This is a genomic window from Anaerosalibacter massiliensis, assembly GCF_024623155.1.
In the GTDB taxonomy this organism is placed as follows: domain Bacteria; phylum Bacillota; class Clostridia; order Tissierellales; family Sporanaerobacteraceae; genus Anaerosalibacter; species Anaerosalibacter massiliensis.
In genome coordinates, this window is record NZ_JANJZL010000016.1 from 1 (window position 1) to 55,711 (window position 55,711).

Genomic DNA, 55,711 nt, shown 5'->3' on the forward strand with positions numbered 1-55,711 from the left:
TTTGCTTTATAATTAATTTTAGTATGTGATTTCATTGCAGATAAATTATACTAAAAAACAGGTCGAAGAGCTACCGCTCTTCGGCCTGTTTTACTTTTATGGGCTTTTTATTTTGAAACAGCCCCTTATATTAATTCTATAACTTTGAATTCGTTCAATCAAAAAATTTCTATATTTAGATTTCATTTACAATAACTCAATTTATTATGATTTAAAGATATTATTTTAAAAAATTATGGATTAAAAATATAGATTAGCTTTAATAGTTATATTTAAACTAAATAAAAGTAGCTATCTATTATATTATTTCTATTCATCACTATGAACATCAGTAATAGTTTTAAGAAAATCAGTTAAACTTTTAATTTGTTTAGAATTTAGTTTTCTTGCTCTATTTAAAAGCTGTCGTAAATCATTATCTACTAATTCAAAACCATCTTCTGATGCAAAAAAATCTGATAAAGTTATATTAAATACCTCGCATATTTTTTTCAAGGTTGGTACATCTGCCACACGTTGACCATTTTCTAATTTGCTTATTACAGATTGAGACACATTACATAGATCTGCTAGTTGATTAGCAGTCATATTATGTTCTTTTCTTAATTCTTTAATCTTTTTACCAATATTCATTTTTATTCTCCTAACATTCTATTATAGAATATTAATTCTATTTCTATTCTATAATCCACAGGAAAATATAACAATTAAATTTCCAAAATAGAATTAACATCTTGACATTTATTCTAATTTAGAATATATTGTATGTAACATAAACAATTTTAGACAAATATTTTAAATCTTAAAATGTTTAATAAAGTAACTTAAAATGGATATTTTATAAGTTTATCTATACAAGGTATTAAAAACTATAGCTAATACTAGTAATAACATGAAAAGGGGGTGATTAAATGGTAGGGATAGTTATAATATCACATGGTAAATTAGCAACAAACATTATGAGTACCATTAAACTATTTACCAAAGATGTGGAAAATGTTAAAACATTAGATTTAACACAAGATTTAGGTCCAGAAGAATTTATGCAAAATTTAAAAACAGCTGTAGATGAAGTTAATACTGGACAAGGGGTACTGGTAATGGCAGATTTATTTGGAGGAACACCAGCAAACAGTGCATGGAAAATTATTTCAAGTTCACAAGATATTTGCTGTATTACTGGTGTAAATTTAGGAATGGTTTTGGAAGTTCTATTCCAAAGAAAAGAAAATAAAAAATTATCTAAATTATTAAAATTAGCAAAAGAAGCTGGAACTAATAGCATTAAAGTTTTAGAACCTATAGAGTCAAACTAAGTTATTGTTTTTTATAAATTAAATTGAGGTGATGAAAATATGGATAATATTTTTTACCGAATTGATGATCGACTTATACATGGACAAGTAATTACTGGCTGGTCAAGATATTATAAATTAAAAAGAATAATCATTGCTGATGATCAAGTAACTAACGATCCCATACAGCGTCAAATTATAAATATGGTTGCTCCAAAAAATATTAAAGTCAACATATTATGCATTAATGATAGCTATAATGCAATCACAGATAAAAATCAGTCAAAAAATAACACCTTAGTATTAACAAAAGGACCTGAAGCTTTATATAAACTTTCAGAACTAGGAATCAAAATAGAAGAAGTCATAATTGGCGGTATGCAATTTAAAGATGGACGTAAAAAAGTTACTAGATCTGTTTCTGTAAATTATAATGAAGCAGAGAAGTTTAAACAACTATATAATAAAGGAATAAAACTCAATATTCAACTTATTCCAACAGATCATAAAGAACAACTTATTCCATTAATAGAAAAAGTTTTTTGAAAAAGGAGGGTAATGAATGTCTATTTTTCAAATGATACTAATCTCTTCTTGGGCTGGTATATCAGGAAATTACTTCATGGACTATTTGGGATTCGCCCGCCCAGTTGTGTGTGGTCCAATAGTAGGATTGATACTTGGAGATATCAAATCAGGTATAATCATGAGTGCAGTAATAGAATCAATGTTTTTGGGGACTTTCACAGTTGGTGCTGCATTAGCTCCAGATTATAATTTAGCAAGTATTGTAGGAGTAGCTTTAGGAATCTCTTCTGGTGTTGGAGTTGAAGCAGCAGTAGCATTAGCTTTGCCTGTTGCATTTTTAGGACAATTTTTAATGATGAGCATTGTTTATCCAGGCAATCTTTTTCTTCTTCATAAAGCAGATGTCTATGCTGAAGAAGGAAAAGTTAAACAAATAGAGACAACATATCTTATGGGAGGACTATTATGGTTTTTAAAAGGTTTCATCCCTACTTTCCTAGCACTTTACTTTGGTTCTCCCGCTGTAAAAAAGTTGTTTGAAGCTTTACCTAACTGGTTAGTAGATGGTTTCTCTATTGTAGGTGGTATTTTACCTGCTGTAGGATTTGCTATGCTTATAGATGTAATAGGAGATTCTAAAGGAGTTTGGGCATTATTTGCTGTAGGGTTTATTTTAGTTAGTTATTTAAATTTAGATATTATTGCTCTTGCTGTTTTAGCTTCAGTTTTTGCTTATTTATATATTTCTAAAGATTCAAAAAGGGAGGTAATTTAAATTGAGTAATAACAAAGTAAAAGATGAAATTAAACAAGAAAAGAAAATTAGTGATAAAACTTTAACTAAAACTGCTTGGAGAGTAATGTTATTTGAAAACTCGGTTAATTTTGAACGTATGCAATCCTTTTCATTTACCTATGCCATACTTCCTATTCTTAAGGAACTATATAAAAATACTGAAGACTTAATTCAAGGTATAAAAAGACATTTACAGTTTTTTAATAGTAATGTATTGGCTTCGTCTTTTATTGTAGGAGCAGCTGCTTCAATGGAAGAGAAAAAAGCTAATGGAGAACCGTTAACTGATGAAGCAATAAACAGTGTTAAGGTAGGTCTTATGGGCCCTGGTTCAGGTATAGGAGATGCTTTGTTTTGGGGTACATTCGTCCCATTAGTAGGAGGTTTAGCCGCTGCCATAGGATCTAACGGACATATTTTAGCACCTATATTACATCAGATTATTAGAGTAGGTCTTTGGATTCTAGTAATCCACTTTGGTGTGAAATTTGGATATAGAGAAGGACTAAATATTCTAGAAAAAGCTGGTGAAAAGGGAATTGAAAATATAACTCAAGGTGCAATAGTATTAGCATCAACAGTTATAGGAGGGCTAGTTGCAACATTAGTAAATGCCAAAACAGAACTTGTAATGACTTTAGGAGACGTAAAAATAGATGTTCAAGCAGATATTTTAGACTCAATAGCCCCAAACATAATCCCTCTTTTACTATTTGTTTTAGTTTACAATTTGATAAGTAAACGAAAATGGTCTCCAACTACAGTTATAATGTTTGTATTTGTAATTGGAATTAGTGCTTCATTTTTAAAAATATTAGCTATTCCATAAACTCAAAAATAATAAAAAATAAGAATATATAAGATATTTAAATAAATATCTTTCTATACAAGAAATATATTTGTTACACTATAAATTTTATCCAAGGAGGAGGAAATATATTATGCGTGCTTCTGTATTTTATGGGCCAGGAAGAGTAAATGTTGACGAAATTGAAGAACCTGTTTTAGAAGAAGGTGATATAAAAATAAAAGTTGAACTGTGTGGAGTTTGTGGTTCAGATATAAAAACTTTTGTAAGAGGAACACCATATACTAAACCACCTGCAGTTTTAGGCCATGAAGTAGTAGGAACAGTTATTGAAAGCCGTTCTTACAAATGGAAAAAAGGAGATAGAGTAGCTGTAGCTCATTACATTCCTTGTGGTGTATGTCCACGTTGCCTAGAAGGCAAAGGAACCATATGTCCAGAAATCTTTGAACGTAAAATAGAACCAGGCGGATTTGTTGAAAAAATGCGTATCCCTAGAGACTTAGCAGAAAGAGCTACTTTTAAACTGGATGATGATACTAGCTGGAAACAAGCTGTCTTGTCTGAACCTCTAGCATGTTGCATTCATGCTGCAAAACAATTATCAATTTCTCCAAATAGCAAGGTGCTAATTATTGGTGATGGTCCAATGGGATTATTACACACTCAGGTCGTAAAAGCTTTTGGAGCAAAAGAAGTTATATTGTCAGGAATGACAAGCCATAGATTAGAAAGAGCCAAAAAATTAGCAGACTATGTAATAAATGCTCAAAAAAAAGATATAGTTTCTAAAGTAAAAGAAATCACCAATGGAGAAGGACCTAGCCATATAATAGTTGCTGTTCCATCAATAGAAGCAGCACAACAGGCACTAGAAATGATTTGTCTTGGTGGAGAAATATTACTCTTTGGAGGTTTCTCGAAAAATCAAGAGTTACCAGTAGATCCTAATGGAATTCATTATGATGAGGTTAAACTTCTTGGATCAGTAGGTTCCTTACCTGAAGATTTTTATTTGGCATTGACTCTTTTAAGTTCTAGAAAAATAGGTTCTGATCTTTTTATAACTCATAGATACAGCTTAGATAATGTTTCAAAGGCTTTAGAACTAGGTACAAAACAAACAGGTATAAAAGCAGTTATTGATCTATCTGCAGCTAGTGGAACAGAAGAAGAACTATAGGGAGGTATTACATTTGTTACAGCCAATGACGGAAATACTTAAAAACGCTAAAAAAGGTGGTTATGCAATTGCTCAGCCAGACTTTTTAAATATTACTATGGCAGCTATGTATCTTGAAGCAGCTAGACGATTAAAGGCTCCAATTATCTTAGGATATGGAGAAGAATATATTGCAAATTCTGAAGCTAAAAATTTAAAACATTTAGTGAAAATAATTGAAAGTTTAGTTGAAGAATATAATATTCCTGTAACATTACATCTTGACCATGGACAATCCTTTGAAATTTGTTCAAAAGCTATAGATGCTGGTTTTAATTCAGTAATGTTTGATGGTTCATCTTTGCCCTTTGAAGAAAATGTTGCTATTACAAAAAAAGTTGTAGAAATAGCCAAACCAGCAGGAGTTAGTGTTGAAGCTGAACTTGGATATGTTGGTACAGCAGATGATATTAATGATGATTCTAAACTAACAGATCCTAAAATGGCAAAAAACTTTGTGAAAGAAACTAATGTAGATGCATTAGCAGTTTCTATAGGTACAGTCCATGGACAATATAAAGGAAAACCAAATATTCGTTTAGATTTATTATCAGAAATTAATGAAAGTGTGGATATTCCTTTAGTACTTCATGGTGCATCAGGAACTGGACATGAAATTATTGCAGAATGTGTAAAACGTGGCATATGCAAAGTAAATATATATACTGATCTTGTTAATGTAATGGAAGGTTCATTAAGAAATGATATGAAAAACTTCAATTCAGATTTAGTTTCAGTAACTAACAATATTAGAGAAAGTGTCATACAAGAATTAGAAACTTATATTAAAACATTGGGTTCTGAAAATATGATTTAGTATTTGTTTTAGTATTCATTAAAAAGCTCTTTTCTGATTTTGTTATTATCTTGATTCTTACCAGAAAAGAGCTTTTATTTTCACTCAAGCACAAATTTATTTACACTACCACAAAAATCATATAATCTTTTTTAGCTCTCTATACTTTTATTACCTATGGCACGTCTAGATATTTTTCTATATGAAAAATATGATACTCCTTTTTTCAATGCAATTTCCTTCATTTTACAATATTTCTCTGTATCGTTGTAAATTCCATTAATAACTGTCTTTATTTCTTTTACATTACCTTCACCAATAAATTTACAATTCCCACCTACATCTACATGACTCATTCCTTCCCATTTTTTAAAAATACATGGCAACCCAGTGCCAACTGCTTGTTCCCATAGTACAGAATGGGTCCCTGGGAAAACTGCTAAATCAGAAGCAAGAAAATAATTATAAACATCATTAGAACTGATCCAGCCAATATTTCTTATATGTGGTGATATAGATAGATTATCAATTATATCTCTCATATCCTCAGAAGGTATTCCAAATACAATCAACTTCAATTTATTATCTGCTATTTCATTAATAGCCTCTATTAATCTATGGATATTTTTTCCCTCATCAATCTTACCACCAGTTATCAATACAAAATCATCATCTTCTAAGCATAAATCTTTTCTTATTGTCTTTCTAATTTTATCTTTATTATCAAAATCAATTCTTTCACTATCTGCTCCCATTACTAACAGTTCTACCTTTTGTTTGGGAATATTATACATTTCTATTAAAAAATCACATCTATTTGGAGTAACACCAAATATTTTTTCACATTCAGGTACTAAGCTTTTTATACCCGATTTCCAAATAACTTTGTGTAAAATATATTTTGAAATAAAGTTTCTTGCACTATTTACATAATCAGCATGATTATCTGCAAAAATCTTGACTTCTGGATAAACCCTTTTATATCTAATTACATCACAAATAGATAAAAATTGAATACCATGTATAAAAATTAAATCAGGTTTTTCTTGTTTTAATTTCTCGTATAAATTTTCATATACTCTTAACTTTTCAGCAATTTTAGTTATAAAAAAATTTTCAAATGGAATTCTTATTACTTTTATACCATCTTCTAAAAAATATTCTCCTGGACTAACTTGTTCATATCCTTCATCTTTTGTACTGTTTATAAATACAGAAGTTATAACTGCAACATCATATCCATCTTTTTTATTATACTTTGGTATAATATTTTCCTGATATCCCCAATCATCATTGTATGGTCCACAAAGACATAAATGTACTATTTTCATATATTCACCACCATTAAATTGTTACAATTAGTATCTTACATTGTCAAACTAGAAATATAATTAAGATATTATTATAGTTTTTCATATTTATCCACTTAATTTTTATTTTACTAAATTAGTGTGCGATTGTCCCAATTGGTTAGGGGGTTTAATAGCTATCTTAAACACAAAATACATTAATGTAGTAAAAAGTATTGTGCCTCTAAATAAAACATTAGGTGAATATAAATACCATCTAGGTACGTTAAATATCAACGCTGCATATAATAGCTTTTGATATTCACTTTTTCTATGGTTCAATTTATTAATTATATAAACTAAAGTAAAAGCAATCGCTATAACTCCTACCCATCCAAACCAAAAATAAAAATGTGTAGGTATTAATCCTCCACCCATATTAAAATAATAATTCTTTGAAACAAATAACGTTACATTTGAATTAATATCTTTAGAACCAATAAAAATTGATTGTATAAATGCTAGAAATGATTCTATTTTAACACCTAAGCTAGCCACTTTAGAAGCTGCAACATGAGTAGCTGAAGCATAATATGCATATACTGCTGTATCAGAAACAAAGTAACTATTTATAAGATTTTCTATTAAGGTTAACAATCCAAATCCACTTAACATGTAACTTCTTCTATATATTACAACTAAGTCATTCACAATTAATCCTAAAATACTGCAAAATAAAACTTTTTTAACAGATATTTTTTCTAACAATATCGTAATTGCAAATAATATAATTAATTGCATTGAAGTTGCCCTACCACCATAGTAAGCATCCTGCAATATAAATAGACAGATTAATAAACTAAATATACCTTTGCGGATACCTGATTTCCCTGAAAAATAATACGCAAATAAAAACAATAATTTTGAATACTCATATATTGGAGAAATCCTAACAGTATAAGATTGCAACTCACTACGATCTACTCCAAATAATAGAATCATTAATAATAAAAATATTATTCCATAAAAAATAAAAAAATTATCTTTAGGAACTATTTTCTCCTTATTTAAACCTGATGATCTTCCATTATAGAATATGGTAATAATACTCATAAATAATAATATTATTCTAATATTAATACCATAAATATAATTATTTTTTACTTGTGTAAATGGAACACTTAAACTTCCCTTTATTATATATTCACCCATTACTACACTATAATTGCAGTAAAATATAAAAAACATCATTATAAATAATGGTACATCATTTCTACTTTTATATAACAATATTACTGATAATATTAATGTAAACATTGCATCAATTTTATTTGTAAATGGTGTTATATTAAAAAAATAAATATACACAAAAACTATCAGAACAATTAATAATTTAAAAATATTTCTAAGTTTAATTTTCATAATTTCCCTCTTTATTATATTTAGTATTAAAGATATTTTCTATTATATAAATTTATATATTCAATAAATTTCTCTTCTTTATTATATAAATTATTAGCTCGCTTAACACAAGGTTTCAAATATTTAAGTTTTCCCCGTTCTTTTACTATTTGTATTTTTTTCATCAATTCCTTTAAATCTTCCTTTGCAACAATAAACCCAGTATCTTCACTTATCGTTTCTGAACTTCCACCTGTATCAAATGTAATTACAGGCGTACCACACGCTAATGCCTCTAAATTTGTTGTTGGAAAGTTATCTTCTAACGTTGGATTTATAAGGACATCTGCTTCCGAATAAATTTCTGCTAACTCCTTGGTGCTATTTGTTCTAGGCACTCCTATAATATTTTTTGGTAATTTAGCTTTTTGTTTTTTGGTAAGTCCTACCATAACTATAGACTCATTTTTTTTAATCTCCCTTGATAAATCTAAGAAATAATTAAAACCTTTCTTTTCTTCCCAAATATTTGCTACACCTAATATAATGAATTTATTAGTTAATTTGTATTTTTCTCTAAAATTATTCTTTATTGGTTTAAAGACATTTAAGTCTATACCATTGTGTATTACATTAACAGGATATTTCCCTAGAAATGACCCTTTAACTATTCTTGCTAGCCATTTTGAAGGAGTAACAATGGTCATATTTTCTATTCCAGTAAAAAGTTCTTTTTTCTTTATAAAGTTTTCTTTTGAATTGTCCATCAATATACTAGAAGGATAACTTGTCTTTTGTGGACATTCATAGCAAATATCCTTCCATTTTTTACAACCTATGTAATCAAAATGAGTACAATGTCCAGTGAAAGCCCAACAATCATGTAACGTCCAAATAACTGGTTTATTTGCTGCTTGTAAGTATTTGAATAATAATTCAATATTTATATAATATCCATGAATATTATGTAAATGAATAATATCAGGATTTATATCATCAATTCTATTAATAAATTCCCTCGTAGCTTGCTTTGACCCAAAACCATGTTTATCAAATAACCTCGTTCTAAACACATGTGAATAGTTATCAAATCTATTTCCAATTCTAATAGATGAATTATAACTTTTTAGAAAATTTCGTCCATATGCTACGTAGCTTTCGTGTCCCTGATCTTTCAAAATTTTGTCTACATCTATAACTATTCTTCCAGTACTACCAACCCCACATACAGAATTTATTTGTAATACCTTCATTATTATTTCCTCATTTCCTCCATATTATATTATCAACTATTTTTCCATAGCTTTGTATTATCTTCACTACTTTTACCGATACATTTTTATCTTCATAATCTGGTGCTAGTACCGTTTCTTCTTTGTTTTCCCACATTACTCTACTTAGTTCTACTGCTTGTACTATATCCTTTTCTGTAATTCCGCCTATTACAATTGTGCCTTTATCTAATACTTCTGGTCTTTCTGTAGAGGTTCTTATAAGTACTCCTGGAAATCCTAGTATTGCTGATTCTTCAGATAATGTTCCACTGTCTGATAACACGCAGAAAGAATTTAATTGTAACTTGTTATAATCGAAGAAACCAAAGGGTTTTAATTGTCTTATCAATGGATGAAACTTAAATCCTCTCTCCTCTATCTTCTTCCAACTTCTTGGATGAGTAGAGTATATAATTGGTAGTTGATATGTTTCAGCAATGTTATTTAAAGCATTCATTAGCGAAAAGAAATTCTTCTCATTATCTATATTTTCTTCCCTATGAGCTGAAACTAATATATATTTTCCTTTTTCAAGATCTAATTCTTCTAATACCTTGCTATTCTCTATTTTATCTATATTTTTATTTAGCACCTCTGTCATAGGTGAGCCAGTTACAAATATATGCTCTTTTCTTATGCCTTCTGATAATAGATATCTTCTACTATGTTCTGTATATGGTAGGTTGATGTCTGATATATGGTCTACTATCTTTCTATTTATTTCTTCTGGTACATTTTGATCAAAACATCTATTTCCTGCTTCCATATGGAATATAGGTATTTTAAGCCTCTTTGCTGAAATTGCAGAAAGAGCTGAGTTTGTATCTCCTAAAATCAAAAGTGCATCTGGCTCTTCTTTCTTTAGTATTTCATAAGATTCAGCTATTATATTTCCCATAGTTTCTCCAAGATTGTCTCCAGCTGCATCTAAATAATGATCTGGCTCTCTTAATTCTAATTCATCAAAAAACACTTGATTCAATGTATAGTCCCAATTCTGTCCTGTATGAACTAATATATGGTTAAAATATTTATCACAAGCTTTTATTACCTCTGATAATCTTATTATCTCAGGCCTTGTACCTACTATAGCCATTACTTTCATTTTTTCCATTGTATTAAACCTCCAAATAATATGTATCAGGATTTTCTGGGTCAAAACATTCATTTGCCCACATTATAGTTACCATATCTGTATTTCCTACGTTAACTATTGAATGTGTATACCCTGTTGGTATATCTACTACTTCTAATTTTTCTCCACTAACTCTATATTCAATTATCTCATCTGAGTTTACATCCCTAAATCTAATCAATCCTTCTCCGCTAACTACTAAAAACTTTTCATTCTTTGTATGATGCCAGTGATTTCCTTTTGTAATTCCTGGTTTTGATACATTTACTGAAACTTGTCCTCTTTCAGGTGTTCTTATAAATTCTGTAAATGAGCCTCTATTATCTATATTCATTTTTAATGAATAAGAAAATTTATCTTCTGGTAAATAGCTTAAATATGTACTATAAAGTTTCTTAGTAAATGGATTGTCTATATCTGGAATGCTTAATTTCTTCCTACTTTCTTTAAAGCTTTGAATCAATTCAGCAATTTCACCTAGTTTCACCTCATGTTTTACAGGTACAGTACAATATTTTCCTTCTAATGTAGCATTACCTTCCAATGCATTAATCAATTCATGAACTACATCATCTATATATGCTAAAGTAAGTTTAACTTCAGGATCATTTATTTGAATGTCTACATCCCTTGCAATATTATGGCAAAATGTAGCTATAACAGAATTATAGTTAGGTCTACACCACTTGCCAAATAGATTTGGTAATCTATATACATATACTTTAACCCCTGTATCTTCACTGTAATTAAATAGTAGATCTTCACCTGCTTTTTTACTTTTACCATAAAGATTATCTTTGGTTGCCTGTATAGAAGATGTCATTAAAACAGGTGCTTTATTATTGTGCTTTTTTAGTAATTCTAATAGCTCAGAAGTAAATCCAAAATTTCCTTCCATAAATTCTATTTCATGTTTAGGACGATTTACTCCTGCAAGATGAAATACAAATTCACATTCCTGAGCATATTTATCTAAAAGTGATTTATCTGTATCTCTATTGTACTCAAAAATATCTTCATATCCTCTATTCTTCAATTCAGCTATAAGGTTTTTTCCTACAAAACCTCTTGCTCCTGTAACAAGTATTTTCATTGTATATACCTGCCTTTCATAACTTTTATATATCCGAATCTCTTGTAGCAGCAACTTCATCTAAATTAAAGTAATGTAATTCTTTTTTAATGTAATCAAGTTGAAGTAGCTTTTCTTTTATCTGCTCAACATTAAGAATCTCAGTATTGTGAGAATTGTATTCTTCTTGTGTTGCCAGTTCTTTTTTACCTTCAAAAAAATATTTATCATAATTAAGATCTCTCTTATCAGCTGGCACTCTGAAAAATCCACCCATATCTTCTGCTACTAAATATTCTTCTTTTGTAAGAAGGGTTTCATATAATTTTTCCCCATGGCGAGTTCCTATTATTTTTATTTCATTGTCTGCATTGAATAATTCCTTAATTGCTTGAGCTAAATCCCCTATAGTAGATGCCGGGGATTTTTGAACCATAATATCTCCTGCTTGAGCATTCTTAAATGCAAATACTACAAGTTCTACTGCTTCTTCAAGACTCATTAAGAATCTTGTCATATTAGGATTAGTAACTGTTAGAGGTTGTCCACTTTTTATCTGCTCAATAAATAATGGAATGACTGAACCACGAGATGCCATCACATTCCCATATCTAGTACCACATATAACAGTTCTATCTGGTGATACTGTTTTTGATTTGGCAACAAACACCTTCTCCATCATAGCCTTTGAAATTCCCATTGCATTTATAGGATAGGCTGCTTTATCTGTAGATAGACAAATAACCTTTTTAACTCCACATTCTATAGCAGCTGAAAGTACATTATCAGTCCCCAATATATTTGTCTTTACAGCTTCAATTGGAAAGAATTCACATGATGGAACTTGTTTTAATGCTGCTGCATGAAAAATATAATCTACATTATGCATAGCATTCTTAACACTAGCTATATCTCTAACATCACCTATATAAAATTTAATCTTATCATTCCTATATAGCTTTCTCATATCATCCTGTTTCTTCTCATCACGAGAAAATATGCGAATTTCTTTTATGTCTGTATTTAAAAACCTTTTTAGTACAGCATTGCCAAAGGAACCTGTACCACCTGTTATTAATAATGTTTTATCTTTGAACATAGACTTCATCTCCAAATTCTTTTTTATTTCTTAATACTTCTAATATCATTTTATAATACATTTCTGTACAAATTTGTCTCTCATACAAATCGTTAAACAATCTTTTGGCATTCTTACTACATATATCTAATAGTTCTTTGTCATTGATAAATTTTAAGATTAACTCTTCAAGTCCTTCTATATCATCTTGAATCACATTTCCTCCAGCATTATATTCATTCAATTTTCTTGCAATATCTGTATCATCTGACATTATAGCTAAAACAGGTTTACCTGCTGCTAAATATCCATAAGTCTTACTAGGAACACCAATTCCTTCAATACCCCTCTCTAAACTAACTAAACATGCATCAGCCATCTTTAATACATCAGAATAGTCCTCTCCCAATAAAAAACCGTATACTTTTGCATTCTTAATTTTATTATCTTTTATATAGTTTTTAACATGTTCTACTTTATTTCCATTCCCAGTAAATACAAATAAAACATTATCATTATTTTTAAATTTATCCATACATCTTAATATTGTCTTCATATCCTGAGCTAAACCCATATTCCCACTGTATAAAACAATAAATGGAAAAGTTTCTCTTAATCTCTTGAACTCTTTATTAAAAATAATATTCTGTTTTATTAACTTTTCTCCATTATACCAATTAGGAATGACCTCAATAATATCTGATCTATTAGTAATGTTATTTTCAAGCATATATCGTTTCATTTCGGTGCCAAGAGCCACTACTTTAGATGCATTGTTATATACTCTTTTATTTATATAGCTCATTATTTTTTCAATTATACTACCTTTTTTAATAGCACCTAGTATTAGCGCACTATCTGGATAAACATCAAAAGCTACAAATATAAATTTCGTTTTAGAAATACGTGATGCAAAATATGGTATCAAAGGTAATATTGGAGGATTTGAATATACTATAATACATTTATATTTAGTTATACTATGTAGTTTGAATAATACAGACATAAAAAACGAAAAAAAATTAATAATCCTGCCAAATTTAGTTTTGTTATCAAGTGCAGTATATTTAACCCTACGAATATTAATACCTTTATATACCTCATTCTTTGCTATCTTTTTATCGTTGTAAAACTCTTTAGGATAACCACATAAGACATCAACTGAAAGCCCTTTTTTTACTAAATCTTCAGCTAATTCAGTAGGTAGAGTTGCTGATGAAATATATTCGGGATAAAAATATTGACACAATATAAGTACATCTTTTCTCATAACTTACACCTATTTCCATAATCTATTTTTATCAAAACTTCATAATTCCACTATTCTCAAGTCCTTCAATATCTAACTTCCTAAATACTTTTTCCTTATCTTTAACTACACCTTGAGAACTCTCTTTTATAAATATTACCTTTAATGTTTGAACTAGTATTTTAAAATCAAGAAATAATGAATAATTTTTTATATACATTAGATCGTACCTTAGCTTGTCCTCTGGAGTAGTAGTATATTTACCTAGTACTTGTGCTAAACCTGTGATTCCTGCTTTTACAGCTGTTCTATATTTAAATTCAGGCATTTCCTTTGTAAATTCTTTTATAAAATAAGCTCTTTCTGGTCTAGGTCCTACTATACTCATATCACCTTTTAATACATTAAAAAGCTGTGGTAGCTCATCTAGTCTCGTAGATCTTAGAACTCGCCCTACTGGCGTAATTCTGGGATCTTTATCTGTAGCTAGCACTGGTCCTGTCATTTTTTCAGCATCTACAACCATAGTTCTAAACTTATATACTTTGAATTCTCTATTCCCATTAGTTACTCTTTCTTGCTTATATAGTATCGGCCCTTTATCATAGTTCTTTATAATTATAGATACTATTAGCATAATAGGTGAAAGTACAATGATAAAAATAGATGATATAATAATATCACATAATCTTTTTACTATTCTCTTGCCAAAAGGTATACTCAAAGAATCTATTTTCAATACAGGCATATCATCAAATTCTTTTAACCTTGAATTCGTCATCGCTATATCATATATTTTGGGAACTATATAAACTTCTTTATTATAACTAATAGACTGATTTATGATAAACTCCTTATGTTCATCTAATGTATTTGAACAAACTACTATTTCATCTACCTCATCAATATAATCTTCCAAGACCTCAATATTATTGCATATGTATTTTATGTTAATATTATTATTTTTTTCTTTTGTTAATTTTTCTATTATATTTTCAACTTCATCTTTTCCACCTATAATCATAAGGTTTTTAATAGGACTCAGTTTTTCTTGAACTTTCCAGCTAAAAATTATCCAAATACTTAATATAAAATATTGATATATAGCTAAAATCAAGAATATATTTCTAGCATAAATAAAATTCCTATCAAATAATGTTATAAACCAAGTTAAAGTATTTATCAGTATAATAGATAATGCTAAAGAATATATGGAATCTTTAAATGATTTCTCAGACAATGAGAACAAACCATAAATATGAAAAAATATAATTTCAAGCAATGTTGTAATAGTTGACATCCATAAGTGTATACTATCTTTTTTTGTGAAAATATCAGAACTACCTTTCATTCTTAGAATCAAATATAAACTTAAATTAATCAAAAATACATAGGCAATTATATCTAAATACTTAAACATATTTATTTCTTTATTATATTTAGGCTTTTCCACATAATCACCTCCCCTATAGACTATGCGAATATTTTCATTCTTCTTTTGTAGAAGCAGCAAAACTCCTATGTTGAAAAATTTCTTTATAGAAATAAATAGTTTCTCTTAAACCATCTTCCAATGGATATCTGGGCTTCCAACCTAATATCTTTTCTGCTTTTGATATATTGAAATAACTATGTAAAATATCTCCTTTTCTTGCTTCTTTATAGACTGGTTTAACTTTAGATTCAAATATTTCTTTCATACTATTGAATAATTCATTGATACTAATTGCAACTCCAGTCCCTATATTTATTATATGATTATCACCTTTAGAAATAGCCAATATATTAGCATCTACTATATCATTAACATATATAAAATCCCTTGTCTGCTCTCCTGTACCAAATATAACTGGATTATCTTCTTCTAATAATTTATCTACAAATATTGAAATAACTCCACCTTCGCCTTTAGGATCCTGTCTTATACCATAAGCATTTGAATATCTAAGTATTGTGTATTTAATATCATATAATTCACTATAAACTTTTATATAATGTTCTGGAGTATGCTTTGATATACCATAATATGATATAGGAGCTACAGTATGTTCTTCATCAATTCCTAAATATTTAGGCTCTCCATATACAGCAGCAGATGAAGCATATATTATCTTCTTTACATTATACTTTCTACAGCATTCAAGAATATTTATTGTTCCTGAAACATTTATTCTAGCATCATCTATTGGTAATCTTATAGATTTTTGAACATCTATCTGTGCAGCATGATGTATGACATAATCAGGCCTTTCAATTTCAAATACTTCTTTTAATTTATTATCTAAAATATCTACATTATAAAATATAGCTTCTTTATTTAAGTTTTCTAGTTTTCCTGTTGATAAATTATCAACTATTACAACTTTATCCCCATTTTTTATTAATTTATCAACTATATGTGAAGCAATAAATCCTGCCCCACCTGTAACTAATATTGTGTTCATTATAGCTTTCCCCCATCTTACATCGTAATTTTTGTAGTTTCAAAAATATTTTAATTTATCTATATATTAAAATGTGTTGAATGATTTCCTAAAACATTTTCACTATTGCTATATATATAATTTTTTATACTTTGTCCATATTGTATGTTGTTTAATATTCAGCCTTTAATAACTCTAAAACATTTATCAAATATATTTATTAGGCAAAAATATGCTAACTTGATTGAATATTCTGACTAAGATTTTCAAACAATAAAAAGTATATCAAATTATGTGAAAATATAACTATAGTCCTAATTAGATAGGTCCAAAACATTATAATCAAATTATAACAAAGTTTTCCTAGATTTTCAACATAATATGTTAAGTTATGCCAAAGTTATAGTATAGATAGTTGATTTTACATAATATAGTTAAAATAATAGTACTGGCTAACTTTATACTAGTCGAAATTGTAATATTTATTATACTATAGTTTTACCCTTATATATAAGTATAGATTATTTATGATATAAAACCTATTCTAACCAAAAATCTTTTTACAGACAGTAAAAATAGGTATAAAAATCTACCTGCCTAACAAAATAGTTCGCAGGTTTATATCTATAGGTCTATAGTACTACATTAAAATTATAACAGAGTTTTCATATTTCATCAATATAATATGGTAAATTATGTCCTGCTATGTATATAACCTTTTTTGAAACTGTAATTTTTATGATATTATAGTTTTTCTTTTTTGTGTATACCATAAATAGTATATCAATAAAATAAATCCTTATATTATATATTTACATATATTATAAATAAAAAACAGGATATATCCTGTTTTTTACTTGTTATCTTAAATATATAATTATCTCTTCAATTCTTTTAAGTTTTTCACTACTAAACTAACTTCCTCTTCCGTTAAATTGCTACTACAAGGTATATTTATAAGATTTTCTTCATAAAATAAAGCTTTTTCAATATTATATCCTTGATTTTTTAAGTAAGGTTTTTGTTTATGTATCAATCCCCATAAAGGTCTAGTTTGGATATTATTATTATTTAGTTTTTTTAGAAGTTCATCTCTACTTATACCATATTTTTCTTTATCTACTATTACTGAATAAAACCAATAGTTTGGTCTAGTATCTGTTCTAAAAGGCAGTATCATAAGACCATCTATTTCTTCTATAGCATTTTTATATAAATTATAATTTTCCATTTTAGTTTGTATAAAGCTTTCTAGTCTATCTATCTGGTCCGTCCCAAAAGCAGCCTGTATATTTGTCATTCTATAGTTATATCCTATCTCATCATGAATAAAGTACAATGGATCCGTCTTAGCCTGTACCCCTAGAAATTCTATCTTATCTAATAGCTCCTCATTATTGGATACTACCATTCCGCCACCACCGGTAGTTATTATCTTATTGGCATTAAAAGAATATACTCCAGCATCTCCAATTGTTCCACAATATTTTCCTGCATATCTTCCTTCTAGGAAATAAGAACCTAAAGCTTCCGTTGAATCTTCTATAATCTTTAGATTATATTTCTCTTTAATATCCATTAATTTTTCCATGTTAGCAGGGTTGCCAAATACATGTACAACTACTATAGCTTTTATTTGTTTTTTAGTTTTTTTATTTATTACTTTTCCACCTATATAATTACATTCATTTTCTAAAAATTGTTCTAATTTATTCATATCAATGTTGAGAGTATCGTCACAGTCTATAAATACTGGCTCTGCTCCCACATATTTTACTGGATTTACAGCTGCTATAAATGTAGCTGTAGGTACTATAACTTCATCACCAGGTCCTACACCTAATACTTCTAATGAAAGATGTAAACCTGCTGTACCAGATTGACAGGATACTGCCCTTTCTACTCCTACATAACTTGCTATCTTTTCTTCAAATTCTTTAATGAACCTTCCTCCTGTTGACACCCAACCTGTTTCTATAGTTTCCTTAACATTTTCAAGAATTTCTAATGAAAGATTAGGAACAGAAAGTGGTACTGGTTTCTTATTATCCATAAGAACACCTCTTTCTATTTTATTAATATATGCTAATTTAGAGCATAGTGCAGTAAATATTTTTACCTACTCTTTATAATAGATATAATTATCATAAAGATATCTATAATAACTATTTTTGTCCAAACTAATCTTATTTAAAACTATTCCTAGAATATTGACATTTACATTTTTAAGAATATCTTTTCCAATTTTCAAATCATTTATCTCTGATTTCTCTGATTCACATACTAACATAGTCCCATCTGTAACTTTTGAAATATCAATTGCATCTGTAACTCCTATAAGAGACGGTGAATTTATTATTATTGTATCATATTCATGGCTTAGTTTTTCCAACAAAAGCTCCATCTTTTTTGAAGCCAATAGTTCTTCAGAACCTAATTTAATTGAACCTGCAACCAATATATCAAGATTACTTTCTAACTTAGATTTTTTTATAGCTTTTGTATAATCTATATTATTTTTTAAAATATCTAATAATCCTATATCATTGTCCAATTTTAAAAGATTGTGTATCTTTGGTTCCTTAATATTTCCATCTATCAATAGTACTTTTTCTTGTGCTTTTGCCATAGCTATTGCTATATTTGCAGAAACTATACTTTTTCCTTCACTTGGATTAGATGAAGTAATAAGTATAGACTTGATTTCTTTCTCTTCCTTAATCCTCTGAATATTTGTTCTTAGAATTCTAAAGGATTCTGCTCCAAATGTATTTGGATTTTCATGTACTATTAAATCATTTTCTAAAAATGGTATAGCTCCGAAAACTGGAAGTTTTAGATATCTTTCTATATCTCTAGATGTTTTAACAGTATTATCAATATACTCTAAGAAAAACACTAGAAAAATACTAATTACAAAACCTAATATTCCAGCTATAATGATATACGTTTTAGTTTTTGTCTTTAGTGGAATATCTTTAGCCTGTGTACTTTCAATTACTTCTATATTGTCCATACCCATTATTTTTTCTGCTTTTCCAGAAGAAACTGTAATTAATTCTTGAACTATCTTAGGTACTAATTCTTTATTTTTATCCGTTACTTCAATCTTTATAATTTCTGTACCCTCAATTATTTCTGTATTCATCTTTTCACTAAACTCTTTACTTGATATATCTAATCCTAAATTATTAATAACTTCCTCTGCAACTACTTCCATATTTATCAATTCATTAAAATTACTTACAAGCTTTCCATTAATAGCTTTGTAAGTTTCATAATCTAATTCCCCTTTACCATTATAATAAGATTTGGGTCCTCCAACCATAAGTTTAGCAGAAGCTATATAGCTTGGTTCTGATTTTGTGCCAAAAAAACCTACGGCGACAACAATTATCATAGGAATTATAGTTAAAGCAATTACTAGGTTTAGTCTTTTTTTGATTATCGTAAAATAGTCCTTTAAACTAATTTCTTCCATTTTCATCCTCCTATATTCTAATAAAGACTTGAAGTTGTAGGTATTTTATTAATAGATTTTCTACTATCTTTATTTTCCTTTTTTGATGAATCTAACTGTTTATAAACTTTATAAGTAGGAACTAAGTTTTGTATACTTTGTTTTATTTTTCTTATATCTCCAGTACTTGTTACATCTTTAAGTTTTTCTAGTTCCTTTAATAAATAATTATAGTCTGTAAATATAGGTTTACCTATGAATATCTTATTGTGGCTAGTATCTGATATACCTTCTTCATCTAATAAAAGCTCTTCAAACAGCTTTTCTCCTGGTCTTAGTCCTGTTATTTCTATAGGTATATCTACATTTGGTTCAAATCCTGAAAGCCTGATTAAATCCTTTGCTAAATCTATAATTTTTACTGGTTCACCCATGTCTAATATAAATATTTCTCCACCCTCAGCCATAGAGCCAGCTTGTAATACTAATTGGCAAGCTTCTGGTATAGTCATAAAATATCTTATAACTTCTTCATGAGTCACTGTAACAGGTCCACCTTCAGCAATCTGTCTTTTAAATAATGGTATTACGCTACCATTACTTCCTAAAACATTCCCAAATCTTACAGCTACAAATTCTGTATTACTTTCTTCATTTTTAGATTGAATTATCTTTTCACATATTCTCTTTGTAGCCCCCATTATATTTGTTGGATTTACTGCTTTGTCTGTAGATATTAAGACAAATTTTTTTACATTGTATTTATCTGACGCTTGTACTAAATTTAAGGTTCCAAATACATTGTTTTTAATAGCTTCCTCTGGATTGTTTTCCATTAACGGTACATGTTTATGGGCTGCCGCGTGGAATACTACATCTGGTTTTTCCTTTTCTATTATTTCATCTATTCTTTTTTTGTCTCTAACAGATGCGATTATAACTTTTAGATTTAAATCATCATATTTTCTCAAAAGTTCATTTTGTATATCATAAGCATTATTTTCATATATATCTAGAATTATAAGTTCTTCTGGATTGAATCTGGCTATTTGTCTACACAGTTCTGAACCTATAGAGCCACCTCCACCGGTGACTAATATTCTTCTGTTTTTTATATATCCACATATTTCATCCATATCTAAATTTATTTCTTCTCTACCTAAAAGGTCTTCTATTTCCACATCTCTTATTTCTTTTATACTGACTTGGCCATCAATTAATTCATACATACCTGGTACAATTTTAGTTTTACATTTAGTCTTCCTAGTTTCATTAACTATTTCCCTAATTTCTTTTTTATTTGCAGAAGGAATAGCTATGATTATTTCATCAATATTTTCTTCTTTACATATTCTAGGTATATCTTTCCTGTTGCCTAGTATTGGAACTCCATTAATATTTTGATCCTTTTTCTTTAAATCATCATCTAATATAGCTACAGGTATACTTCTTAATGTCCTATGATTTCTTAACTCTTTTATAATCATAGCTCCTGCTGAACCTGCACCTACTATTAGTATTCTTTTACATCCTACTAGGTTTTTAGGTGTTCCATTTTTGACACGACTTAAAGCCCTATAGCTAAATCTAATACCTCCTATAAATGCCATATCTAAAATTGGAGCCATTAGATATATACTTCTAGGCATATTTACTTGAGTTAAAGTCATATAAGCCATAGCCAATGCGTTAGCTACTATTGAAGCTAATACTATATCTATCATTTCATCAATACTAGCATATTTCCAAATGCTTTTATATAGTTTGAAAAAGTAAAATACAATTATTTTTATTAAGCTTATAGCTATGACGTTATTTATATATGTTTCCATGAACAATTGAGGAATATTTCCATCAAATCTTAGATATAAAGCTAGAATGTAAGCTAAATTTATAAGAACTATATCTAAGATTATAAGAATGAAATTTTTCTTTTTCATATAAATCCCTTCTTTTATATGTTTTGACCTTTTATGGCCTTTTCCAGTTTCTTCACAGCATAGCCTATTCTTCTTCTACCTTGACTATCACTACTATCTCTCTTTGAATAGTATCTGAACCTGACGATTAACTTTTATTTTTACCTATACATACTATATCTTCCTGATATTATATCTATCTCTTGTAATATAAATTCCCCAATGTATCAGAAAAGCTGGAGCAAATGGGTTACTAACTAATCTCTCTCTATCTTCCTTAAATCTAAATTTCACCCTCATTTTTTTAAATAAATAATTACAGTATATAGGAAATGTATATAAAATATATTTCATAATATTTTTATAGTTTTTAATCAATCTTTTTGTAGATTTATTTTCTTTATAAAATTTATAAAATGACTTAAAAGAACTGGGAGACATGCGTGTCCTTATTCTATTTAAATTATCAAATTGATAGTTAAATCCTGCTCCACTTTTTTTACGTCCAAATGCGGATCTGGGAACTCCTTTTTCTTCAATAATCCTTCTTGGAATTGGTTTATCATACTGATCTCCTACACTCCATTTCTTCATTTCTTCTGAATTACTTATTTTATGAATAGAAGGCCAATTAAATGCGCCATAAAATGGGATAGGCACATTAACAAACCCTACTCTCAATCTATTTTCATAAAGAGTTGTAGAAGCAATACTTTCATTTTCATATTTAATTTCTCTATTGACATAATCATTTATTCTACCCCAGAATAAATCTCCATTAACTCCCGTTAAAACCATATTTTGTTGAAATTCCTTTTCAAAAGAAGAAAAAACAATTCCAGTTCCTAATTCCCCTGAAGCTAGAAACTCAGCTTCAACAAAATCAGTTCTATTCATATATTCATTTGCATCTTTTCCTAGAATCTTTTCATAGCCTAATATCTTTGCAATGTCAGTTCCATCATCCTCTTCATACTTTCCAGGCCTATTTAATGTTACTGCAAGGTTACAACCAATTTCTTTACCTAAGGCTGCACATGCTATTGAATCATATCCTTTGGATATAGTAGTAACTACACCATAATTTATTTTTCTTTTGTTGGAACTTAAATTCTTATACAAACTTTTTAAACAATTTTTTAATGAAGAGTAATAATCATTAAAATCTATAAAATCTTCCCTCTGCTTTTTCTTTTCTTTCTTAATTTTTAGTTGATTATCAATAACTATATTGCAATAATAATATAATTCAAGGTGTTGTCCATCTTTCAAAAATATTTGAGATTTATATTCATTTATTCCTTTTAATATTGTTGCAAAATCTTTTTCATATCCTGTATAATCTATATCTAAATCTTTATTTGATTTTTCTAATACGAAGGCTAACGAATTAGAAATAAAAATTTTATTTTTTTCCCTAATTACATGCAATCTTTCAAGTGTGTGATTAGGCGTTGAGAAAATAACTGAATTATTTACTAATTTTGCCCCAGAACCCATGAAAAAAACTGAGTTGTCAAAATTGGCTTTTTCAAATTCATCATCCCATGCGCCTTCTTCAAAAAAATCATCTAAGGTCTCAACCCAAGGACCACAATAAACATCTATATCTTCCTTATCTTTTTCTATTATCGCACACCATGATAGCCTAGGCAGTTCATCATATTTATGGTATATAAATTTCATCGTACATTTCCCCTCACTATTTTATTACTAATCTCCTTTTTCATACAATTGCTTCACAATTAAAGTATCATGTTTTAACATATAAATATTTTCTTTATAGTTTCCAATATCTTTTCTATTTTCAATTCCTTCTAAATTATTTTTAATATATTTAGGAAAATTTTCTCCACATTCATAGGCAAGTAAATACCCCCCGCCAAATCTTGGGTTTACCTCGGATATATAATATTCTCCATTTACATTAAATACATCTATATCTATTGGTCCAACTACTCCTAGTTTCTTAACAAAATCTTCTATTATTTTAAATAGCTTTCCATCAATTAAAGATACGGCTTTGTCTGTTTCCCCTGCTCTCATTTTAATTTTTTCTTTTACGAATATGGAAACAATCTCCTTGGAAATTAAATCTACATACACATCAACACCATATTCTTTTCCATCCAAAAATTCTTGTATCAATAAATCTTCATCTTTTGATTTCAATATAGATAATATTGCAAAATCATCTATTTTGTTTATTCCCAAACTAGCACTGCCCTTTCTAGGCTTTACAAATACAGGTAATTTCATATTTCCTAGTTCATAATCCTTTTCGAAATTGCTTGATCTTTCATAAGTTTTAGCAGTTTTAAAATCATTTTTTATTAGGAAATTGAACATATCCATTTTATCAAAGCAAGTTTCTACAACATCATAATCTGATACAATTACTTTTACTCCTAATTCTTCAAATTCATCCTTATGATAAGATAATAAACTTAGTTCAGGATCAATTAAGGATAGTATACCATTTATTTTCTCTTTTTTACATATTTTTTTTATACTAGATATATAGTCTGGTTCATCTATTCTAGGAACAATATAGTATTTGTCAGCTATATATAAAGCTGGAGCTGACATATCACAATCAGTAACAATTACATTTCCATCATCTTTAAATTCATTTTTAAAATATTCTACTAACTTAGTTCTTCTTCCAGCACTTGTTATAAGTATATTCATATACAATTTTACCTCACAATCTGTTTATTGTCTTTAAATTTATATGTATAATTAAAAATCAAAGGTAATCCTCCAGTATGTATAAATAGTGCATTTTTACCTTTAAGATTTTTGTTTTCTAAATAATTTAGCATTCCATAAAATGCCTTTCCTGTATATATTGGATCCAATAAGATTCCTTCACTTTTAGCAACTTTCTTAATTGTCTTTAAAACTTCATGATATATATCTCCATATCCTTTTCCTATATAATTATCTATAAAATCTATACTTTCTTCTTTAATATCTAGAGAAATATTCTCGGTATCTAAATATTCATATATACTTTCATATATAACTTTTCTACCTCTTTCTTCTTTTCTTGCTACACTTATTCCAATTATATTTTCGTGATTTTTATACAGTTCCTTTCCAATAATTAAACCTGCTTGAGTAGTTCCTGTACCTGATGCTAAAAATATGTAATCAAAATCAATATTTAATTTTTTCTTTTGGAATTCTATTTCTTGATATGCCTTTACATAAGCATGAGTTCCAATAGGCCCATGACCACCTCCCTGTATAAAATAAGGTTTATATCCTTCCATTCTCAAACTTTCCATTGTTTCATCTATTTTGTCGCTAACTTTTTCCACTTTAGACCATATGATTTTTGCATCTAATAGATCATATAAAAAATAATTTCCATTATAAGTTATCTCTTCATTTGCCTCAGGTTCGGCAAGTATCAAAGTACAAGGCATATTGTACTTTGAAGCAAAAGCTGCTGTAATACGACAATGGTTTGATTCTTTTGAACCATAAGTAACTATATGATTATATCCTTTATTTAATATTTCTTCTATAAAATATTTCAGTTTTCTAGCCTTATTTCCTCCACATACTGGATCTGTCATGTCATCTCTTTTTATATAGATATTATTTTCATTAAAGCTTTTTAATCTATATAATGGTGTATTTTTAAATATGTTTCTATATTTATCCATGGTTAAAGTCTCCTTCCAATGGCATGAAATATTTTCACTTTAAATAATTTTATAATATTCATAAAAATCTTCAATCCGTTCATCTAATAATAATGGTTCATGAACCTGTAATACATTTACTCCGCTACAATTGTTAGCTTCTATAATTGAAACTTCAGAGTTCTTTGTCACTACAACATCCCATCCTACATATTTTAAAAAAGGCATACTTTGTGCTAATAAAAAGATTTTTTCTCTTATTATATCCCAGCTTGGTATTTCAATACCTTCAATTTGTGCATTTGTGTCAGGATGATTACTATACCATTTCATTTTATTGTTAATTGGTTTACAAGTAGCCTTACCTAGTATACCTGTATCAATATCAACTTTTGCACTTAACCCACCCTTATCCCAATTGTCAACATTTTTAGTTCTACTTGTCCCAATTCTATGTATAGCAATAGGCATGAAAACCTCTTGAGTATTTGGATCTTCCATGGTTATTATTCTAATTGTATTGACTGAATCAGGAAAAATTGTTGATGAATATTCATGTTGTTCAATATACTCTGTAACAATATATTTATTCAGCTTATTAATTATTTTATCTATATCTACTTTTTCAACTCTGTTTCCATTAAAAAGTAGATTACCATCTATATATTCACATATATAAATTCCTTCTCCACCATCTGCACCTATATAAGGTTTTAAGACTATTTTTCCTTCTTTTTTAATTTGATCAATTAATTCATCACTATTATTTATCTTTACTTTATTATAATATGGATATATTTTTCCATTTAAAATTATTGAATATATAGTAGGTGTTTTAATACGATCTCTAGCCATACTATCAAATATAATTTTATTATTTAAAATAATCGCATCTTCTTCATTTATAAATCGAGTCTTCTTTCTTTCATAATCAGATAAATAATATTTATAATTCTTATTTTCTAAGTCGTATAGAAAATAAGATCTACTTAAAAAACCTTTACTTAAGCATTTCATTCTAGTTATAAGAGAGATTTCTGTATTAGATTGCATATCTTCAACAACTATTGCGGCCTTAGACCTAAGTAATAGGTATCTTCTATGCAATCCGCTCATATTATCAACTCCTTAAAATTAAATATTATTTTTCTTCATATATTCACTTTTTAAGATACTCATTATTAAACGACTCCTATATTCTCCATGACTAAAAACATCTTCTCTTAGTTTTCCATCGACTTTAAATCCAGCTCTTTCATTGACCTTAATCATTTTTTTATTCTCTTCCCATACATAAGAATAAACTTTATTAAGACCTAATTGCATAAAAGCATATTCTAATATGATAGTTCTAATTTCTCTAGCATATCCCTTTCCCCAGCAGTCTGTTTCACCTATGCCCATATATGATTCTGCTTTAGAGTTTTTTATATCTATATCTAAAAGACCACCATATCCAATAGGTCTATCATTTTCTCTTAAACAAACTATAAAATCTTTTCTACTACTATTTGCAGCTGCTTTATTTAACCAATTTCTTGTACCTATTTCTGATATTGGATAATCAAAGTTTAATGTAGCATTTACATCAGAATCATTTATCCATCTTACCTTAAAAGGAATATCTCTTTCTTCCATAAGTCTTAAATATATTCGATCACTTTTTAGCATATTTTATAACACCTCAATCTTTATTTTTTGAATATATAGCTTTTTTATTAAATGTATATCCTATTGTTTTGAACATGATCTTTATATCTAGTAATACACTAAAGTTTTTAACATACTCTATATCATATTCTATTCTTTCATCCCAAGTTAATGTATTCCTTCCATTTATTTGGGCATACCCTGTAATACCTGGTGGAACAGTAAATCTTAATTTCTGTTCATCTGAATAATCTTCGTATTTATATGGATGATATGGCACAGGAGGTCTTGGCCCAACTAAACTCATTTCTCCTTTTAATACATTTATAAGTTGGGGCAACTCATCTAAACTAGTCTTTCTTAAAAAGCCTCCTACTTTTGTTATCCTCGGATCAGAGCTACTCGTATATATACCTAAACCTACTTTTTCTGCATCTGGAATCATAGTCCTAAATTTATATATTAAAAATACTTCTCCATTTCTACCTAATCTTTCTTGTTTAAAAAATACTGGTCCTTTTGAGTCTAATTTTATAATTATAGCTATTATTAAAAGTATAGGTGACAATATAATAAGGGCTATAAGGCTTAGTACAAAGTCTATTATTCTTTTAATTAATTTCATTGTATCACCTTTATTTATATACCTTTCTATCTATTTTTTCTTCTCTAACAAAGCTTCAAATATATCTAATTGTTTTCTAACAACCTTATTTTCATCAAATAATAGCTCTGCTCTATTTCTTCCATTTAACTTCATATTTTCTAGTTTTTCTTCATCTCTTGTTAATTTCAATATTTTTTCCTTTATATCCAATGGCGATTTGATAGGAACCAAATATCCAGTCTCATTAGGAATCACTTCTTCTCTACAACCTCTTATATTGGTAGCCACTACTGCTGATTCCATAGCCATAGCTTCTATAATGGATCTAGGCATACCTTCTCTATAAGAAGGCAAACAGAATATATCAGTTATATATAAAATGTTTGGTATGTCTTTTCTATGACCAGTAAATATAATGTTTTTATTTTTCTTATATTTCTTTAACAATTCTCTAGTTTTAGTATCTCTTTCTCCCTGAGCCGCATTTCCTACTACTAGGAGCTTTATCTTTGAATCATTTAGCATAGTGAAAGCTTCTAACAAATCAAGTATTCCCTTTTCACCTACAAGTCTACCTATAAAAGTAACTATTTTGTCATCCCTGTTTATTTTTAATTCTTCATATAGACTATCTATCTCTTTTTGATCAATCTTTCTTGGATTAAACTTTTGCCATATATCTACACCATTTCCTATTGTCATAATTCTATTCTCATCAATAAATTTATTTTTTAATGCTGTTTCACAGTCCTCTTTACTTTGTGTAAATATAAAGTCGGTATATTTCCTAGCCATATGTTTTTCAATATTTAAAAATAATTTATATTTAAGTTTTGACATATTCTCATGAAAATAAAAGCCATGAGCAGTATATATTATTATAGGCACTTTTGCCCGTCTTGCGGCTATTCTTCCTAAAACAGAAGCTACAGGTGTATGGACATGGACTATATCTGGCTTTTCTTCTTTAAATAATTTAGTAAGATTATTTATGGTTTTCATATTTTCCATAGGTCTAATAGACCTATCTATTTGAACATTTTTAATATTGAATCCTTCTTCTATGAGACCATGAGTGTATTTGCCTTTAGAACATACTCCTATGAAATCATATCCTTCTTTTATAATTTGAGTATTTAATTCTCTAAGTAGGCCACCCATTGTTGAATCTACTGCACATAATTGAATTATTTTAGCTTTCATATCTAGTCTCCTTTACACCATTTAAATAAATGTTATGAATATCTCTTATACTAAATATAAGAAGTATGGCTCCCATATACCTAGAGTTAAATATATTCGGTATAAATAAAGCTCCAACTAATATACATAATATTGCTCCAAATATTATTGGATCTCTCCTTCTAGAGCTAGATAATATCATGTATAATATTACAAGTAGAGGTACAAAAAAGACAAGTCCTCCTTGAGCTAAGTACTGAAATATTAAATTATGAGGAATCATACCAACTAATTTTGAATAATTATTAGTTCCAAAGCCTACTCCTAAAATAGGATTTTCTAAAAACATTTCAAATGCCCTTTGGTTTAACTTTCCTCTGCCAGAGTCACTTAAACTTCTGTTTCCCCTTATATTTCCAACTAACATAAAACTTGTTCCAGCTAATACCACTACTGCAAGTGTCAATATTAAAATCCTTGGAAAATTATATATTAAATAATGAAAAAATTTGGGTATGGATAATATACCTACAACTACTATAAACGCAAATATTCCAGTTCTTGCTGAAGTAATAACACTTGTTATTACTAAGAAGATTATATTTATAGCTCCAATTTTTTTATTTATTTTTCCTTTATCAACTAAATATAATAATAATGTAGCTCCTGTCACAAGATACAAGGATAAAAAGCTATAATCAGCAAATAAAAAACCAAAGCTATGTCTATATCCACCTAAAAATGCATAATTTCCTAGTTTTATATCTATTAACTTTTTTGCTAGATATTGAAGAAGTGTCCCTAGCCCTGTTATATTTGTAGACCATATATAGTCAAATAATATTTTTTTATTATTTTCTTCACTATAACTACCTTGCATATTATTTCCTATAATGATAAGTATAAATGGGATAATTAAATTTATATATTGTTTAACTGCATCTTTAGCATTAATAGAATTGAATATTGTGATTAATCCTATGGTAATTAGTTGTAATGACATGAAAGACAGTTTACTTAGTTTAAAACTTCCCTCCATTAAATTTCTAATTATTACTACAGATGCTAAAATTACAAAAAAAATATTATACCATGATACAATAGAATGAGAATATGACTTTCCTGAAATACTTACAAATGACAAGGGAACACTTAATATCAACATTCTTGTTAAAATTACTTCAACCTTTTCTTTTTTATTAATTAAAGAAAAAGCTATCCATGTTAAAATCCCTAAAAGCAAAACAATTCTATTGTACGAATATTCCTGAAGTACTAAAGTTAAAATAGTCAATAATAATACTAAAAATCTATCTTTACTATCACTTATCATTTCATTCTCCTTTAAGGCTAAATATTTGATAAATCAATATAAATATTGATGTATTGATTTATCATTTCTTCTATGGAAAATTTCTCACTCTTTAGCTTGCATCTTTTAGCTATATCTGTATATCTCTTTTCTGAAATACAAATTTCCTCTATTATATTTGCAAGAAAATTAAAATCTCCTTTAGGGAATAGTACTCCTCCACCTTTAACTACTTCTGAAAGTCCAGGAACATCAGAAGCAATAACAGGTATGCCAGAAGCCATAGCTTCCAAAGCAGCAATGCCAAATCCCTCCCAATAAGAGGATTGAACATATATATCCACGGTCTTCATAATACGATTGATATCATTTCTATATCCTAAAAAATGGACTCTATGGGACAATCCTAACTCTTTAGACAAAGATATTAAATCATCTTCAAGAGACCCCGTTCCTATGAAAATAAGATGAAATTTTTCAGGTAATCTTTGAAGAGCTCTAATTAAAGTCTTATGATCTTTTGGCTTAGATAACCTTCCAACCATTAATATTAGATTTAAATCTTTTGGATTTTCAACCTCTTTTAATAACTCTTTCCTACTATAAGCTGATATATCTTCGAACTTTCCTAAGTTAATTCCATTATAAATAGTAGTAACTTTTGATTTTATACTTGGCATCCATTCTACTAGATTTTCATTTGCTGCCTTACTTATACATATGATTTTATTATGTTTATTGTATACTATCTTATCACTAATTTTAAATAATTTATGCTTTCTACGATTATTACTAGTGCTATGCTCAGTAGTAACCAAAGGTGTCTTCGAATTGGATAACATCTTAGCAAAAGCTGTCCAATACTGTCCTTGAACTAAGTGAGTATGTACTATGTCATATTTATTTATATACTCTCTTATTTTAAATGCTTGTTTTGGAGAATATATTTTATCCACGCCTGTTTTGTAAACATTTATACCTTTTGATTTTAATTCATCTTCAAGTATATTATTTTTGGAAGATAGTACTAAAAGGTCAGTATCAATGCCTTTAGATTTCATAATAGGTAAAGATTCTTTAATTAAAATTTCTGCTCCTCCACTACCTAAACTTGTTATTACATGTAATACCTTCATAGCATAACCGTCCCTTATTGGTTTTTCTACATATTAAATATTATAATACTTCTTATACCATTCAACAAATTTTCCTATACCTTTATCAATAGATGTATCTGGTTTAAATCCTACATCATTTATTAAGTCATCTACATCAGCATAAGTTTTTGGTACATCTCCAGCTTGTAAAGGTAAAAATTCTTTCTTTGCTTCCTTACCTAGTTTTTTCTCAATAGTTTCTATAAACTCCATTAATTGTACTGGTTTATTGTTACCTATGTTATATACTTTAAATGGTGCATAACTTGTACCCGGATCAGGGTTTAATCTGTCCCAATCTTCATTTGCCTTTGGTGGATTGTCCATTACTCGAACTACGCCTTCTATAATATCATCTATATAAGTAAAATCTCTTTCCATTTTTCCATGGTTAAATACTTTTATAGGCTCATCATTGAGTATAGCCTTTGTAAACAAAAACAATGCCATATCTGGCCTTCCCCAAGGACCATAAACTGTGAAAAATCTAAGTCCTGTTGTAGGTATACCATATAAATGGCTATAAGTATGAGCCATTAGCTCATTAGATTTCTTTGTTGCTGCATACAAACTCACTGGGTGATCTACATTATCATGAACTGAAAAAGGCATGTCTATATTAGAACCATAAACAGAACTTGAAGAAGCATATACTAAATGCTTTACTTCATTGTGTCTACAAGCTTCTAATATGTTCATAAAACCCATAATATTTGACTCAATATAAGCATAGGGATTTTTTAAGCTATATCTTACTCCTGCTTGAGCTGCTAAATTAACTACTATATCAATTCTATTTTCTTTAAATACCTTATCTACAGCCTCTTTATCTTCTAAAGAAGCTTTAATAAATTTAAAATCATCATATTCTTCTAGTATTGATAATCTATCTTTTTTGAGGTTGACATCATAATAATCATTTAAATTATCTAAACCAATTACATGATCTCCACCTTCTAATAATCTTTTAGATAAATTAAATCCTATAAATCCAGCACCACCTGTAACTAATATATTTCTCATTTATAATCTCTCCTTTATTATAATCTCCAATATATATATCCTAGATTTTCTGCTTCATCCTTTTCAAAAATACCTTTTACATCTACTAATACTTTTCCATTGGAACCATTATATAAATTCAATATATTTTCTAAAGTCAAAGATTTAAATTCATCATGAGCAACTGCAAAGATTACAGCATCTATATTTTTAATATCCTCTATATTCCAAAGTTTTATTCCATATTCATTGTATACTTCTTCAGCATCTGATGCTGGATCTACTACTAATACATCTACTCCATACTCTTCTAATTCTTTAATTATATCTATTACTTTTGTATTTCTAACATCAGGACAATTTTCTTTAAATGTTAGCCCCATTATAGCAACTTTTGAACCCTTTACTTGCTTGTCCGCCTTGATCATATTTTTCACTGTATGTTCAGCTACATGTTTGCCCATACCATCATTTATTTTCCTTCCTGATAAAATGATTTGAGAATGGTATCCTATTTGTTCTGCTTTATATGTTAGATAATATGGATCTATACCTATACAGTGTCCTCCTACAAGTCCAGGAGTAAAGTTTAAGAAGTTCCACTTTGTTGCTGCAGCTTCAAGAACTGCCTTTGTATCTATATCAAGTTTATTAAATATAATTGAAAGCTCATTCATAAAAGCTATATTTATATCTCTTTGAGAATTTTCTATAACTTTTGCTGCTTCTGCCACTTTTATACTTTCTGCCTTATGAACTCCTACTTCAACAACTAATTCATAAACCTTTGAAATAATATCTAAAGATTCATCATCTACTGCTGAAACTATTTTAACTATATTTTCTAATCTGTGTTTTTTGTCCCCTGGATTAATTCTTTCAGGAGAATATCCTACTTTAAAGTCTTGTCCACATTTCATATTTGATTCTTCTTCTAAAATAGGAATACATACCTCCTCTGTAACACCTGGATATACAGTAGATTCATATACTACTACTGAACCTTTAGTTAAATTTCTTCCTACTGTTCTTGTAGCACCCTTTAGTGGATTTAAATTAGGTGTCTTGTCTTCATTTATAGGAGTAGGTACGGAAACAATATGAAATTTAGCTTCTCTAATCTTCTTCTCATCTGAAGTAAAATTAACTACACTTTTCTTTAATTCCCCATCTCCAACTTCTTCAGTTACATCTATACCATCATTGTATAATTTAATCTTTTTTTCATTAATATCAAAACCTATAACATCTGCTTTTTTTCCAAAGGCTATTGCTAGAGGCAATCCAACATATCCGAGACCTACAACAGATAACTTTTCCTTTCTTTCTTTAATATCTTGATATAAATTCACTTTATCACCTTCATTTAAATTTGTTTGTAAAATACATTATTCTATATTTTTTTTATCTTCACTTTTACCTTATCTATTATAAAATTTATTTCCTCTATTTTAAATAAGTAACATAGTATAAAATAAATGACTGCTCCCACTCCTACAGATAGCAAAAATATAAATAAATCTAATATTTTTCTTCCTTCTACTACTGGATATAAGCCATTATATATTGCATAAGCTATAGTTCCCATAATCACTGAAGCAATTGCAGATTTTAAGAAACATGATAGATAACTTTTTATATTCATATTACCTAATTTTTTTCTTAAACTGTTTATTAGAAGTAAGGTTGTAAAAATTGATGCTATACTAGTTGCTAGAGCCAATCCTCTATGCCCCATAAATTTTACTAATATTAAATTTAAAACTATATTTATTCCTACAGATATGCCCCCATTTATCATTGGAGTCCTAGTATCTTGTAGGGAATAATATACTTTATTTAACATAATATTTAAAGCCATGGCTACCATTCCAATAGAGTAGAATATTACAGCTTGCGATGTCATAAGAGTTGCTATGCTATCGAAAGCTCCTCTTTGGAAAAATATCCTTACAAAAGGTTCTGCAAATAGAATAAGTCCTACCATAGCAGGTATAGTTATAATAAGTACTATATTTATACCATGACCCATAATCTCCTTTAAAGAATCAATATTCTTTCTATTGGATTCTTTAGAAAGCATTGGAAAAATAACTGTGGCTATGGCTGTGACAAATACTCCAAGTACTATACTGTTAATTCTGGATGCATAGTTAAGAGCTGATATACTACCTTCCGTTAAATTGGAGGCTAAAGCTTTATCTACTATTACATTTATCTCATTTATTGCTGAACCTATTAGCACTGGAATAGTAAGTATTAAAGTTTTCTTTAAATATCTATCTTTAAGATCTATTTTAAACTTATATTTATAGCCTATTTTTTTGGCTGAAGGTATCTGAATAATTATTTGAGACAATGCTGCTACTACGCTAGCAACCATAAGACCTACTATACCATATTTATTTGAAAATATTAACAAAAAGCCTATATATATTAGATTAAATGGAAGGCTCATCGCTGCTGGTGCTGTAAAACTTTCACTGCTTTCTAAAAAACCTTTAAATAAAAAAGTCGTCCCCATGAATAATATTATTGGAAGACCTACTCTATTTAATTTCACTGCCAATTCAAATTGTTTTCCCTCAAAACCTCTAGCAACAACTTTCATTATTGCCGGTGAAAACAACCAACCTAATATCATTAAAATAACAGCTAAAAAGAAAACTACATTTAACATATTATTCATATAATCTATTTTTCTATCTTTTCCATGTTTAACTTCTATTTCTGAAAATAGGGGAATAACTGTTGTATTTATTGCCGAACCTACTATAGTCATAATCATAGTAGTTGCTATCATAGCCATAAAGTATGTATCTGTTTCCCACCCTGACCCAAATTTTTTAGCTATTAACACTTCTCTTAAAAACCCCAAAAATTTACTTGTAAGGGTAAAAAACATAATTATTGCCGCAGATTTTGCTGCTTTTTTAGCTTTACTCATTCTATTTCCTCCCATTAAAACTATGTCTCAAATAGTAGAAAAAAATTGTCTTTTTAATGCTGTCTCATTTAAACTGAATTATAGCAAAAGGATAATTCTTTTTCAATACCACAAGATTTATTATACCACAATATTATACCATAAGTCCTAATATTAATTTCAGCCTCTAACTATTATAAATCACGATAGATAAGGTAAAACAGACATGGACCCCTCTTTAAATCTATGAAACTATAGGTTTCATAACCTAAAAAATATTGTCTATAATATCCATAATCTGTGCCAATTTGTGGTATTTGCCTATAAACTGTTTACATAAAATATTCATTCCTGTATAATAGCCTTTGTTGTAAATCATTTGATGACTGAATTCCATTTTTAACTGAGGAAAATCATCTGAAGGGGTTAGTTTCTAGCCTAAAATTAGTTTCTAAAGCAAGCTTTAGAAAGGAGTGGATACAAATGAAACATAGAAAAATAGCATCTATTTTATTAGTTATACTTATATTGACACTTTTAAGTACACAAGTTTTAGCTAATGGAAATACTAGAACATTAAAATTCACAGATAAAGGAGAAGATGTTTTAAAACTTCAAAAGACATTAAATAGTAAAGGATACTATAATTATCATATAGATGGTATATATGGAAAAATTACAGAACAAGCTGTAATAAAGTTTCAAATAGACCATAAAATAAGAATTGATGGTATTGCAGGACCAGAAACTCAAAGAACCTTATATGGAAATTCAAGCGATGGGACAAGTTCAAAAAATCATACTTCAGGTGATGCCTACTGGCTGTCTAGAATTATTGAGGTTGAGGCTGGATCAGAACCTTATAAAGGCAAGGTAGCCGTCGGAAATGTGATTTTAAATAGAGTAAATTCTAAAGAATTCCCAAATACAATATATAATGTAATTTTCGAATATTATGGAAATATTCCTCAATTCAGTCCTGTTCAAGATGGTACGATTTACAACACCCCATCTCAAGAAAGTGTAAATGCTGCAAAAGATGCTTTAAATGGTGTAAGGCCAGTTGGCAATGCAACTTATTTCTTTAATCCAAATAAAGCAAAAGGTTCTTGGATTGTAAAAAGTAAAAGTTATGTAACTACAATTGGTGGACATGCATTCTATCAATAGAAAAAAGCAGACTTTAAGTCTGCTTTTTCTATTGAACATAATAATCTAAGGTACTAAATCTTCTTTAATTTCAATATTCCCAGAGCCATGGATTAGTTTTTTTATTAAATTATTCTGAAGGATATAATTAGATAAATTTATTTCCTTTATAGCTTTTTCATAGTTTTCTTTTGCCTCTCCTATATCTATAGGTTTTCTAGTTTTTAAGTCATGGCATCTACTATTTTTAAATATACCATTTCCTGACATAATAAATTGTTTTTCACTGTCAAAATAAGAACCTGTAGGTACATAATGTTGTTGTGCTACTAAACTGTCTGTTGAATTTATCAAATCTATTCCAAACATAATTCCCTTTTCATTTTTAAGTCCCATTATATTTAGCATGGTAGGTAGAAAATCTAACTGGCTACCTACTGTAGATATGGTTTCATGAATATCTTCTCCTGGAACATGTATGATAAATGGAATATTCATCATATCTTGAAAATCATAGTCATGGCCTAAGTATTTAGTCATAGTTTCTTTATTTTCTTTATTAGTACAATGGAGAGCCGTATGGTCTCCATATAATGCTATAACTGTATTTTCATACATACCTTCTTCTTTCAATCTATCTATGAATTTGCCTATAGCCTTGTCTGCATAATGAATAGATTGAAGATAATTTGCAAACATAGTGTCTTTGTGTTCATTTCTAATGTCTAAAACATGCAAATGCTCTGGCATGTTAAATGGAGTATGGCTAGTTAGTGTGATCATAAATGAATAAAATGGCTCTCCCATTTCTTTTATATATGGTATGGACTGTTCAAAGAAATCTTCATCTATAATACCAAAACCTATAATCCTTTGTACATCAAAATCTTCTTTACTTATAAATCTTTCAAATCCTTGATTAGGGTAAGCCTTGTCTCTATTCCAAAACTCTGGTTCATAACCATGGAAAGCCCAAGATGTATACCCTTCATCTCTTAAAATCCAAGGTAGTCCATAGAATGTATTCTTTTCATATAAAGCATAACTTCCATCTTTCATACTAGGATATAAAGAGTTTTGAGATACAAATTCTGCATCTGATGTATTTCCTCTACCTACTAATTGATAATAGTTGTCAAAATATATGGAGCTTTTATCTTTTATTAATTTATTTATATTTGGTGTTATTTCCTGACCATCATAATATTCATTTACAACAAAATTTTGTAGTGCTTCTACTTGAATGACTATTAAATTTTTGTTTTTTCCTATACCATGATGCTTCTTTTCTTTGTTAGAATCTTTTCCCCTTAAAGGTAATTTATTATTATCTAATATTTCTTTTGGAGAAATATTATTTCCATCTTCTCCTATTATATCTTTATCTGACCCAAATATGCTTACAATATCTTTGAAATGATAGGTGTATAGTTCTTGTTTTTCTAATGCAGTACCATAACCTAAAGAATAAGTGGTTAAAAATATAATCATTGTAATAATTCCAATACTAAAAGGTATACCTAGACGAAACTTTTTAGTATAAATTTTTCCTTCACTTTTAATCTTTCTCTTTTTTCTACTAGAATATATGCAAAGAAAAGGAATATCAGCTATAAGAAAAATATTTAAGGGATTTAGAAGATCCTTAACACTATCCCCTACTGCTGTTACTTGACTCATTTGTTTTAATAAAGAAATAGATGGCAAGCTATTAAAATAATGGTTGTATACAGAGTCTACAAATATAATTGCAGACATTATACTATAAAAAGAAAAAGCTAAAGTTTGCTTTCTTTTATTTCTACTAAAGTATATTAATGTAAAGAAAAATAATGTTATTAGAGTACTTACTGAAAATACAAGGATTTGATTATATTCTATTCTAGTAATGTATATAAATAGTCCTATTTTTATTAATAACAATATTGTAAAGAGCATTTTGAAAACCTCCGAAAATAAATTATTATATACACTTAATCTATACTATATTAGCTATATATGCAAGAAAACAAATAATGGAATATTTCCTATATCTTATTACGTGATATATTAAGAGGTATAAAATAAACTTTTTATACTTTTTGCAGAAAAGAAAGCCAGCCCTAAGAATTGTTATATATGGCTATATTTAAAAATTATTGTCATGGATTTTTCTACCATAGAAGAGGGCTTCAAATATTCCCTCTATTTTATAAATTTCACGAAAGAAATTATTGGGATTAAAATTCTTTCGTACTTTCACCATAAAATGTATTTCTATAGTCCCATGTTCTTCTCTATCTTCAATTTCACCATCTACAGTTCCAATTGTTTCAAATATACTGATAATTCATTATCTATATTTAATAAAAGTTTTTTATGCTGCTCATCTAAAATATGCTCAAATTATAAAGATGATCAGATATTTCCTATATTCAAACTTTCTTGTCAAAAATAAAGGATTTTTATAGTACTATATCGAATAGTACTTATGTCCTAGATAAATAATAAAAGGAGGAAAATTTATGATTATATGTCCAAATTGTAACAATAAAGAATCTAGCAATTCTCGTTTTTGTTCTAAATAAGGGATAATTTTAATAAAGTTTTATTTTCTACTTTTTCCATACCTTCTTTAGGAGCTTATTCTATAAGTTCTGTAGAACCCTTTATATACATTAAAAAGCCCTATATAAGCCTTATCATAAGTAGATTCCATTTTAATTGATCCTTATATACTTTTTCTGTTTCAGTGTATTTCTCATTATTTAGTAGCTTATTAGCCTTTTTCATCTTTCTTTCAATATTATTACATCCAACTAAACCAATAGACACTAATAGTATTAACAGAATTGTAAATATTTTTTCATATAATTCTCTTTTTCTTAATAAATATAGGTAAATTCTAATGTGTTAAATTAGCGCTATAGTCCCCAATATAATCTTATATTTAAAAAAGTGTAGAATTAATGCTTTCTCATAGGAAAAGAGAAAGCATTTTGGTACTGCTTATTTTAAATATATCTAAAAAAATCTACGATATACCAAATTTTAATTATTATATACTAACAAATAGCATTTATACCATATTATAAAAAAACAAAAACTGATATTAAAAGCTTATAAAAACTAAATTAAAAAAGAAAGAATCACAACAGTTATTTTGTCTTTAATTTTTGAGGAAACTCTAATACATATTTCTTAAATCCAAATAAAGTAAAAAACTCCTGTATTGTGAAAAATAAAACCTATGTAGCTACATCAAACTTCTATGTTATACTTACTTATTTTATTATATAAAGTAGCTAAAGATATACCTAAAACTTCAGAACATTTTTTCTTACCATTAACCGTATATCCATATTTTTGTAAAGCTTTTTTTATGGCATAAATTTCCGTTTCTTCTACATAATCAGCAAGTTTCTTTCTTTTTAGAAAAAATTCATCTTCATTTTTTTGCATATGTTTAGGAAAATGTTCTATATCTATATTAAAATCTTCAGTCATGTTTGCTGCAAAAGCAATAGTATTTTTTAACTCTCTTATATTCCCCGGCCAATTGTATTCATAAAGTAGCTTCATTGCATTATCTGTTATTCCTACATTTCTTTTATAGTCTCTTTGAATTTCTTCCATAAATACTCTAACTAATACTTTGATATCATTCTTCCTATCTCTTAAAGGAAAAACATATAAAGGAAATACATTAATTCTATAAAAAAGATCCTGTCTAAATCTTTTCTCTTCTATTTCTTTTTCTAATGATTTATTTGTAGCTGAAATAACTCTAACATCAACTGGTATTTCTTCAATACCACCTATTCTTCTTATAGTCTTTTCCTGTAACACTCTGAGCAATTTTGCCTGTAAAAAATAGTCTATTTCAGCAATTTCATCTAAAAATATAGTTCCACCGCTTGCCACTTCAAAAAGTCCCATTTTACCGCCCTTTAATGATCCTGTAAAAGAACCTTCTTCATATCCAAATAACTCACTTTCTAATAATTGCTTATCTAAATTAGCACAATTTACTATTATAAATGGCTCTTCCCTTCTATCGCTTTCATTATGTATGGCATGAGCAAAAAGCTCTTTTCCTGTACCACTTTCACCATAAATATGGACAGGTAAATTGCTTCTTGAAATTTTCTTAGCATAATCAATTGTTTTTAAAGACCTCTCATCTTCTGCTACTATATCATCAAAAGTATATTTAGCCTTACGCACATTCTTTATTTCATGTTTTAGAGTGTTTATCATTTTATTAGATTTTTCTAATTCCTTTGTAAGTTTATATGCATCTGTTAATTCCATAACTACAGATATTGCACCTCTTATTTGTCCTTCCAATATTATAGGTGTCATATTTACAATATATTCTAAATCCTCTGTTTTTCTTTTAACTCTTAACAACTTTTTCCCTGTTTTAACTACATTAGGTAACATAGCTCCAGTTCTAACCTCATCTAGCTTATATCCAACTATTTTATTATAGTCTATTCCAGTAATTTTTGTATAAGATGAATTCACATATATTACAATACCTTCCGAATTTATTATTAGAATTCCTTCATGTAGAGAATCTAAAATAGTCTTAGTCAACCTATCCAATATCATAATATCCTCTCCTTTAAAGGGAAAATATATAATAACTATAAACAATATATTAGATTTATATTATACCTTTTTTTGAAAAAATAAGGAAGTGCTCTTAGAGCACTTCCTTATTTAAACATTTATTTCAATTTCTAATAATGCAGAGCTTAAACTTTTACCATGTTTATCTATTGCTAGAGATCTTGTAACTCCTCCTCCTAAGGCATCTTTCATAACAAAATTCAATGCTCCTATATTAGGAAGTTCATACCTTTGAACATCTCCTTTAACAATACCTTTAAACCATTCTTTTACTTTATCAGAAGTTACATTTTCTTTTATCTTTTTATAATCTTTTTCATCATATACTATCAAAGAGATATTAGATATGTTTCCTTTATCTCCAGTTCTTGAATGTGCAATTTCTCTTAATTTAATTTTCATTTTTATTAAACCTCCTCATACATTACTTTTATATCTACATCATTGCGAGGAATAAATATGGATGCTACGGACACTATTTCCTTAATAGATTTTTCAGCACCACCACCACCTGCTGGTCCATTTGTATATAATGCTTCCACTTCATTCACAACTTTATTTGCTATATCTTTATCATTGGTTCTAGCACTAATTCGGAGCCTTACTTCATTTAGTTCCTTATCATAAATATTTATAACATTTCCATAGAGAGAATTTATTCCTATTAAATCGTATCTAATTTCATCTACAGAGATTTCTTGCATTTCTAATCTTTCTTGGACAATCTTAGCGGCCAATTTTGCTCTTTTAACAGCTCCTGATCCTCCATAACTTATTTCTCCAACTCCTATAAAACAATCTTTATATCCTATACTTACTTTCAACTTATCAGGTCTTTTAGCTCCCTTGCCTCCTTTTATAGATACTTTATCTTTTTCTACCTCTTTTAAATGAAGATTAGTAAAATCTGCAATTCCATCTGGTGTCAAATATTGAGATGGATCATGTATTTCATATAATAACTGTTCTTTACAAGTATCTAAAGAAACTTTTCCACCTGAACCTTCCACTTTTGTAATAATAGCATCTCCATTATCTTTTACTTCTGCAATTGGAAAACCTAATTCCCACAATCTTTCAACATCTTTATAGTCTGGATCTGCATAATATCCGCCTGTAACTTGGCCTCCACATTCTAACAAATGTCCTATTATTATACCTTTTCCAATAATCTCATAATCTTCTAAACCCCAGTTAAATTCATACACTAAAGGTGCTAAGAATAAAGCTGGGTCTGCTACACGACCTGTTATTATAATATCTGCACCATTTTCCAAAGCTTCTAATATACCATCTATTCCTAAATATGCGTTAGCTGATACTATTTGACCTTTTAGTTTCTCAAGTTCTTCCCCTGTTTCTAGTACTTTATATCCCATATATTTATCTATTTTTTCTAAAACATCATCACCTAACACTGATGCAATTTTCAAATCTCTTAAACCTTTTTCTTCTGCTATTTTTTTTGTTATCTTTGCAGCAGCTATAGGGTTCGCAGCACCCATGTTTGTAATTATCTTAACATTGTTTTTTTGGCACGAAGATAATATTTTTTCCATTCTATATTCTAATAAATCATTGTATCCTTTATTAGGATTTTTCAATTTCTGTTCTTGGGCAATTGCAATAGTTCTTTCTGCTAAACATTCAAAAATTATATAGTCTATGTTACCTTTTTCAATTAATTCTATTGCTGGTTCAATTCTATCACCAGCATAACCTGCTCCTGTTCCTATTCTAATGGTTTTCATACTAAAATAGCCTCCTTATATTATCTTTTTAAATAGATATTGCTCCAACAATAAATGCTACTATCAACATAATAATAGTATTTAAAAAAGCATATGGAATAGTTTTCTTTTGGTGTTCTCCAAAATCTACTTTTGCTAAGCCTATTAATAAAAATGTAGATCCAGTTAAAGGACTTACTGGAAAGCCTGTCGTCATTTGCCCAAGTATAGCTGCTCTTCCCACTCCTATGCCCTGAACTCCAAAAGCTTCTGCTGTAGATGATAATACTGGCAATATTCCAAAGTAAAAAGAATCTGGATCAAACAATAAACTAGCCGGCATAGAAATTATCCCCACCATCATTGGTATAAATCTACCTAGTGATTTTGGAATAGCTGAAACAGTAGCATCTGCCATTGCTTGAATCATACCAGATTCCCTAAGTATTCCTGTGAAAGCTCCTGCAGCAAAAAGGATACTAGCCATCATTAATGCTTCTTTTGCATGGGCATCTACCCTTTCTTTTTGATCATTAATCTTAGGATAATTAATAATTAATGCAAATGAAAAAGCTATCATAAATATTGCTGCTGGTGGCAAAATTCCTGAAATCAATACACCTATAGTAACTATAATAGTTACTATATTTATAGTAAACATCTTAGGTCGAGCAAGTTCTTTTTTATCTTCATCTATTCCATTATCTAAGCTAATATTTTTTAAAGTATCTATTTCACCTATTCTTTTCCTTTCCCTTTTACCTATCCTATATGCAACAAATATGACGAATAAAATACCAACTATTACGGCAGGCAATAATGGTGTAAACAATTCAGTAACTGACACCTCTAAAGCTGTAGCTGCCCTCAATGTAGGACCTCCCCAAGGTAAAATATTCATTACTCCTGCAGAAAGAGCTGTAATAGTTGCAAGTACATGTCTATTCATACCAAGTGCATCATATAAAGGAATCATAGCAGGTATAGTTACTAAAAATGTCACTGCTCCTGAACCATCAAGATGTACAAGCATTGCAAGAATAGCTGTTCCTATAGCTATCTTTACCGGATCATTTCCCACCTTATTTAGAATTCTATTAATGATAGGGTCAAAAGTTCCTGCATCCGTAAGAACTCCAAAAAATAGAATAGCAAATATAAACATTGTACCTACAGGTGCAATCCCTTTAATACCTTCAATCATAAATTCACCAATTTGGTTTCCAAATCCCCCTACTAAAGCAAATATAATTGGAACAATGATTAAAGCCACCGTTGCTGATACTCTATTGCTCATTATAAGCAACAAAAGTGTAATGATTGTTAAGAGTCCTAAAATTGCTAACATAAACAAAACCTCCTTTGTTTTTTTATACTATTACTATATTGCAATTAGAATGCCAATTATTTAACAATCATTAAGATTGTTTGAAATCTCTTTCTTTAAGGGTTTTGAGATATATTATTTAATTATATGAAAAAGTATATCTTTAATTTTTTTCTAATTAATTAGAAGTTTCCTAATGAGATTTTATAATGATAAATATAAGTATTGAATTTATCCTATTTTTTATATTTCTAAAAATTTATAAGTATAAAAAAATATTTCTAATATTTTAGAAATATCTAGGATTATAAGGAAAAATTATTTTTCCTAAAAAAATTTACTGAAAATATAATATTAAATAGCCGTTAAATAAACAATTTTTATTTTTGTATAATTTATTTTTTCATTTCATGATTTCACCATAGTTTTAAATATTATTTTTTGTCCCTATTCTTCTATATATTTTAAGTCTGTGATAAATCTTAAATCTAAAGTTTTTTTGGTAGTCTCTTCTTCTATTTCCTTATCTGTATCTTTACCTAATTCTTTAGAGTTTTCTTCTCAGTATATAATTTTAAAAGAAAAACGAACTTAAATATACTGATTAGCATATCTAAGTTCGTAGAAAATTATTTTAACAAATTTAATCATTTTCTAAACAATGGAAAAGTACTGTCCTATTTCACTATTCTATTATTTAGTTCCTTCTCCAAATGCTTTTTTCCAGTCTAATACAAATTTATCTACATTATAATTTGTTAGAGGATAATTACTAAAGATTTAGCTACATCTACTAATATTGTAACACTTTGAATTCCATGTTTAAATATTGTTAAAAGATCTTTTACTACATTTACTCCATCCTCATAGGTAGAATAATAACATTTGGCTACATCGATAATACTATACCCTTTTATTTTGTCAAATGGCTTAAAAGCTAAATAAATTCAAATGTCATCACATTTTGTCTAAAGTACCTGAAAATTATTGTCATGGATTTTTCTACCATAGAAGAGGGCTTCAAATATTCCCTCTATTTTATAAATTTCACGAAAGAAATTATTGGGGTTAAAATTCTTCCGTACTTTCACCATAAAATGTATTTCCATAGTTCCATGTTCTTCTCTATCTTCAATTTCACCATCTACAATATTTATATCTTTTATAATTATATCATGTTTGCCTAATAACATGCCTATTTCTCCAATGAGGCCAGGTCTATTGATACTGATAATTTCTAGTTTTTTATATTTTCCTTTAAATATCCTTTTTTCAATAGATCTTAAACTCATTAAAGTAAATAAAATAATAACCGATGTCAACAGTCCTCCTAAATAGTAGCCATTACCAATAGCTAACCCTACACATGCACAAGCCCATAGACTAGCAGCAGTAGTTAACCCTTTTATATTGCTACCAGTTTTAATTATAGTTCCAGCTCCTAAAAATCCTATACCACTTACTACTTGAGCTGCTAATCTTGCCGAATCTGCTGTTCTTAGTCCTGTCTCTACATCATAAAATCCATCTATGGACACAAGCATCATTAAGGCAGAACCAACACTTACTAAAATATGAGTTCTAAGGCCTGCTGGTCTATTATTTACTTCCCTTTCTACTCCAATTAAACCACCAGTTATGGCTGAAAGAATCAGCCTTATTATTATCTCTTTATGGCTAATCATATACATAACTCCTTACATACTTCCACTTTTAAGCTTTTCTTCAAAATATCTTTGATTCATTATATCGTATAAAAACCTCAATAGTTCCTTCTTGTATTGCAATATTTTTTTGTTTCTAAGTTAAATAAAAAAGTTATATTATATATTTTGATACAATATTTGTGATTCCATTTTACATCCTCCACATCCTTATTATATACCAATTTACTACATAAATAGATATTAATTACTAGTTATTTAAACAATATCCCAAACTACATGACCATATAGGATGAGGATTGAAAAAAGTATTGTATTATATACTAATAAGTGTTACAAGTAAAAATTGGAATAGGAAATTTGCTGAAAAATTCTCTCAAGCTACAAATTTTGAGTTAAGATTTGATGAAAAAGACATTTATACTTGGAATTATCGGAAAGATGCAACAAAGAATACTTTGGAACTTGTTAGAATAAGACTTAATAAGTATATAACAAAGTTCTATGCATAAAGTTTGATACATAGAACTTTGTTTTGTTAGCAATATATAATTCCAATCAAATATAAATCTATCTATGTTTCTAACTATGGAACTTATTAAGGGTTTCCCAAATTCCTACTATATACATTGCACCTAAGGCTCTATCGTATAATCCATATCCTGGTCTTCCAGTTTCTCCCCATATCATTCTACCGTGATCTGGACGTAGATATCCGTCAAATTTATTTTTATGAAGAACTTTCATTATTTCTACTATGTCTAATGACCCTTCTGAAGAATAGTGAGCACTTTCTTCAAAACTTCCATCATCTAAAAGTTTAATGTTTCTTACATGTATAAAATGAATTCTTCCCTGGGCTGAATACTTGTCTACCATTTTAACTACATCATTAAAATCTCCACTGCCTAAGGATCCTGTACAAAATGTTAGTCCGTTATATTTATTGTCTACTAGCCTTAGAAATCTATCAATATTTTCTTCTTTAGTAATAATCCTTGGTAGTCCAAATATTGGCCATGGTGGATCATCTGGATGGATTGCCATTTTTACATCATTTTCTTCTGACACTGGAATAATTTCTTTTAAGAAATACTCTAAATTTTCCCAAAGATCTTCTTCATCTATTTTTGAATATTGATCAAATATATCTTTTAGTTCATCTTTAGTGTAGCTGGAATCCCATCCTGGAAGTGATATTTCTCCTTTTAGTGGATCCATCTTATCTATTTGCTCTTTATAATAGACAAGTGCTGTTGATCCATCATCTAAAACTTTATTCAATTGAGAACGAGTCCAATCAAATACTGGCATAAAATTATAACAAATTACTTTAACTCCAGCTTTAGCTAAGTTTCTAATATTTTCTTTATAATTTTCAATATATCTATCCCTTGTAGGAAGACCAAGTTTTATATCTTCATGTACAGGGACACTTTCTATTACATCAAATTTAAGTCCTGAATTCTCTACTTTTTCTTTCAAACTTATTATACTTTCTATGCTCCATACTTCTCCAACTGGAACATCATATATGGCAGTTACAATACTATGCATACTTGGTATTTGTTTAATATATTCAATTTTAATTGGATCATCTTTACCATACCATCTAAAAGATAGTTTCATATAGTTCCCTACTTTCATAATTTTGTAGTATTTTTATTTAAAAACTCTTTTTAACATAAATATTACATATTTTTAATATTTCTCCAAATTTCATCCACTACTGGTATTCCATTTAAAAGATTATCTTTTCTTACTGATATGACTCTTTCACCTGGATAATGTACTTTTAAATTTTCTTTTGCTGGTTCTGATTTTTTTAAATCTGCTAATACTCTGTTTACAATGCCATCAGATACTTCAGTAGAATTAAACTTATTAGGGTCAATAGCAATTAAAATTTGAGATAGCCCATATTCATCTTCAAATTTTTCCCCAATTTCTGATGTAGAAAATCCTCCAGATAGAATTGTTGCTATTAAATCAAATCCAATGGACATACCTGAGCCCTTCCAAAAACCTATAGGTAATACTCTCCATGTTTTTTCAATTTCAATTGGATCTTTTGTTATTCTTCCTTCTGTGTCGAATCCACCAACTACCGGAAGTTCTTCTCCTCTTAATTTATATTCTTCTATTTTGCCATAGGAAAATTGTGACATTGCTGTATCTATTACTACATGTTCTCCATTACTTCTAGGTATAGCCATTACAAAAGGATTGTTACCTATTCTTCTATCTTTAGCTCCCCATGCTGGCATATTTGGCATAGTATTGGTCCAGCAGATACCTATGCATCCTGCATCTGCCGCTTGCCAACCATAAGAACCAGCCCTCATCCAGTGATTTGTGTTGCCTAAAGCTACAATACCAATGCCATATTCTTTTGAAAGTTTAATAGCACGATCCATAGCGATCTTTGCATTTAAATTTCCCATTCCTCTTTTCCCATCCCATCTTTCTAATGCACCGAATCCTTTCACTTTTTCTGCTTTAGCATTTACATCTATATATCCTTTATCAATATAACTAATAACCCTTGGAAATCTATTGATACCATGGGAATAAACACCATCTAAACTATTCTCAGCAAATAGTTTGGCAGATTCATATGCATTTTCTTCACTTAAACCTTTTTTTATTAATATTCTTTTGAATTCTTCAACCATATCATCGAATTTAATCCTCATATACAATTTCCCCCTTCTACTATATATAAATTATTTTGTATTTTAAATATTGGATTTTCAAAAAAGGAATATGGATTTTCCCATACTCCCTTCTTTTGAAAATTTTAGTTTATCATTCTTTAGGTAGTGAATCTATTATACTTTCATAAATCTTCACTGCTAAATCTTTATTATGAGGGTAAAGCAACAATACATCTAAAACATTTGGTGAAAAATCTAAATTTAAGAGCTCCTTAGCAAAAGCCATACTTGCAATTTCTTCTTGAGCTACTAGCTTAGATCTATATTTAAATTTTCCAACTGACCAAAGAGTAATTTTATTTGTATTTATATATAAACTCTTGTCATGCTCCTGCAAATGATGAAATATTTCATGGGCTATGATTATATCTCTCAATTTTATGCCTTTTAATATATTTAAATCCCATTTTTTAACTAAATCTGTACCCATTTTTATATTATTTGTATATATTGTTATCTTATTTGGCTTTTGATATGTGCCAAAATAAATATATTCAATTCCATTATTATTATCCTTTTTATACAATTCCAAATCAAGGACTTTTAAATACTCAACTATATTTTTAAAACCATATTCTTTTTTCAGGTTTTTCGCTACTTTTTTGCCACATTCTAAAGATTTTTCTATTATTTCTTCCTTTAATTTTACATCTACCTTATTTCTAATGGGATCATGGGAAAAAATATAATATCCAAATTGTTTATCTGAAAGTTCCATTAAAGACTCTATTTTTTCTTTCATTATAAATCATTCCTAGCTCCAATAATTATGACTTCATCCTGAGATGATCTAGTTACAAGTTCTGAATCCATTACCATATGAAGTTGCTGTACATCCATCATTCCTTCATAGTCAATAACTTTAGCACCTATACATAAATAAATATCTGGCGAAAGCTTTATATCACTTTTATATACAGACATTTCTTCCCAAAGCCTGTCTGCTGCTGCTCTTACACCACCTGTTGTTGTTTTGATTGCAGCACCATCACCTCTTTGAATCTTGACGAAACCTTTTTTATCTATTACTCTAATTTCTCTAGCTTTTCCCTTTTCACTTGAATATACATAGAAATTACTATTTTTAGCTATTAAGTCAACTTTATCTTTTTCAATTTTCATAGACTTTGCTGCAAGTTCTAAAGCTTCGTCATCTGTTAGCTTTTTAGATAGGTCCGTAGTTTGAATTTCCGTAGAACCAGTTGCTATAGCTCTTACTTTTGAAGTTTGCGAATCTATCTCTATTTGTATTTCTATACTTTCAGGACTTGCCCCTGATTTAATTGCCATATCTGTTGCCTCTGTTCTTATTTCTTGTAAATCTATAGGTGTAGGATTTGGTATTACTCTTTCTACAACATCTCTTACCATTGCAAGGGCTACTCCTATAGATGAAATAACTTCTGCATTCTCAGCTATTTTATAGTCTAGCCCCATTTTTTTAGCTGTAAATGGCAACAAAGCTGTTGCTCCACCGCCTCCACCTATTAATGTTATCTGGTCTTTTTCTACCTTATACTTTTCTGATAATCTATTAATTACATTTATACATGTATCTGATGCTTTTTCTAAAATTTCTGTAGCTACTTCTTCAACTGTCATATTAAGCTCATCAGCTAATGGTTTAATTGCCTTTACACAAGACTCATAATTTCCATATGAATAATCTGTTGGCTTTATCATCTTTAAAGCATTTGCTGCACATGTTACTGTAATAGCTACTCTCTTCCCATTTTCTGACTCTATTGCTATATAATCAGATGGATCACCTTCAAGAGGTTGAATTCTAACTACCTTAGGACTTATTATTTCATCAGGATCCGTAAAAGCTGCATATGGAAGATTAGCTATATGGGCTGATCTTGGCCCTGTATTTATAATAGAATTCTTGCTTGCTCTAACCATAGAACCGCCTGCAACTCCTGATACTTGAACATCTAGAGAATTTATAAGTGTCTTATGACCACCTACTATAGAATAATCAATCATTGGTCTACCATTTTTTATAACACCTATATCTGTACTGGTACCACCAACTTCAAAAAAGATACCATTTGATACTCTTAAGTACATAAGTGCTCCTACTGTTGAAGCTGCTGGACCTGATAGCATAGTAAGTACTGGTCTTTTTCTCATTTCATCTATATTCATGACACCACCATCACCTCTCATTATCATGAGAGGCGCTTTAATACCTGCCATTTTTACACTTCTTTCAGTACTGTCCGCTGTTTCAAACATCTTAGGTAAAATAGATGCATTAATAACAGCCGTTCTAGTACGGCGAGTAAGTCCATATAACTTACTAATATCTGAAGCTACGGATACTTCCATTCCTTTCTTTTTACCCACTTCTTTTACATCCAATTCTTCAGTCATATCATCAACACCAAAGGCTTTTGATGCTACAATAACCTTACATCCTTCATTATTTAACTCATCTACAACCTTTTCTACTTTATCTATACTATAATCTTTTAAATCTATATATCTATGAGCAGTCTCAATTTTCCTTCTTCCTGTTTCATCTAATTTTATATTTTTTACATTACTCTGTTTTTTTGATAATAATCCACTTATAAAACCTTTACCTATCCCAACAATACCAGTCTTAGCCACATCACCTTCTAAAAGAGCATTAGTGGCTTGTGTAGTGCTATGAGCAATAAATACTACCTCTTCTGGTGATATTCCATTTTCTATAAGACATTTTTTAAATGCTTCCACTACTCCAGCTGAAACACCTAATTCATTATCATGAGTAGTCTTTACAGAACCTATACCTACAATTTCATAGGTAGCATTATCTATAGCTACAGCTTTTGTATGAGTTCCTCCAACATCTATACCAACTCTAATTCCTCTTTTTGCCATAATATTTCCTCCTTTACTATCCAAACATAAAGTAGGCAAGTGCTATATTTACAGCACTAATAAGCCAAGCCCACAATACTCCAGTTTTCAAAAAGTCTTTTACTCCAACTTTACTGTAGTTAAGAGCCCATAAATTCCATGATTGAGTAGGGCAAGCTGATAGATTCATTGTAATTGTTGGTATATACATAAGTGGAAATAAAAACTTTTGTGAGAATGTCCCTATAGCACTAAGTACTCCAACTGTAGCACTACCAGCACCAAATATTGTAAGAGGTCCTCTAAATAATCCTAAAGGTGCTATAATAATAAATATTAAACTTATTAATAGTGTATTTTTTGGTAATATATTACCAAGAATTGCTTCAAAAAAAGGTGCTGCTATACCAGATACTTTATTAAACATTGGCAAAACAAATAAAAATCCTAAAAGTCCTGCTATATCGATTACACCTTCATAAAATGTTCTTGTAATTGTTCTAGATGCATCACTAAAGTTTGGAAATTTCCCACAAACTGCAAGAGCAAATATAGTTGCTACAATAAAGGCAGGAATTGGCTGCCACTCAAAAAATATTGCAAGACTCACCGGTATAATTGGAGTTACAAGCGCTATATTAGGTATGTCCTCATTTTCTTCAGATACTTTTGTTTTAGCTGCCCATCCATGTACCCGGCTTTTCCTAAGTTTAACAAACAACATAATAATTATAAAACCCAGTTGTATTGCCATAGCTGAAAATCCAAATCTTAAATAATTCCAATCATATTGAAAGCCTTCAAAAATTGCTTGCATTTGTTTGAAAAGTACTATATTTACATACATTCCACTACCAACACTCATAAGATAAGTAGATACTGCCAATGGTTTAGGGACACCAAGAGACATAAAAATTGGCAATATAATAACACCTATAGCAACTACTGCACCTGCTCCAAATGTAGAAGTAAAAATTATTCCTGTAACTATAGATAATAAGATTGTAGTTATTAATGGATCATCTCCACCTAATTCTGTTGTACTTCTAATAAGTTTGGATGCAATACCAGTCTCTAGAAGTACCCTACCAAACCAACTACCAAAAATTACTATAACTGCAGTAGGTCCCCAACTTTCTGGACCACCTTGAAATACATTAAGCTGTGCCTCTTCCCAAGTAAGTTGTCCACCTAATATACATAAACCGACCCATATGACAGCCATCACTGCAAATCCTATCATAAGATTTCCACCACGTGCAGCATAGTAAATTAAACCTAAATAGGTTACAAGTAAGATGATACCAATAATTGTATCCATAGGCTTCTCCTTTCATAAATGTATTTTCTGTTTTTTATACCTTTGCAAATATTTTCATTATAATTGTTTAATAAAAAACCGATTTCCCATATTTCTAAAAAATAAAAAGAATATGTTAAAAACGGATATGTGAAAATTTTTAATTAAATAAAATACATTGTAGTTATTTCATAATATAAAACTAGGTTTCATATTTGTTTTCATTATACTATATAGAAAGAATATTTACAAGAAATAATTAAAAGTTTTTATTTCACTATAGCTTTAAAATAAGCTTTAAAATAAAAATGAACTTGAATATATTATTTAATATATCCAAGTTCATTAGAAATCATATTAGCATATTTAATTACTTGCTCAGCCATTTCTTCAATCTTTTCTTTCGTAACTCTTATAGTAGGTCCTGAAATACTAATTGCCCCTTCAACTTTACCAAGACGATTAAATACAGGAGCTCCTATACATCTTACGCCTAATTCATTTTCTTGATCATCTACAGAATAGCCCTTTTTTCTTATTTTCTTTAATCTATTTTTTAAATCTTCTAAATCTACAATTGTGTATTCTGTAAACTTTTCTATCTTACTATTATTCCATATTTTTTCTACTTCTTCTTCCTCCATAAATGCCAGCATTGCTTTACCCACTGAAGTGCTGTACATAGGGCTTCTCTTCCCTATATTTGATGCCATACGTATTGTATTGTCCGCTTCTACTTTATCAATATAAACTATTTCATTTCCATCCTGAATGACAAGATGAACAATTTCATTTATCTCTTCCATCAAAGCTTTCGTGTAAGGTTTAGATGCACTTAATATATCTATATTCTCAATTTTTTTACTTCCTAATTCAAAAAGTTTAAGAGTTAATTTATATTTATTAGTGTCTAAATCTTGTATTACATATCCTTTATATACTAATGTGGCTAATAACCTGTGCACAGTACTTTTATGCAAATTTACTTTATCACTAATTTCCATTATTCTTAAGCCATCATCATAATTTGCAAGTAATTCTAATATACTTAATGTCCTATCTACAGATTGAACAATTTGCATAATTAAACCTCCATTATATTTATTAATTTATAATCATATTTATATAATCCTATAATATTCCATATATGATTATATCACAACACTATAGACTTTGTTAATTTCCTATTAAAATATTAAATACATAAATAATACTTGCCTTTGTATTTTTCTTTTATTATAATATAAATTAGTTAGTTTCATAATATAGATTACGGTTTCATATTATAAGATTTATAGAGGGGGTTTACAATGAAAAAGTATGATATCTTAAAAAGAATTGAAGATACTGGAATTGTAGCTGTCGTTAGAGCTGAAAATGATGAGCAAGCAAAAAACATTGCCTATGCTTGCATGGATGGAGGTATTGATGCTATAGAAATTGCCTTTACTGTGCCAGGAGCTCATAAAGTAATTGAGTCTTTAGTTGAAGTGTTTGGCAACGATCTTCTAGTTGGTGCTGGAACTGTTCTTGATAGCGAAACAGCTCGAATCGCTATTTTAGCTGGTGCTAAATACATTGTTAGTCCAGTTTTTGATCTAGACACTGCTAAACTATGTAATAGATATCAAATTCCTTATATGCCTGGCTGTATGACATTAACTGAAATGATTACAGCTATGGAAGCTGGAGCAGATATTATTAAAGTATTTCCTGGAAGTGTCTTTGGTCCATCTTTTATTAAAGCTATAAAAGATCCTCTTCCACAGGCTGTATTGATGCCTACTGGTGGAGTGAATTTAGATAATGTAGATGAATGGATAAGTAATGGTTGTGTTGCTGTTGGTGTAGGTGGATCTCTTACAAAAGGTTCTAAAGAAGAAATTACTAAGATCGCTAAACAATTTGTTGAAAAAATTAAGGAAGCTAGAAAATAAACATATTACTAATAGGAGGCATAAACAATGAAAAAAGTTGTTACTATGGGAGAAATAATGCTTAGACTTTCAACTCCAAGATTTGAAAGATTTGTACAAGCTGAATCTTTTGATGCAGTCTATGGTGGTGGTGAAGCAAACGTTGCCGTATCACTTGCAAATTATGGACTTGATTCTTATTTTGTTTCAAAACTACCCAAAAATGATATCGGGCAAGCTGCAATTAATCATATGAGAAGATTTGGAGTCAATACTAATTATGTTGTTAGAGGTGGAGATAGAGTAGGTATTTATTACCTAGAAAGTGGAGCTTCTATGAGACCTTCAAAAGTTATATATGACAGAGCTAACTCCTCTATTGCTGAGGCTAGAGTATCTGATTTCAATTTTGATGAGATATTCAAAGATGCAGTATGGTTCCATTTTTCTGGTATTACTCCTGCATTAAGTGATGAAGCCGCAATACTTACTGAGGAAGCTTTAAAAGCTGCTAAAAAACATGAAGTTACTGTATCAGTAGACCTTAACTATAGAAAAAATTTATGGACTCCTGAAAAAGCTCAAAAAGTAATGACTAATTTAATGCAATACGTTGATGTATGCATTGGAAATGAAGAAGATGCAGAATTGACATTAGGTTTTAAACCTGGAGATACTAATGTTACTACTGGTGAATTAGAACTTAAAGGATATAAAAATATATTTAAGCAAATGATAGAAAAATTCAACTTTAAATATGTTGTTAGCTCTCTAAGAGAATCCTATTCAGCTTCTGATAATGGTTGGTCAGCATGTATTTATGATGGAAATGAATTTTATCATTCTAAAAAATATGATATTAGAATAGTTGATAGAGTTGGTGGAGGTGATTCTTTCGCATCAGGTTTAATATATGGTTTAGTATCTGGCAAAAACTTCAAAGATGCTTTAGAATTTGGTGTGGCTGCCTCTGCACTAAAACATACTATTCATGGTGATTTCAATATGGTTAGCATTGATGAAGTAGAAAAACTTCTACAAGGAGATGCTTCTGGTAGAGTACAAAGATAGTTGAAAAAAGGGGCTGTTTCATAACTGATTTATCAGTTATGAAACGCCTCTTTTTTTATGTTCAAGTTGACAACTGAAGTACCTAAGTTTCCATAAATTTAAATATATTTTTCTTAGTCTAATTTTAGGT

The 55,711-nt window shown here is 28.9% G+C and carries 48 protein-coding genes; 10 read left to right on the forward strand and 38 right to left on the reverse strand.

Annotated features, from left to right (window positions below):
* Positions 1-309: 309 nt before the first annotated feature.
* Entirely contained in the window at positions 310-633 is a 324-nt protein-coding gene (locus NSA23_RS14675) for a helix-turn-helix domain-containing protein (protein WP_257490684.1), read from the reverse strand.
* A 278-nt stretch (positions 634-911) separates the two neighbouring features.
* Here NSA23_RS14675 and NSA23_RS14680 point away from each other — a divergent pair, with 278 nt between their 5' ends.
* The 6 genes from NSA23_RS14680 (at position 912) to NSA23_RS14705 (ending at position 5,466) form a co-directional block, all read left to right on the forward strand.
* Positions 912-1,316 carry a PTS sugar transporter subunit IIA gene (locus tag NSA23_RS14680; RefSeq protein WP_257490685.1) on the forward strand — a complete coding sequence of 135 codons (405 nt, stop codon included), beginning with the start codon at positions 912-914 and terminating at the stop codon, positions 1,314-1,316.
* A gap of 39 nt (positions 1,317-1,355) precedes the next feature.
* Positions 1,356-1,841, forward strand: a complete 486-nt coding sequence (locus NSA23_RS14685) for a PTS sugar transporter subunit IIB (protein WP_257490686.1) — start codon at positions 1,356-1,358, stop codon at positions 1,839-1,841.
* Between the two features lie 16 nt (positions 1,842-1,857).
* Positions 1,858-2,598 (forward strand): PTS mannose/fructose/sorbose/N-acetylgalactosamine transporter subunit IIC, encoded by a 741-nt coding sequence (locus NSA23_RS14690; protein WP_257490687.1) that lies wholly within the window; start codon positions 1,858-1,860, stop codon positions 2,596-2,598.
* 1 nt (position 2,599) lies between these two features.
* The gene (locus NSA23_RS14695) at positions 2,600-3,448 is read left to right on the forward strand and encodes a PTS system mannose/fructose/sorbose family transporter subunit IID (RefSeq protein ID WP_257490688.1); all 849 of its coding nucleotides are present in this window, start codon (positions 2,600-2,602) and stop codon (positions 3,446-3,448) included.
* A gap of 112 nt (positions 3,449-3,560) precedes the next feature.
* On the forward strand, positions 3,561-4,610 hold the full coding sequence (locus tag NSA23_RS14700) for a zinc-binding dehydrogenase (RefSeq protein WP_257490689.1): 1,050 nt from the start codon (positions 3,561-3,563) through the stop codon (positions 4,608-4,610).
* A gap of 13 nt (positions 4,611-4,623) precedes the next feature.
* Positions 4,624-5,466: a class II fructose-bisphosphate aldolase gene (locus NSA23_RS14705; protein WP_257490690.1), complete on the forward strand. Its 843-nt coding sequence runs from the start codon at positions 4,624-4,626 to the stop codon at positions 5,464-5,466.
* 131 nt (positions 5,467-5,597) lie between these two features.
* On the opposite strand, the gene NSA23_RS14710 is transcribed toward NSA23_RS14705, so the two are convergent.
* The 24 genes from NSA23_RS14710 to murJ form a co-directional block, all read right to left on the reverse strand.
* Positions 5,598-6,776 (reverse strand): glycosyltransferase family 4 protein, encoded by a 1,179-nt coding sequence (locus NSA23_RS14710; protein WP_257490691.1) that lies wholly within the window; start codon positions 6,774-6,776, stop codon positions 5,598-5,600.
* A 102-nt stretch (positions 6,777-6,878) separates the two neighbouring features.
* Positions 6,879-8,156, reverse strand: coding sequence for a hypothetical protein (locus NSA23_RS14715; RefSeq protein ID WP_257490692.1), 1,278 nt, complete (start codon positions 8,154-8,156; stop codon positions 6,879-6,881).
* Between the two features lie 26 nt (positions 8,157-8,182).
* Positions 8,183-9,388, reverse strand: a complete 1,206-nt coding sequence (locus tag NSA23_RS14720; protein WP_257490693.1) for a glycosyltransferase — start codon at positions 9,386-9,388, stop codon at positions 8,183-8,185.
* Between the two features lie 10 nt (positions 9,389-9,398).
* Positions 9,399-10,523 (reverse strand): non-hydrolyzing UDP-N-acetylglucosamine 2-epimerase, encoded by a 1,125-nt coding sequence (wecB, locus tag NSA23_RS14725; protein ID WP_257490694.1) that lies wholly within the window; start codon positions 10,521-10,523, stop codon positions 9,399-9,401.
* 4 nt (positions 10,524-10,527) lie between these two features.
* Positions 10,528-11,637, reverse strand: a complete 1,110-nt coding sequence (locus NSA23_RS14730; protein ID WP_257490695.1) for a capsular polysaccharide biosynthesis protein CapF — start codon at positions 11,635-11,637, stop codon at positions 10,528-10,530.
* Between the two features lie 25 nt (positions 11,638-11,662).
* Positions 11,663-12,715: a nucleoside-diphosphate sugar epimerase/dehydratase gene (locus tag NSA23_RS14735; RefSeq protein WP_257490696.1), complete on the reverse strand. Its 1,053-nt coding sequence runs from the start codon at positions 12,713-12,715 to the stop codon at positions 11,663-11,665.
* The gene (locus NSA23_RS14740; protein ID WP_257490697.1) at positions 12,702-13,964 is read right to left on the reverse strand and encodes a glycosyltransferase family 4 protein; all 1,263 of its coding nucleotides are present in this window, start codon (positions 13,962-13,964) and stop codon (positions 12,702-12,704) included. Before NSA23_RS14740 ends, NSA23_RS14735 begins: the two co-directional genes overlap by 14 nt.
* Before the next feature lie 31 nt (positions 13,965-13,995).
* A complete protein-coding gene (locus tag NSA23_RS14745; protein WP_257490698.1) occupies positions 13,996-15,396 on the reverse strand; it encodes a sugar transferase in 1,401 nt (466 codons plus the stop codon).
* Between the two features lie 34 nt (positions 15,397-15,430).
* The gene (locus NSA23_RS14750; protein ID WP_257490699.1) at positions 15,431-16,387 is read right to left on the reverse strand and encodes an NAD-dependent epimerase/dehydratase family protein; all 957 of its coding nucleotides are present in this window, start codon (positions 16,385-16,387) and stop codon (positions 15,431-15,433) included.
* A gap of 856 nt (positions 16,388-17,243) precedes the next feature.
* Positions 17,244-18,419 carry a LegC family aminotransferase gene (locus NSA23_RS14755; protein WP_257490700.1) on the reverse strand — a complete coding sequence of 392 codons (1,176 nt, stop codon included), beginning with the start codon at positions 18,417-18,419 and terminating at the stop codon, positions 17,244-17,246.
* 66 nt (positions 18,420-18,485) lie between these two features.
* Positions 18,486-19,847, reverse strand: coding sequence for a tyrosine-protein kinase domain-containing protein (locus NSA23_RS14760; RefSeq protein WP_257490701.1), 1,362 nt, complete (start codon positions 19,845-19,847; stop codon positions 18,486-18,488).
* Positions 19,848-19,864: 17 nt separating this feature from the next.
* The gene (locus NSA23_RS14765) at positions 19,865-21,766 is read right to left on the reverse strand and encodes a polysaccharide biosynthesis protein (RefSeq protein WP_257490702.1); all 1,902 of its coding nucleotides are present in this window, start codon (positions 21,764-21,766) and stop codon (positions 19,865-19,867) included.
* Between the two features lie 153 nt (positions 21,767-21,919).
* A complete protein-coding gene (locus NSA23_RS14770) occupies positions 21,920-23,431 on the reverse strand; it encodes a hypothetical protein (protein WP_257490703.1) in 1,512 nt (503 codons plus the stop codon).
* A gap of 27 nt (positions 23,432-23,458) precedes the next feature.
* Positions 23,459-24,436 carry an ATP-grasp domain-containing protein gene (locus NSA23_RS14775; RefSeq protein ID WP_257490704.1) on the reverse strand — a complete coding sequence of 326 codons (978 nt, stop codon included), beginning with the start codon at positions 24,434-24,436 and terminating at the stop codon, positions 23,459-23,461.
* An 8-nt stretch (positions 24,437-24,444) separates the two neighbouring features.
* Positions 24,445-25,422 (reverse strand): 1-aminocyclopropane-1-carboxylate deaminase/D-cysteine desulfhydrase, encoded by a 978-nt coding sequence (locus tag NSA23_RS14780; protein WP_257490705.1) that lies wholly within the window; start codon positions 25,420-25,422, stop codon positions 24,445-24,447.
* Between the two features lie 39 nt (positions 25,423-25,461).
* Positions 25,462-26,517: a sugar-transfer associated ATP-grasp domain-containing protein gene (locus NSA23_RS14785; RefSeq protein WP_257490706.1), complete on the reverse strand. Its 1,056-nt coding sequence runs from the start codon at positions 26,515-26,517 to the stop codon at positions 25,462-25,464.
* An 18-nt stretch (positions 26,518-26,535) separates the two neighbouring features.
* Positions 26,536-27,072 carry a GNAT family N-acetyltransferase gene (locus NSA23_RS14790; protein WP_257490707.1) on the reverse strand — a complete coding sequence of 179 codons (537 nt, stop codon included), beginning with the start codon at positions 27,070-27,072 and terminating at the stop codon, positions 26,536-26,538.
* Positions 27,073-27,085: 13 nt separating this feature from the next.
* Complete coding sequence (locus NSA23_RS14795) at positions 27,086-27,676, reverse strand: sugar transferase (protein ID WP_257490708.1); 591 nt, start codon at positions 27,674-27,676, stop codon at positions 27,086-27,088.
* Positions 27,677-27,706: 30 nt separating this feature from the next.
* Positions 27,707-28,861, reverse strand: a complete 1,155-nt coding sequence (locus NSA23_RS14800; protein WP_257490709.1) for a glycosyltransferase family 4 protein — start codon at positions 28,859-28,861, stop codon at positions 27,707-27,709.
* Complete coding sequence (locus tag NSA23_RS14805; protein WP_257490710.1) at positions 28,851-30,173, reverse strand: O-antigen ligase family protein; 1,323 nt, start codon at positions 30,171-30,173, stop codon at positions 28,851-28,853. The genes NSA23_RS14800 and NSA23_RS14805 overlap by 11 nt, the downstream gene beginning before the upstream one ends.
* A gap of 17 nt (positions 30,174-30,190) precedes the next feature.
* Complete coding sequence (locus tag NSA23_RS14810) at positions 30,191-31,288, reverse strand: glycosyltransferase (protein WP_257490711.1); 1,098 nt, start codon at positions 31,286-31,288, stop codon at positions 30,191-30,193.
* A 33-nt stretch (positions 31,289-31,321) separates the two neighbouring features.
* Positions 31,322-32,332, reverse strand: a complete 1,011-nt coding sequence (locus NSA23_RS14815; RefSeq protein WP_257490712.1) for an NAD-dependent epimerase — start codon at positions 32,330-32,332, stop codon at positions 31,322-31,324.
* 17 nt (positions 32,333-32,349) lie between these two features.
* Positions 32,350-33,663 carry a nucleotide sugar dehydrogenase gene (locus NSA23_RS14820; protein ID WP_257490713.1) on the reverse strand — a complete coding sequence of 438 codons (1,314 nt, stop codon included), beginning with the start codon at positions 33,661-33,663 and terminating at the stop codon, positions 32,350-32,352.
* A gap of 41 nt (positions 33,664-33,704) precedes the next feature.
* Positions 33,705-35,258, reverse strand: a complete 1,554-nt coding sequence (murJ, locus tag NSA23_RS14825) for a murein biosynthesis integral membrane protein MurJ (RefSeq protein WP_257490714.1) — start codon at positions 35,256-35,258, stop codon at positions 33,705-33,707.
* Between the two features lie 462 nt (positions 35,259-35,720).
* On the opposite strand from murJ, the gene NSA23_RS14830 reads away from it, so the two are divergent.
* Positions 35,721-36,407, forward strand: coding sequence for a cell wall hydrolase (locus NSA23_RS14830; protein ID WP_257490715.1), 687 nt, complete (start codon positions 35,721-35,723; stop codon positions 36,405-36,407).
* A gap of 45 nt (positions 36,408-36,452) precedes the next feature.
* On the opposite strand, the gene NSA23_RS14835 is transcribed toward NSA23_RS14830, so the two are convergent.
* From NSA23_RS14835 to NSA23_RS14865, 7 genes are all read right to left on the reverse strand, one after another.
* Positions 36,453-38,324: an LTA synthase family protein gene (locus NSA23_RS14835; protein ID WP_042683465.1), complete on the reverse strand. Its 1,872-nt coding sequence runs from the start codon at positions 38,322-38,324 to the stop codon at positions 36,453-36,455.
* A gap of 729 nt (positions 38,325-39,053) precedes the next feature.
* Positions 39,054-39,200 (reverse strand): hypothetical protein, encoded by a 147-nt coding sequence (locus NSA23_RS14840; RefSeq protein ID WP_257490716.1) that lies wholly within the window; start codon positions 39,198-39,200, stop codon positions 39,054-39,056.
* A gap of 426 nt (positions 39,201-39,626) precedes the next feature.
* Positions 39,627-40,982, reverse strand: a complete 1,356-nt coding sequence (locus NSA23_RS14845; protein WP_042683464.1) for a sigma-54 interaction domain-containing protein — start codon at positions 40,980-40,982, stop codon at positions 39,627-39,629.
* A gap of 111 nt (positions 40,983-41,093) precedes the next feature.
* A complete protein-coding gene (locus tag NSA23_RS14850) occupies positions 41,094-41,405 on the reverse strand; it encodes an AtuA-related protein (protein WP_222704844.1) in 312 nt (103 codons plus the stop codon).
* Positions 41,406-41,410: 5 nt separating this feature from the next.
* Positions 41,411-42,754 (reverse strand): acyclic terpene utilization AtuA family protein, encoded by a 1,344-nt coding sequence (locus NSA23_RS14855; protein ID WP_042683463.1) that lies wholly within the window; start codon positions 42,752-42,754, stop codon positions 41,411-41,413.
* Between the two features lie 28 nt (positions 42,755-42,782).
* Positions 42,783-44,081 (reverse strand): CitMHS family transporter, encoded by a 1,299-nt coding sequence (locus NSA23_RS14860; protein ID WP_042683462.1) that lies wholly within the window; start codon positions 44,079-44,081, stop codon positions 42,783-42,785.
* 947 nt (positions 44,082-45,028) lie between these two features.
* Positions 45,029-45,745, reverse strand: coding sequence for an MgtC/SapB family protein (locus NSA23_RS14865; protein WP_257490717.1), 717 nt, complete (start codon positions 45,743-45,745; stop codon positions 45,029-45,031).
* Between the two features lie 278 nt (positions 45,746-46,023).
* Here NSA23_RS14865 and NSA23_RS14870 point away from each other — a divergent pair, with 278 nt between their 5' ends.
* Positions 46,024-46,236, forward strand: coding sequence for a hypothetical protein (locus tag NSA23_RS14870; protein WP_257490718.1), 213 nt, complete (start codon positions 46,024-46,026; stop codon positions 46,234-46,236).
* 70 nt (positions 46,237-46,306) lie between these two features.
* Here NSA23_RS14870 and uxuA read toward each other — a convergent pair whose 3' ends face one another.
* The 6 genes from uxuA to NSA23_RS14900 all read right to left on the reverse strand — a co-directional run bounded on the left by uxuA (position 46,307) and on the right by NSA23_RS14900 (position 53,676).
* On the reverse strand, positions 46,307-47,353 hold the full coding sequence (gene uxuA, locus NSA23_RS14875; protein ID WP_042683459.1) for a mannonate dehydratase: 1,047 nt from the start codon (positions 47,351-47,353) through the stop codon (positions 46,307-46,309).
* 62 nt (positions 47,354-47,415) lie between these two features.
* Positions 47,416-48,420: a 3-dehydro-L-gulonate 2-dehydrogenase gene (gene yiaK, locus NSA23_RS14880; RefSeq protein WP_042683458.1), complete on the reverse strand. Its 1,005-nt coding sequence runs from the start codon at positions 48,418-48,420 to the stop codon at positions 47,416-47,418.
* A 112-nt stretch (positions 48,421-48,532) separates the two neighbouring features.
* The gene (locus NSA23_RS14885; protein ID WP_042683457.1) at positions 48,533-49,183 is read right to left on the reverse strand and encodes a hypothetical protein; all 651 of its coding nucleotides are present in this window, start codon (positions 49,181-49,183) and stop codon (positions 48,533-48,535) included.
* A complete protein-coding gene (locus tag NSA23_RS14890; protein WP_042683456.1) occupies positions 49,183-51,315 on the reverse strand; it encodes a hydantoinase/oxoprolinase family protein in 2,133 nt (710 codons plus the stop codon). Before NSA23_RS14890 ends, NSA23_RS14885 begins: the two co-directional genes overlap by 1 nt.
* Before the next feature lie 16 nt (positions 51,316-51,331).
* The gene (locus NSA23_RS14895; RefSeq protein ID WP_042683455.1) at positions 51,332-52,615 is read right to left on the reverse strand and encodes a hypothetical protein; all 1,284 of its coding nucleotides are present in this window, start codon (positions 52,613-52,615) and stop codon (positions 51,332-51,334) included.
* Positions 52,616-52,917: 302 nt separating this feature from the next.
* Positions 52,918-53,676: an IclR family transcriptional regulator gene (locus NSA23_RS14900; protein WP_222704843.1), complete on the reverse strand. Its 759-nt coding sequence runs from the start codon at positions 53,674-53,676 to the stop codon at positions 52,918-52,920.
* Positions 53,677-53,904: 228 nt separating this feature from the next.
* Between NSA23_RS14900 and NSA23_RS14905 the strand changes: the two genes are divergently transcribed.
* Positions 53,905-54,531, forward strand: coding sequence for a bifunctional 2-keto-4-hydroxyglutarate aldolase/2-keto-3-deoxy-6-phosphogluconate aldolase (locus NSA23_RS14905; RefSeq protein WP_257490719.1), 627 nt, complete (start codon positions 53,905-53,907; stop codon positions 54,529-54,531).
* Positions 54,532-54,558: 27 nt separating this feature from the next.
* Positions 54,559-55,581, forward strand: a complete 1,023-nt coding sequence (locus NSA23_RS14910; protein ID WP_257490720.1) for a sugar kinase — start codon at positions 54,559-54,561, stop codon at positions 55,579-55,581.
* Positions 55,582-55,711 lie beyond the last annotated feature (130 nt).

Coding starts and splice junctions, on each gene's coding strand:
- NSA23_RS14790 (WP_257490707.1), bottom strand. CDS start 27,072: ATGCTAAAAAGTGATCGAATATATTTAAGACTTATGGAAGAAAGAGAT.
- NSA23_RS14740 (WP_257490697.1), bottom strand. CDS start 13,964: ATGAGAAAAGATGTACTTATATTGTGTCAATATTTTTATCCCGAATAT.
- NSA23_RS14865 (WP_257490717.1), bottom strand. CDS start 45,745: ATGATTAGCCATAAAGAGATAATAATAAGGCTGATTCTTTCAGCCATA.
- NSA23_RS14835 (WP_042683465.1), bottom strand. CDS start 38,324: ATGCTCTTTACAATATTGTTATTAATAAAAATAGGACTATTTATATAC.
- NSA23_RS14885 (WP_042683457.1), bottom strand. CDS start 49,183: ATGAAAGAAAAAATAGAGTCTTTAATGGAACTTTCAGATAAACAATTT.
- NSA23_RS14700 (WP_257490689.1), top strand. CDS start 3,561: ATGCGTGCTTCTGTATTTTATGGGCCAGGAAGAGTAAATGTTGACGAA.
- NSA23_RS14720 (WP_257490693.1), bottom strand. CDS start 9,388: ATGAAGGTATTACAAATAAATTCTGTATGTGGGGTTGGTAGTACTGGA.
- NSA23_RS14855 (WP_042683463.1), bottom strand. CDS start 42,754: ATGAAAACCATTAGAATAGGAACAGGAGCAGGTTATGCTGGTGATAGA.
- NSA23_RS14845 (WP_042683464.1), bottom strand. CDS start 40,982: ATGATATTGGATAGGTTGACTAAGACTATTTTAGATTCTCTACATGAA.
- NSA23_RS14830 (WP_257490715.1), top strand. CDS start 35,721: ATGAAACATAGAAAAATAGCATCTATTTTATTAGTTATACTTATATTG.
- NSA23_RS14680 (WP_257490685.1), top strand. CDS start 912: ATGGTAGGGATAGTTATAATATCACATGGTAAATTAGCAACAAACATT.
- NSA23_RS14760 (WP_257490701.1), bottom strand. CDS start 19,847: ATGGAAGAAATTAGTTTAAAGGACTATTTTACGATAATCAAAAAAAGA.
- NSA23_RS14690 (WP_257490687.1), top strand. CDS start 1,858: ATGTCTATTTTTCAAATGATACTAATCTCTTCTTGGGCTGGTATATCA.
- NSA23_RS14900 (WP_222704843.1), bottom strand. CDS start 53,676: ATGCAAATTGTTCAATCTGTAGATAGGACATTAAGTATATTAGAATTA.
- NSA23_RS14850 (WP_222704844.1), bottom strand. CDS start 41,405: ATGAAAATTAAATTAAGAGAAATTGCACATTCAAGAACTGGAGATAAA.
- uxuA (WP_042683459.1), bottom strand. CDS start 47,353: ATGAAACTATCTTTTAGATGGTATGGTAAAGATGATCCAATTAAAATT.
- NSA23_RS14685 (WP_257490686.1), top strand. CDS start 1,356: ATGGATAATATTTTTTACCGAATTGATGATCGACTTATACATGGACAA.
- NSA23_RS14810 (WP_257490711.1), bottom strand. CDS start 31,288: ATGAAGGTATTACATGTAATAACAAGTTTAGGTAGTGGAGGAGCAGAA.
- NSA23_RS14785 (WP_257490706.1), bottom strand. CDS start 26,517: ATGAGCGGATTGCATAGAAGATACCTATTACTTAGGTCTAAGGCCGCA.
- NSA23_RS14795 (WP_257490708.1), bottom strand. CDS start 27,676: ATGAAATTAATTAAAAGAATAATAGACTTTGTACTAAGCCTTATAGCC.
- NSA23_RS14910 (WP_257490720.1), top strand. CDS start 54,559: ATGAAAAAAGTTGTTACTATGGGAGAAATAATGCTTAGACTTTCAACT.
- NSA23_RS14730 (WP_257490695.1), bottom strand. CDS start 11,637: ATGAAAATACTTGTTACAGGAGCAAGAGGTTTTGTAGGAAAAAACCTT.
- NSA23_RS14815 (WP_257490712.1), bottom strand. CDS start 32,332: ATGAGAAATATATTAGTTACAGGTGGTGCTGGATTTATAGGATTTAAT.
- NSA23_RS14805 (WP_257490710.1), bottom strand. CDS start 30,173: ATGATAAGTGATAGTAAAGATAGATTTTTAGTATTATTATTGACTATT.
- NSA23_RS14735 (WP_257490696.1), bottom strand. CDS start 12,715: ATGTTCAAAGATAAAACATTATTAATAACAGGTGGTACAGGTTCCTTT.
- NSA23_RS14755 (WP_257490700.1), bottom strand. CDS start 18,419: ATGGATAATAAGAAACCAGTACCACTTTCTGTTCCTAATCTTTCATTA.
- murJ (WP_257490714.1), bottom strand. CDS start 35,258: ATGAGTAAAGCTAAAAAAGCAGCAAAATCTGCGGCAATAATTATGTTT.
- NSA23_RS14675 (WP_257490684.1), bottom strand. CDS start 633: ATGAATATTGGTAAAAAGATTAAAGAATTAAGAAAAGAACATAATATG.
- NSA23_RS14770 (WP_257490703.1), bottom strand. CDS start 23,431: ATGAAATTTATATACCATAAATATGATGAACTGCCTAGGCTATCATGG.
- NSA23_RS14800 (WP_257490709.1), bottom strand. CDS start 28,861: ATGAAAGCTAAAATAATTCAATTATGTGCAGTAGATTCAACAATGGGT.
- NSA23_RS14890 (WP_042683456.1), bottom strand. CDS start 51,315: ATGGCAAAAAGAGGAATTAGAGTTGGTATAGATGTTGGAGGAACTCAT.
- NSA23_RS14905 (WP_257490719.1), top strand. CDS start 53,905: ATGAAAAAGTATGATATCTTAAAAAGAATTGAAGATACTGGAATTGTA.
- NSA23_RS14710 (WP_257490691.1), bottom strand. CDS start 6,776: ATGAAAATAGTACATTTATGTCTTTGTGGACCATACAATGATGATTGG.
- yiaK (WP_042683458.1), bottom strand. CDS start 48,420: ATGAGGATTAAATTCGATGATATGGTTGAAGAATTCAAAAGAATATTA.
- wecB (WP_257490694.1), bottom strand. CDS start 10,523: ATGGAAAAAATGAAAGTAATGGCTATAGTAGGTACAAGGCCTGAGATA.
- NSA23_RS14775 (WP_257490704.1), bottom strand. CDS start 24,436: ATGAATATACTTATAACAAGTGCTGGAAGAAGAACTAAGTTAGTAGAA.
- NSA23_RS14895 (WP_042683455.1), bottom strand. CDS start 52,615: ATGGATACAATTATTGGTATCATCTTACTTGTAACCTATTTAGGTTTA.
- NSA23_RS14715 (WP_257490692.1), bottom strand. CDS start 8,156: ATGAAAATTAAACTTAGAAATATTTTTAAATTATTAATTGTTCTGATA.
- NSA23_RS14765 (WP_257490702.1), bottom strand. CDS start 21,766: ATGAAAAAGAAAAATTTCATTCTTATAATCTTAGATATAGTTCTTATA.
- NSA23_RS14860 (WP_042683462.1), bottom strand. CDS start 44,081: ATGTTAGCAATTTTAGGACTCTTAACAATCATTACACTTTTGTTGCTT.
- NSA23_RS14750 (WP_257490699.1), bottom strand. CDS start 16,387: ATGAACACAATATTAGTTACAGGTGGGGCAGGATTTATTGCTTCACAT.
- NSA23_RS14780 (WP_257490705.1), bottom strand. CDS start 25,422: ATGGATAAATATAGAAACATATTTAAAAATACACCATTATATAGATTA.